This window comes from Paraburkholderia sp. BR10923 (assembly GCF_040948765.1).
GTDB classification, from domain to species: domain Bacteria; phylum Pseudomonadota; class Gammaproteobacteria; order Burkholderiales; family Burkholderiaceae; genus Paraburkholderia; species Paraburkholderia youngii.
Genome location: NZ_JBFPKO010000020.1, coordinates 57672 through 113859, shown reverse-complemented (window position 1 = coordinate 113859; position 56188 = coordinate 57672). Strand labels below are relative to the sequence as shown.

At 60.4% G+C, this 56188-nt stretch carries 52 protein-coding genes and 8 pseudogenes (2 of these 60 only partly in view); 36 read left to right on the top strand and 24 right to left on the bottom strand.

Features of this window, described 5'->3' with window-relative positions; translation table 11 throughout:
• Positions 1-84 carry the 3' portion of a helix-turn-helix domain-containing protein gene (locus AB3X94_RS29790; RefSeq protein WP_176106360.1) on the top strand. The gene continues 429 nt to the left of window position 1, outside the view, so only the last 84 of its 513 coding nucleotides appear in the window; its start codon lies off the left edge, out of view; its stop codon occupies positions 82-84.
• 11 nt (positions 85-95) lie between these two features.
• Here AB3X94_RS29790 and AB3X94_RS29785 read toward each other — a convergent pair.
• From AB3X94_RS29785 to AB3X94_RS29770, 4 genes and pseudogenes are all read right to left on the bottom strand, one after another.
• Positions 96-1333 (bottom strand): annotated as a pseudogene (locus tag AB3X94_RS29785) (YbfB/YjiJ family MFS transporter).
• A gap of 51 nt (positions 1334-1384) precedes the next feature.
• A pseudogene (locus AB3X94_RS29780) lies at positions 1385-2366 on the bottom strand (MDR family oxidoreductase).
• A gap of 86 nt (positions 2367-2452) precedes the next feature.
• Positions 2453-3631: an MFS transporter gene (locus tag AB3X94_RS29775; RefSeq protein ID WP_176110434.1), complete on the bottom strand. Its 1179-nt coding sequence runs from the start codon at positions 3629-3631 to the stop codon at positions 2453-2455.
• Between the two features lie 128 nt (positions 3632-3759).
• Positions 3760-4386 (bottom strand): isochorismatase family cysteine hydrolase, encoded by a 627-nt coding sequence (locus AB3X94_RS29770; RefSeq protein WP_176106359.1) that lies wholly within the window; start codon positions 4384-4386, stop codon positions 3760-3762.
• 444 nt (positions 4387-4830) lie between these two features.
• On the opposite strand from AB3X94_RS29770, the gene AB3X94_RS29765 reads away from it, so the two are divergent.
• From AB3X94_RS29765 to AB3X94_RS29750, 4 genes and pseudogenes are all read left to right on the top strand, one after another.
• Positions 4831-5121, top strand: coding sequence for a muconolactone Delta-isomerase family protein (locus tag AB3X94_RS29765; protein ID WP_176106358.1), 291 nt, complete (start codon positions 4831-4833; stop codon positions 5119-5121).
• Between the two features lie 124 nt (positions 5122-5245).
• Positions 5246-5818: a ferric reductase-like transmembrane domain-containing protein gene (locus AB3X94_RS29760; protein WP_368613468.1), complete on the top strand. Its 573-nt coding sequence runs from the start codon at positions 5246-5248 to the stop codon at positions 5816-5818.
• Between the two features lie 134 nt (positions 5819-5952).
• A pseudogene (locus AB3X94_RS29755) lies at positions 5953-7311 on the top strand (epoxide hydrolase family protein).
• Between the two features lie 177 nt (positions 7312-7488).
• Entirely contained in the window at positions 7489-7935 is a 447-nt protein-coding gene (locus AB3X94_RS29750) for a MaoC family dehydratase (RefSeq protein WP_176106355.1), read from the top strand.
• A 604-nt stretch (positions 7936-8539) separates the two neighbouring features.
• Here AB3X94_RS29750 and AB3X94_RS29745 read toward each other — a convergent pair.
• The 4 genes from AB3X94_RS29745 to AB3X94_RS29730 form a co-directional block, all read right to left on the bottom strand.
• On the bottom strand, positions 8540-8800 hold the full coding sequence (locus AB3X94_RS29745) for a DMT family transporter (protein ID WP_312883544.1): 261 nt from the start codon (positions 8798-8800) through the stop codon (positions 8540-8542).
• Between the two features lie 358 nt (positions 8801-9158).
• Positions 9159-9638: an Lrp/AsnC family transcriptional regulator gene (locus AB3X94_RS29740; RefSeq protein ID WP_008919388.1), complete on the bottom strand. Its 480-nt coding sequence runs from the start codon at positions 9636-9638 to the stop codon at positions 9159-9161.
• Between the two features lie 76 nt (positions 9639-9714).
• Positions 9715-10659: a 2-hydroxyacid dehydrogenase gene (locus tag AB3X94_RS29735; protein WP_368613467.1), complete on the bottom strand. Its 945-nt coding sequence runs from the start codon at positions 10657-10659 to the stop codon at positions 9715-9717.
• Positions 10660-10700: 41 nt separating this feature from the next.
• Positions 10701-11291 (bottom strand): amino acid synthesis family protein, encoded by a 591-nt coding sequence (locus AB3X94_RS29730; protein WP_368613466.1) that lies wholly within the window; start codon positions 11289-11291, stop codon positions 10701-10703.
• A 159-nt stretch (positions 11292-11450) separates the two neighbouring features.
• Between AB3X94_RS29730 and AB3X94_RS29725 the strand changes: the two genes are divergently transcribed.
• From AB3X94_RS29725 to AB3X94_RS29670, 12 genes and pseudogenes are all read left to right on the top strand, one after another.
• On the top strand, positions 11451-13232 hold the full coding sequence (locus AB3X94_RS29725) for a helix-turn-helix domain-containing protein (RefSeq protein WP_368613465.1): 1782 nt from the start codon (positions 11451-11453) through the stop codon (positions 13230-13232).
• A gap of 145 nt (positions 13233-13377) precedes the next feature.
• On the top strand, positions 13378-14358 hold the full coding sequence (locus tag AB3X94_RS29720; RefSeq protein WP_176106352.1) for a flavin reductase family protein: 981 nt from the start codon (positions 13378-13380) through the stop codon (positions 14356-14358).
• 16 nt (positions 14359-14374) lie between these two features.
• Positions 14375-15886, top strand: coding sequence for an aldehyde dehydrogenase (locus AB3X94_RS29715; RefSeq protein ID WP_008919383.1), 1512 nt, complete (start codon positions 14375-14377; stop codon positions 15884-15886).
• 37 nt (positions 15887-15923) lie between these two features.
• Positions 15924-16991, top strand: a complete 1068-nt coding sequence (locus AB3X94_RS29710; RefSeq protein ID WP_176106350.1) for an LLM class flavin-dependent oxidoreductase — start codon at positions 15924-15926, stop codon at positions 16989-16991.
• Between the two features lie 19 nt (positions 16992-17010).
• A complete protein-coding gene (locus tag AB3X94_RS29705; RefSeq protein WP_008919381.1) occupies positions 17011-17850 on the top strand; it encodes an alpha/beta fold hydrolase in 840 nt (279 codons plus the stop codon).
• Between the two features lie 2 nt (positions 17851-17852).
• Positions 17853-18209, top strand: a complete 357-nt coding sequence (locus AB3X94_RS29700; protein ID WP_176106349.1) for an NIPSNAP family protein — start codon at positions 17853-17855, stop codon at positions 18207-18209.
• On the top strand, positions 18206-19390 hold the full coding sequence (locus AB3X94_RS29695; RefSeq protein ID WP_368613464.1) for a glycine betaine/L-proline ABC transporter ATP-binding protein: 1185 nt from the start codon (positions 18206-18208) through the stop codon (positions 19388-19390). Before AB3X94_RS29700 ends, AB3X94_RS29695 begins: the two co-directional genes overlap by 4 nt.
• The gene (locus AB3X94_RS29690) at positions 19383-20318 is read left to right on the top strand and encodes an ABC transporter permease (protein WP_368613463.1); all 936 of its coding nucleotides are present in this window, start codon (positions 19383-19385) and stop codon (positions 20316-20318) included. The genes AB3X94_RS29695 and AB3X94_RS29690 overlap by 8 nt, the downstream gene beginning before the upstream one ends.
• A gap of 85 nt (positions 20319-20403) precedes the next feature.
• Complete coding sequence (gene proX / locus AB3X94_RS29685) at positions 20404-21426, top strand: glycine betaine/L-proline ABC transporter substrate-binding protein ProX (RefSeq protein WP_176106346.1); 1023 nt, start codon at positions 20404-20406, stop codon at positions 21424-21426.
• A 113-nt stretch (positions 21427-21539) separates the two neighbouring features.
• A complete protein-coding gene (pcaC, locus tag AB3X94_RS29680) occupies positions 21540-21932 on the top strand; it encodes a 4-carboxymuconolactone decarboxylase (protein ID WP_176106345.1) in 393 nt (130 codons plus the stop codon).
• Positions 21933-22258: 326 nt separating this feature from the next.
• Positions 22259-22426 (top strand): annotated as a pseudogene (locus tag AB3X94_RS29675) (IS256 family transposase); the annotation flags it as partial.
• Between the two features lie 159 nt (positions 22427-22585).
• Positions 22586-24035: pseudogene (locus AB3X94_RS29670) on the top strand (ISNCY family transposase).
• A gap of 303 nt (positions 24036-24338) precedes the next feature.
• On the opposite strand, the gene AB3X94_RS29665 reads toward AB3X94_RS29670, so the two are convergent.
• The 6 genes from AB3X94_RS29665 to AB3X94_RS29640 form a co-directional block, all read right to left on the bottom strand.
• Complete coding sequence (locus tag AB3X94_RS29665; RefSeq protein WP_368613462.1) at positions 24339-24794, bottom strand: hypothetical protein; 456 nt, start codon at positions 24792-24794, stop codon at positions 24339-24341.
• Between the two features lie 36 nt (positions 24795-24830).
• The gene (locus tag AB3X94_RS29660; protein WP_368613461.1) at positions 24831-25379 is read right to left on the bottom strand and encodes a hypothetical protein; all 549 of its coding nucleotides are present in this window, start codon (positions 25377-25379) and stop codon (positions 24831-24833) included.
• A 97-nt stretch (positions 25380-25476) separates the two neighbouring features.
• A complete protein-coding gene (locus AB3X94_RS29655; protein ID WP_176106341.1) occupies positions 25477-27000 on the bottom strand; it encodes a TniQ family protein in 1524 nt (507 codons plus the stop codon).
• A 7-nt stretch (positions 27001-27007) separates the two neighbouring features.
• Positions 27008-28465 (bottom strand): AAA family ATPase, encoded by a 1458-nt coding sequence (locus tag AB3X94_RS29650; protein WP_368613460.1) that lies wholly within the window; start codon positions 28463-28465, stop codon positions 27008-27010.
• Positions 28462-30630 (bottom strand): hypothetical protein, encoded by a 2169-nt coding sequence (locus AB3X94_RS29645; RefSeq protein ID WP_368613459.1) that lies wholly within the window; start codon positions 30628-30630, stop codon positions 28462-28464. The genes AB3X94_RS29650 and AB3X94_RS29645 overlap by 4 nt, the downstream gene beginning before the upstream one ends.
• Positions 30623-31423: a hypothetical protein gene (locus AB3X94_RS29640; RefSeq protein ID WP_368613458.1), complete on the bottom strand. Its 801-nt coding sequence runs from the start codon at positions 31421-31423 to the stop codon at positions 30623-30625. The genes AB3X94_RS29645 and AB3X94_RS29640 overlap by 8 nt, the downstream gene beginning before the upstream one ends.
• A 56-nt stretch (positions 31424-31479) precedes the next feature.
• Between AB3X94_RS29640 and AB3X94_RS29635 the strand changes: the two are divergent.
• Both AB3X94_RS29635 and tssJ read left to right on the top strand, forming a co-directional pair.
• Positions 31480-31608, top strand: a pseudogene (locus AB3X94_RS29635) (type VI secretion system baseplate subunit TssG); the annotation flags it as partial.
• Positions 31609-31634: 26 nt separating this feature from the next.
• Entirely contained in the window at positions 31635-32156 is a 522-nt protein-coding gene (gene tssJ / locus AB3X94_RS29630) for a type VI secretion system lipoprotein TssJ (protein WP_368613457.1), read from the top strand.
• Positions 32157-32169: 13 nt separating this feature from the next.
• On the opposite strand, the gene AB3X94_RS29625 is transcribed toward tssJ, so the two are convergent.
• Positions 32170-32763, bottom strand: coding sequence for a ParB-like protein (locus AB3X94_RS29625; RefSeq protein WP_176106336.1), 594 nt, complete (start codon positions 32761-32763; stop codon positions 32170-32172).
• 86 nt (positions 32764-32849) lie between these two features.
• The gene (locus AB3X94_RS29620) at positions 32850-32987 is read right to left on the bottom strand and encodes a hypothetical protein (RefSeq protein WP_246391870.1); all 138 of its coding nucleotides are present in this window, start codon (positions 32985-32987) and stop codon (positions 32850-32852) included.
• A 177-nt stretch (positions 32988-33164) separates the two neighbouring features.
• Between AB3X94_RS29620 and AB3X94_RS29615 the strand changes: the two genes are divergently transcribed.
• The 10 genes from AB3X94_RS29615 to AB3X94_RS29570 all read left to right on the top strand — a co-directional run bounded on the left by AB3X94_RS29615 (position 33165) and on the right by AB3X94_RS29570 (position 41226).
• Positions 33165-33935, top strand: a complete 771-nt coding sequence (locus AB3X94_RS29615; RefSeq protein WP_368613456.1) for a hypothetical protein — start codon at positions 33165-33167, stop codon at positions 33933-33935.
• A gap of 41 nt (positions 33936-33976) precedes the next feature.
• Entirely contained in the window at positions 33977-34756 is a 780-nt protein-coding gene (locus AB3X94_RS29610) for an SDR family oxidoreductase (protein ID WP_368613455.1), read from the top strand.
• A 260-nt stretch (positions 34757-35016) separates the two neighbouring features.
• Positions 35017-35772: a hypothetical protein gene (locus AB3X94_RS29605; protein ID WP_368613454.1), complete on the top strand. Its 756-nt coding sequence runs from the start codon at positions 35017-35019 to the stop codon at positions 35770-35772.
• Positions 35773-35903: 131 nt separating this feature from the next.
• The gene (locus AB3X94_RS29600; protein WP_176106331.1) at positions 35904-36224 is read left to right on the top strand and encodes a DUF4148 domain-containing protein; all 321 of its coding nucleotides are present in this window, start codon (positions 35904-35906) and stop codon (positions 36222-36224) included.
• Between the two features lie 135 nt (positions 36225-36359).
• Positions 36360-37310, top strand: coding sequence for a ketopantoate reductase family protein (locus AB3X94_RS29595; protein WP_368613453.1), 951 nt, complete (start codon positions 36360-36362; stop codon positions 37308-37310).
• Positions 37307-37699 (top strand): VOC family protein, encoded by a 393-nt coding sequence (locus AB3X94_RS29590; RefSeq protein WP_184225044.1) that lies wholly within the window; start codon positions 37307-37309, stop codon positions 37697-37699. Before AB3X94_RS29595 ends, AB3X94_RS29590 begins: the two co-directional genes overlap by 4 nt.
• Positions 37700-37702: 3 nt before the next feature.
• A complete protein-coding gene (locus AB3X94_RS29585) occupies positions 37703-38164 on the top strand; it encodes a MaoC family dehydratase (RefSeq protein WP_176120311.1) in 462 nt (153 codons plus the stop codon).
• Positions 38164-39384, top strand: coding sequence for a CaiB/BaiF CoA transferase family protein (locus AB3X94_RS29580; RefSeq protein WP_368613452.1), 1221 nt, complete (start codon positions 38164-38166; stop codon positions 39382-39384). The genes AB3X94_RS29585 and AB3X94_RS29580 overlap by 1 nt, the downstream gene beginning before the upstream one ends.
• Positions 39384-40217, top strand: a complete 834-nt coding sequence (gene aroE, locus AB3X94_RS29575) for a shikimate dehydrogenase (protein WP_368613451.1) — start codon at positions 39384-39386, stop codon at positions 40215-40217. The genes AB3X94_RS29580 and aroE overlap by 1 nt, the downstream gene beginning before the upstream one ends.
• A gap of 97 nt (positions 40218-40314) precedes the next feature.
• Entirely contained in the window at positions 40315-41226 is a 912-nt protein-coding gene (locus tag AB3X94_RS29570; RefSeq protein ID WP_176106325.1) for a LysR family transcriptional regulator, read from the top strand.
• On the opposite strand, the gene AB3X94_RS29565 is transcribed toward AB3X94_RS29570, so the two are convergent.
• The 5 genes from AB3X94_RS29565 to AB3X94_RS29545 form a co-directional block, all read right to left on the bottom strand.
• Complete coding sequence (locus AB3X94_RS29565) at positions 41207-41800, bottom strand: EAL domain-containing protein (RefSeq protein ID WP_368613450.1); 594 nt, start codon at positions 41798-41800, stop codon at positions 41207-41209. The two genes, AB3X94_RS29570 and AB3X94_RS29565, sit on opposite strands and share 20 nt — an antisense overlap.
• Before the next feature lie 148 nt (positions 41801-41948).
• The gene (locus AB3X94_RS29560; RefSeq protein WP_176106324.1) at positions 41949-43310 is read right to left on the bottom strand and encodes a metallophosphoesterase; all 1362 of its coding nucleotides are present in this window, start codon (positions 43308-43310) and stop codon (positions 41949-41951) included.
• Between the two features lie 214 nt (positions 43311-43524).
• The gene (locus AB3X94_RS29555; protein ID WP_176106323.1) at positions 43525-44817 is read right to left on the bottom strand and encodes an NRAMP family divalent metal transporter; all 1293 of its coding nucleotides are present in this window, start codon (positions 44815-44817) and stop codon (positions 43525-43527) included.
• 167 nt (positions 44818-44984) lie between these two features.
• Positions 44985-45596, bottom strand: a complete 612-nt coding sequence (locus AB3X94_RS29550; RefSeq protein WP_368613449.1) for a response regulator receiver protein — start codon at positions 45594-45596, stop codon at positions 44985-44987.
• A gap of 96 nt (positions 45597-45692) precedes the next feature.
• Entirely contained in the window at positions 45693-46526 is an 834-nt protein-coding gene (locus tag AB3X94_RS29545) for a class II glutamine amidotransferase (RefSeq protein ID WP_176106322.1), read from the bottom strand.
• A gap of 248 nt (positions 46527-46774) precedes the next feature.
• On the opposite strand from AB3X94_RS29545, the pseudogene AB3X94_RS29540 reads away from it, so the two are divergent.
• The 3 genes and pseudogenes from AB3X94_RS29540 to AB3X94_RS29530 all read left to right on the top strand — a co-directional run.
• Positions 46775-47003, top strand: a pseudogene (locus tag AB3X94_RS29540) (nitrate reductase); the annotation flags it as partial.
• Positions 47003-47167, top strand: a pseudogene (locus AB3X94_RS29535) (MFS transporter); the annotation flags it as partial. The pseudogenes AB3X94_RS29540 and AB3X94_RS29535, both read left to right, overlap by 1 nt.
• An 86-nt stretch (positions 47168-47253) precedes the next feature.
• Positions 47254-47925: a SagB/ThcOx family dehydrogenase gene (locus AB3X94_RS29530; RefSeq protein ID WP_176379455.1), complete on the top strand. Its 672-nt coding sequence runs from the start codon at positions 47254-47256 to the stop codon at positions 47923-47925.
• A gap of 45 nt (positions 47926-47970) precedes the next feature.
• Here the strand turns inward: AB3X94_RS29530 and AB3X94_RS29525 are convergent, their stop codons facing one another.
• Both AB3X94_RS29525 and AB3X94_RS29520 read right to left on the bottom strand, forming a co-directional pair.
• On the bottom strand, positions 47971-48282 hold the full coding sequence (locus AB3X94_RS29525) for a hypothetical protein (RefSeq protein WP_176106320.1): 312 nt from the start codon (positions 48280-48282) through the stop codon (positions 47971-47973).
• A gap of 131 nt (positions 48283-48413) precedes the next feature.
• Positions 48414-49355, bottom strand: a complete 942-nt coding sequence (locus AB3X94_RS29520; protein WP_368613448.1) for a cation diffusion facilitator family transporter — start codon at positions 49353-49355, stop codon at positions 48414-48416.
• 210 nt (positions 49356-49565) lie between these two features.
• Here AB3X94_RS29520 and AB3X94_RS29515 point away from each other — a divergent pair, with 210 nt between their 5' ends.
• Together AB3X94_RS29515 and benC are read left to right on the top strand one after the other, a co-directional pair.
• The gene (locus AB3X94_RS29515; RefSeq protein ID WP_176106318.1) at positions 49566-50051 is read left to right on the top strand and encodes an SgcJ/EcaC family oxidoreductase; all 486 of its coding nucleotides are present in this window, start codon (positions 49566-49568) and stop codon (positions 50049-50051) included.
• Between the two features lie 192 nt (positions 50052-50243).
• A complete protein-coding gene (gene benC, locus AB3X94_RS29510) occupies positions 50244-52817 on the top strand; it encodes a benzoate 1,2-dioxygenase electron transfer component BenC (RefSeq protein ID WP_368613447.1) in 2574 nt (857 codons plus the stop codon).
• Here the strand turns inward: benC and AB3X94_RS29505 are convergent.
• Positions 52814-53719 (bottom strand): helix-turn-helix domain-containing protein, encoded by a 906-nt coding sequence (locus AB3X94_RS29505; RefSeq protein WP_018437509.1) that lies wholly within the window; start codon positions 53717-53719, stop codon positions 52814-52816. The genes benC and AB3X94_RS29505 overlap by 4 nt on opposite strands.
• A 111-nt stretch (positions 53720-53830) precedes the next feature.
• Between AB3X94_RS29505 and AB3X94_RS29500 the strand changes: the two genes are divergently transcribed.
• Entirely contained in the window at positions 53831-54664 is an 834-nt protein-coding gene (locus AB3X94_RS29500) for an SDR family NAD(P)-dependent oxidoreductase (protein WP_176106316.1), read from the top strand.
• Positions 54665-54685: 21 nt separating this feature from the next.
• A protein-coding gene (locus AB3X94_RS29495; RefSeq protein WP_368613446.1) for an FAD-dependent oxidoreductase crosses the window boundary here: on the top strand, positions 54686-56188 show its 5' portion. 207 nt of this gene lie beyond the right edge of the window; 1503 of the gene's 1710 nt are visible here — the first part of the coding sequence; its start codon is at positions 54686-54688; its stop codon lies beyond the right edge, outside the window.

Sequence of the window (56188 nt, the reverse complement as noted above, 5' to 3'; positions counted from 1 at the left end):
GACGCGGCCTTGAGCCCGACGTTTGCAAAGGAGCGCGAGAAAAGACGCGAGGCGTATCGGGCCGCGAAGGCCAGGTCTGGGTGATCCCTCCCGCGCTAGCGCTCATGCTGCTCTGTGCGCCGAGCCTGCATGATGACGTCGGCGAGGAAGGCTAGGGTGAGCGCGCCCGCACCGCACAGGAAGACGAGCGCGTAGTCATCGTGAAAGCGGGAAAACAGATCCGAGTAGCCATAGCCGCCAAGCGCCTGAAAGAGTGCAAAGGCCGTGGTCGCGCGGCTCCAGGCTGCGCGCTGTTCGAGGTGATTGTCACGCACCAGCTCATGAATGCGCCCGAGCACGAGTGGCACGATTCCGGGCGTGAATACGCCAATGACCACCGTGGCGACCCCGAACACGAAAGGATTGCCCGTCTTCGCGAGCACCACGACCGCGATGGCCTGCAATGCGAGGGCGGCGCGCCAGGCTGGACCGAAACCGATGCGATCGCCAAGGTTTCCGCAGATCATCGGGCCGGCGATGGCGGCGAGACCGTATAACACCCAGTAGTTCGCACCAACGGCGGCGCCCCGGCCGAGGCCCCGGGCCACGTAGTCGACGAGCAGCACGATCACGGGCACGAGACCGAGCGCGTTAGCAGCGTATTGTGCGTAGAAGACGCGCAGCGCGAGCCTGCTGCGGTCTGCTCCGTGCAACGGGGCGACCTGTGGCGCGGGACGGTTCGTCGCCGGCCAGCCGAACCAGCTCAAGGCCGTGAGCGAGAGTGAGAGCGCGCCGAGGCCAAGCCACGTGTCGCGCAACCCCATGTGCAGAAGTTGCGGAATCAGCGTGCCTGATGCCGCAACTCCGAGACCCAGGCCAAGGAAGATCATTCCGCTCGCGAAGCCACGGCGCGGCGCAGGAATGTGCGGCAGGATCGACGTCGCGACGAGCACCATGATCGCGCCGCCCGAGATACCCGACAGCAGACGCCAGAAGAAGAACCACGACACCGACACCGGCCACGCGCACGTGAAGAATGCGATCGTGACGACCGCCATCAGGAGCCGCAATGCGGACCGGTGGACAGCCACGCAGCGAACGGGCGTCCCACCATTGCGCCGATCAGGTAGCCGGCGAAGTTCGCCGCTCCGAGCGTGACGGTCTGTGGGGATGTGAACCAGTGCGCCTCGATCAGCGAGGGGATGAGCGGTGTGTAGGCGAAGCGCGCCAGACCAATGGCGACCAGACTTCCACAGAGCCCGGCAAACGTGGCGAACAGGGCACGGGCATCGAGCGACGAAGCTTCGCACCGGTGGCATGAAGAAGGAACGGCGGACACGCTGAACTCCTGAATCAAGATTGCTGCTGTGCGCACAGTCTCTGGAGACGAATGACGACAGGGCATTTATGCATCGACGTCGACGATGGTACGTCCCCGAACCTTGCCTTCCAGGATCTGGTGCGCAATCGCAGGAACCTTGGCGAGTCCCACTAACGTCGTCGCGCGGCCGAGCTTGTCCAGGTCGAGGTCATGCGCGAGCCGCGACCAGGCCTCGACGCGCACTGCCTGCGGGGCGTTGACGGAATCGATGCCCGCGAGGGTCACGTTACGTCGGATGAAGGGCAGGACCGAACCGGGGAGGCCCGCGCCTTGCGCGAGGCCGCAGGCGGCAACCACGCCGCGGTACTGGGCCAGCACGTTGGCGAGCGTGTGATGGCCGACGGAGTCCACGGCACCGGCCCAACGTTCCTGGGCGATCGGTGCACCCGGTTCAGAGAGCGTGCGCCGGTCGATGATCTCCGCCGCGCCAAGGTTGCGCAGATATTCGGCCTCTTCGAGGCGTCCGGTTGATGCGACGACGCGATAGCCGAGGCCAGACAGGAGCGCAATCGCGATCGATCCGACGCCGCCGTTCGCGCCAGTAACGAGGACATCACCGCGCCGAGGCGAGAGGCCGCCATGTTCGAGAGCCAATACGGAGAGCATGGCTGTGTATCCGGCGGTGCCGATCGCCATTGAGTCCATGGTAGAAAGGACCGCTGGCAGCTTGACTACCCATTCGCCTTTGACGCGCGCCTTCTGCGCAAATCCGCCGTGATGACTCTGGCTTAATTCCCACCCGTTGACGACGACACGATCGCCAACCGAAATGCCGGGGTACGCCGATGCCTCGACGGTGCCGGCCAGGTCGATACCCCGCGACTAACGGAAACTCGCGAATGATCTCCGCGCGTCCCGTGATGGCGAGCGCGTCCTTGAAATTCACCGTTGAATACTCCACGGCGATCGTGACGTCACGGGGCATGAGATCCCGGTCGTGGAAATTGACGATGCGCGTCGAAACCGCGTCGCGCGGCTTTGTTGCGAGCAGTGCCTTGAATGACATCAGACTCTCCTGAGTAAATTGTCTTTCGGCGGCTTGTGCTACGTCGAAGCCACCAAGCCTGCGTGCGAATCGTCCGGTTGTTCGGGTCAAACCTGCCCGTCGACAATGGCCGAACTGGGCCGCCCGAACGCGAGCGAATTGACGGCAACGGCCGCGAGCGAGAGCAACACGCCGACCGCGGCGAGGCCAACCCAGGCGGCGCGCAAGGCGCCGGCCCCGCCAAGCGCCGCACCGACCGCGCCACCCAGAAAGTACGAAACCATGAAAACCGTATTAAGGCGGCTGCGGGCCTCGGGACGCAGCGCATAGATGCGGGCCTGGTTGGCGATAAAGCTCGTGCGGTTGCCGAGATCCAGCAACACCATGCCGACGATCAGCCATACGAGGCTGCGACCGCCAGCTGCGACAAACGCGAATGCAATCAGAACCGTTAGTGCGCCGGCGGTCGCGATGTGGCGGGAGCCCATCCGGTCGACGACGGCACCGAGTTGTGGTGATACCGAAAGGCCGACCAGCCCGATCAGTCCGAATGCGCCGATGGTGGCAGGACCGTAGTGATAGGGCGGTCGGGCGAGCAGCACCGCGAGTGTTGCCCACAGCGCGCTGAAGGCGGCGAACACGAGAAAGCCCATCGCCGCCGAGACGCGTAGCAGCCGCTCCTCTCGCACGAGACCAGCGAGCGACTGCATCAACTCGCGGTAGCGGATAGCCACGAGTGTGTTCGACATGGGCAACTTCATGATGACGAACAGGAGTGCTATATCGATGACAGAGGCGATCACGAATATCGAGCGCCAGCCCCACAGTGCGCCAACGATGCCGCTTAGCGTGCGTGCCAGCAGGACGCCCGAAGATAGCCCGCCCAGCAGCGAACCGACCACTCGCCCGCGCGCGGCAAGCGTGGCCTTACCGGAGACCGCCGGAATGATGATTTGCGCCGAGATTGAAGTCGTTCCGACGAGGAAGCTGCAAACGCTCAAGGTGGCGAAGGACGGTGCGGCTGCACAGGCGATCAGCGCCATCGCATTCGCCACGATGGCCCGCGACGCCAGCGTGCGCGGCTGGACGCCGTCTGCGAGCGGCACCAAGAGCAGCAGTCCCATTGCGTAGCCAAGCTGGGTCAGCGTGGCGATCAGGCTCCCGCGAGCGGACGGCACGCCGAACGTCGACGCGATCTGTGGCAGGAGCGGCTGGTGGTAGTAGATGGGTGAGACGGCGAGCGCGCAGCACAAAGCCATCAGAAAGACCTGGCGCGGGGAGATCATGGGTGTCGTCCAGAGGGTAAGGGGATCCGGCATCGCGCGGCGGTGACCAAATCATCGCAAGCCTGATGGCCTCGTCCAGCAAGTCAGGCGGCAACACGCCATGCGGACGAATGCGTCACGGAGTCAGCTCAGGCCGTTGGCAACGCATCGATGAGCTCGCGCGTGTTGACGATACTGTGCGCAAAGGTCGGCCCATTCAGATCGTGTGCCGCGTGCATCATTTCCTGACGGAACGCGGCCGTTGCATCCTTCACGAGGGTCACGTGGTAACCGAGTTCTATTGCGTAACGGCCAGTCGCCTCGATGCAGGTGTTGGCCAGCAGGCCGACGAGAACCACGTGCGTAATGCGATGCTGCTTGAGCTGGAAATCAAGGTCCGTATTGGCAAAGCCACTCGAGCCCCAATGTTCGAGGGCCACGACGTCGCCCGGTTGCGGCGCGAAGTCGGGATGCCACTCGCCGCCCCACTCGCCCCTGGCGAAATGATGACCGTCCATGATCTTGCGCTGGCTGGGGCTCGGGTGACACCAGCACTGGTAATCCCCCGGCTGCCACCGGCGGTGCGGGACATACACGACCCGTATCCCGGCACGGCGGACGGCGCTGTTGATGGCCCGAAGATTGTCGAGCAGTCCGACTTGTGCCGCGACGTCCTTGACGAAGGGCCAGACTTTGCCGCCCTCCGAGAGGAAGTCGTTATAGGGATCGACGAACAGCAGTGCAGTCGAATTGGTGTGGTAGGCGACGGGCGTCATTTGCGTTCCTTCGGAAGGGGGGGCATCGAACCTGCGTCCCGACACGGCCTGCGTTTTACACGGACACCTGTGCCGCTCGCGAACCCGGTTCAGCTGGCGATGAAGTTTGCCTGTGACTGCATTGTATATATGAAAAGCATAGTGTAAAGCTAGAACTTGAATTCCTGAATTGTTACGTGCGTAGCCTCGAGAAATTAGCCGCGCATCAGGTGAGGTTTGCACGATAGAAAAAATCTGTTGCTATGAAAAACATAGGTGATGTATGGTTCGGTCAGACGCCGGATTAGCTGCCCAGTGACCACATCCACCGATGCCTCGGAGGATGCAAGAGGAGCGGGTGTGCCGTTCTTCAGGCTGAGATGACCCATTCCTCCCAGCACTGAGTTCCGGATTTGTTCACACGGAATTCATAGCCGGAGCGCAACGCCTTCCCAGGAGAGCAAAATGCAATACCTCGTGATCATTCCCCGTTCGGAAAACGCGTCCTCGATGTCCCCTGCCAAGGAGGACGTCGAGGCGGAAGCCGAGTATGTTCGCCGGCTCTACGCCTCGGGAGTCGTGCGCCAGATATGGCTGAGAGCAGAAGGTGGCGCCTGCATGATTTCGGAGGCCGATGACGAAATCCGCCTCGCGGAACTCCTGTCAGAGCTTCCATTGGTCAAATCCGGTTTTCTCGCACGGCCTCAGATCAGCCAGTTGCGCTCCTACTCAGGATTTGGGCCGCGTAGTCACTGAACCAGACGCTGCGCGCGCGTCTGGCCGGCCGCGCTACCGTACCGATACAGGCCCGAAAGCCGGCGTCTCTCGCAATCGCCGGCTCGTTGCCCAGCAATCGACAAATATCGATCGGATTATCCATATGACCCGCTGGAAGCTTTTCGGTGTACTTACCATATGTGCTTCTTGCTTTGCAGTGGCGGCCTTCGCACTGGCGCCGGACTGGGTGAGATCGTTGCAGTATGTTGTGCGTGCGACGGCTCGCACGTCCTTTGTTCTGTTTCTCGCCGTTTTCATGGCCGCGCCGCTTGTAAAACTGGCGCCGTCGGTGCCAACCAGAGCGCTGGCAAGAGAGCGTCGCTACATCGGGTTGTCGTTTGCTGTGTCGCAGTTTCTGCATGCGTTAGCACTCGTCGCCTACGTCGGTACGGCACCCGAAGCATTCTGGACAGGCCGTACGACAGTGACCAACATACCGGGCTTCATCGGCTATCTGATGATTCTGCTGCTCACGGCTACGTCGTTCGCGACGCCGGCGCGCCTTATCGGCCCGGAAAACTGGAAAAAGCTGCATCTGCTGGGCGTGTGGATACTCGCCATCATTTTTGCGGGCTCTTTCTTTACCCGTGTCCATCTCCATGCCAGCTATCTCGCCCCGGGCATGGCCATGGTTGCGGCCATGCTGTTACGTGTGGCTGCGCGGTTCGGCACGTGAGACTGGCTGTTCGTCGCGCCTTGGAGATGCGCCGCATGGACCAGGCGTGTCGAAACTCCCACAGGGGTCAACGCCGGTTCTCCCTTTTGTGCCTTGCGCGCCAGCCGCCAGGCTCATCGTCAACTGGAGTTCGCATGACAGACAAGCTTATCCCTCAATCGACATCCCGCCGGCAATTCGTGAGCCTCGCCGCGGCAGCCGTAGCGGCGCAATCACTGAGCCCACTTGTATCTGCGCACACGAACCGCGGTATTACCGATGTCCAACCGCAGACGGGCAGCGGCACGGACGCAATTCGCCGCCTTCGCGTGCAGGTTCACGTGTCGCTGCTCGTAGATCTGAGAAGACGCATCAGGGCCACCCGATGGCCGGAGCGCGAAACCGTCGATGACGACTCGCAAGGCGTGCAACTCGCGACGCTTCAGGGCCTCGCGCACCATTGGGCGACCGACTACGACTGGCGCAAGTGCGAAGCGACCCTGAACGCTCTGCCGCAGTTCGTCACTGAGATCGACGGGCTCGACATTCATTTCATGCACGTGCGCTCGAAGCATGAGAATGCATTGCCGCTGATCGTATCGCACGGGTGGCCCGGTTCGATCATTGAGCAGATCAAGCTCATCGATGCGCTCGTCAATCCCACCGCCTATGGCGCGAGCGCATCCGACGCCTTCCATCTGGTCGTTCCGTCGTTGCCGGGCTATGGCTTCTCAGGCAAGCCTACGACGACCGGCTGAGGTCCGGAGCGTACCGCGCGCGCATGGGTCACGCTCATGCAGCGTCTTGGCTATATGAAATTTGCGTCACAGGGCGGTGATCTGGGAGGTATCGTGTCGAATGTGATGGCCAAACAGGCGCCGCCTGGATTGGTGGGCATCCATGTCAATTTCCCGGCGGCAGTTCCGCCGGATATCCTCACGGCGATCCAGGGCGGGAACCCGTCACCGGCAGGGCTATCGTCCGACGAAAGGCTCGCGTATGATCAATTGAGCGTCAATTTCAAGAAGCGCCGCGCCTACGCGTTCGAGATGGCGACTCGTCCGCAAAGCCTCTATGGACTGGCCGATTCTCCGATTGCGCTGGCAGGCTGGCTGCTCGATCACGGCGATGCTTATGGCCAGCCGGCGGCACCGATCACCTCGGCGGTGCTAGGGCGCACGGTCAATGGGCATTCAGCCGGTGCCATCACACGCGACGACGTCCTCGACAACATCACGCTTTACTGGCTGACCAACACGGGCGTGTCGGCGGCCCGATTCTATTGGGAAACGGCCCACTTCAACTACCTCGTTGCAGCGAATGTTTCCGTGCCGGCTGCCGTCAGCGCGTTTCCCGGTGAGAACTATCAGGCGCCGCTCAGTTGGACAGAGCAGGCTTACCACGACCTCATCTATTACAACCGGCCTGAACGGGGCGGCCATTTCGCCGCCTGGGAGGAGCCCCTGCTACTCGCGCAGGAAGTTCGGGCGGGTCTGCGGCCGCTGCGCAGCTAATGGGCAGGCAGTGCGACCGGCTTCGAAGTCGCTAGCGGCGAGGCCCCCGGGCCACTCTCGGATTCTCCGCGCAAGACTATCCTTCGGATAGGGATAGCACCATCAAGGTCGAACGTCACCACAGAAGGGGCGTTCGAAGAGCCAATATCAGCGAATAAAACGTTTCAGGAGTAACGCATGAAATCAGAGACTCTGTATCTGGAAGATCTCGCCGTGGGTGCGGTGTACAAAAGCGCGGAGCATAAACTCGATGTCGACCAGATACACGCCTTCGCGCGACAGTTCGATCCCCAACCTTTCCATCTGGACGAGGAAGCGGCTCAACGCTCCTTCTTTGCGGGGCTTGCAGCGAGCGGCTGGCACACGGCAGCGATCACCATGAAACTTCTCGTTCAGAGCCTGCCGATTGCGGGTGGCATTATTGGTGCGAGCGGCGAAATCGCGTGGCCAAGACCCACTCGCCCGAACGATGTCCTGCACGTCGTCAGCACCGTCCTGGAGATCGCGCCGTCGCGTTCCAAACCCGACCGCGGCATCGCGACAGTCCGCAGCGACACGATGAACCAGCAAGGTGAGCTTTGTCAGCGAGTGGAAATGCGCCTTCTGGTTTTTAAACGGCCCTGAAGCTTGATCTCGGATGGCCACTTGTTTCGCCGCGCCACCTTGCAGTTTGGGTTCAATCAGGGCTGGCCCATTCAAGACAATCCAGACAGACGCCGGCGTGGGCACACCCCTGACGGCACCGAGTTTATCGAGCAGCCGGTAATACGCGTTCGACAGACCAAGCGTATAAGTCCGGCGGAATGTCTGGGCGAGGGTAGTGTGCGTTGTCGAACGATGACAGGGTTTCGCCGACTCGTTGCCGCCTGACGGATGCGATACCTGAAGGTTAGGTATGGTCGAGCACTTGCCGGTCAGCTTGCTCGGCATATGGCTGCTGTACTCAGAGACCTGACGGAGGAGCTACGCACAGAATTCGGCCAAAGCCGACATTGGTGCGCACTCGGTTTCACGTCAGCAATGTGGCGGATTGCCGACGGTGGAGGCATCGAGCGGCCACGCGGCAGCTTGCCGGATCAGCAAACGCACACTCCCGATCGACAACGGCCGACCTGCAGCGAACCCGACGACAGCTGGCGAGTAGTGCAGCCAATCCAGCGGGGATTGCCGGCGGCCTGGAAGTCATATCCCGTTCAAAATCCCGCAAAACAACAAGCAAGAAAGGTGATTACTGGCCTCGAGGTGACGCATGCACGACCATCGTGCCGATTCCGCTGATCGCGATTACAGCCATCCCTACGATGGTCCACAAGTCTGGAATCTTACCGAACAGCAGCCAGCCAAAGAATGTGGCGAAGGCAAGCTGCGCATAGCCGAACGGAGTCAGCACAGCAAGCGGCGTTCTTCGCAACGCCTGAAGCATAAGGAGATGACCCGAAGTGGCAAGCGACGCCATCAAAATGACCAATAGCCAGCTTCCCGCCCTCACGTCATGAATTGCGGGAAGAAGAGCAGCCTGATCGACCCATAAAAGCTACGCTAGTGCGATGCTCGCTATCAGGGCTACGTTGGCGCGCAAGTCCGAGGTAGGCGGGCACAGTTGATGTGTGCACTGGACATGTCCCGATAATCAACGATGCTCTGAAAATGAGTTAAGCCGCGTTTTCTTACCAATGTGGTGTTGGCAAGCAGTTCCAAGATTCTGTGTCTCAGCGTCTGTCCAACGCGTCCGCGATCTTGCCCCTGTTTTCGTGAGCGGCCTACTTGCTGCCGCGAATGCAACCGTGAAAGCGATGTTGACGTGCACGAACGGCATGCCGAGTCCGATACCCCTCGCCCACACGAGATCAATCCAACGCGATCCACTCAGGCACGTTGCAGGTGACCTGTTTGACCATCTTCGTCACGACGTAAGTAAAGTAGCGCTCAATGCCGAGATCATCCAAAAGCATTGCGTCGATGAAGCGCTGATAATCATCTATGTTTCGTGTGACCGTGTGCACGATGTAGTCGATGCCACCCCCCGTCGCATAGCACTGCACAACTTCTGGCGCGGAACACATGCGTGTCTCGAAGCGATGCAGGTCGTAAGCGGTATGCCGCGAGAGTGTCACCTCGACGATGATATGGCTGATATCAACTGCGCCAACCCAATCGAACTCTGCCCGGTAGCCGCGGATAATTCCACCTTCTTCGAGCCGACGGACGCGTTCCCAGGCAGGCGAAATAGAGAGATGGATCGCTTCGGCCAATCGCGATTTGGTTATGCGCCCTTCGCGGGCGAGGATCTGCAAGATTGCGATATCGTAGCGATCAAGCTTCAGCATGTGCGGCCTTCGGTCGACAAAACGGAAATACGCGATGTCATGGCAAGGAGCGGAGGTGGAGACGCTGCATGCCAGGTCAGTAACCGCGAGTCAAGTCGACATTGGCGGGGATGCGCCCGCCACTCCGATACGCGCGAACATTGTCGGCGAACACGGTGGCGGCTGTTTCGTTGTCCGTCGGCGCTGAAATGTGCGGCAGCACAGTGACCGATGAATGGCGCCACAATCCGGATTCTTGCGGCAACGGTTCGACACTGAAGACGTCCAGCACTGCGTGCGAGATATGTTCACGCTCGAGCATCGTGAGCAGATCGTTCTCGACAAGAATTGGCCCGCGCGAGAAGTTGATAAGCGCAGCGCCTCGCTTCATTTGAGTCAGTCGCTCGATATTTAGCAAGCCCTGCGTCTGCGGTGTGAGAGGTAACAGGCACACGACGATGTCGCTCTCGCGCAGTATGAGATCGAGCCCGCTCTCGCCGGAACAGGTCTCGATGCCAGGCAGGCGCTTTGTCGAGCGACTCCAGCCGCGCACCTTAAACCCTGCGTCCGCCAGCCGGACTGCCGCAGCGGTTCCAAGTTCACCCATACCCAGTAGACCGACGCTGACTTGAGATGGTTTGCGGTATGGCAACTGCCTCCAGAGCAATCTCGCTTGCTGGCGGGCGTACGCAGACATGTCCCGTTGAAGGAAGTACGTCCATGCGAGTACGGCTTCGGACATCGTTCGCGACATTTCCGGGTCGATCAATCTCACGACTGGCGGCGCTTTGCTCCCAAGCGCGGGCAGGAGTTGGTCGACGCCTGCCCACATGCTCTGGATCCATGCGAGCTTGGGCAGGGCGGCGACTTTGACAGGATCGGGTCTCGCGACCACCGCGATGTCGACCCGTTGACGCTGCGCGTCCGTGAGCAGATCAAACGGAACGATGTTCTCACTCGGCATGGCCGCGCGGAGCGATGCGAGGTAGCTGTCCTGTACCTCGGACGGCATGCTGCTAATAAACGCAATCGGGCCTGTCATGGTTGATCTCTTTCGCGTGGGCGTTGCGATGCGACGTAAGCTCAGGTGGACGCCTGTTCGTTGGCCATCTCTTCCATATCCTGGAAGCGGTCTGCGATTCGGGGATGGACCCGTCCGCCGTCGGAGGCACCGATCGCGATCACGATTTCGTCTGGGCCGGGCGCATCTGCGATCTGGAAGGTGCTCGTAATGAAGTGGGAGCGCTTACCGGTTTCCGATTTGTGGATCATCGGCACTGAAATCAGGGCGCCTGGTCCGACACGCGTATTGGTGAAGCTCAGAAAGGCGGTGCCTTCGACGGCGTGGCGAAACACGTTGCCGAAGCGCAGTGTATGGATCAACGCCGAGGCGTGCTCGATTTCGCCGTTCACGCCGACCACGGCCGCTTTCCCATACGCCTGTACTCCTTCGGCGGGCATGAGGTCTGTCAGTTGTCGCGTCAGGGTTTCCCCGAGAGAGGGTGCCGACGCGAGAATTTCGGCCCGCAGGTCTTCAACGAAACCCTGTCCTGCCCACGGGTTGCGAATCACTGCCGCCACGATGACCATCGTGACGGGCTTTCCCGCTGCCTTACCCCCTTCGACGTAGGTTGTCTCGATGAAGGTCGCGATTTTTCGAAGTTCGGCGCTCACTGGAAGTCTCCTGGTGCATTGGGCTTGAGATCGGCTCGGGAACGAGCACGCTTCAATGCTATGCATCGTGGCGCGACGTGTCTTCCTCGCTTCGCAGGAAGATTCTTTTTTTCTTTCCTACGGTTTCGTGTAATTTCCTCGGAAACACAGGAGGGGACGATGTCCGATCAGCAGAAACAGGTCATGGCGCTGAGCCGGGTTGCCAGCCAGATCAGTGCGGACGAGAACATCGACGAGCTATTGGCCGGTTTGATCCGCTCGGCCTGCGAGCAGGGCGCATGGCATCTTGGCTCGATCATGTCTGTCGACCTCGTTCACGGCTATGCGCTTGTTCTGACCCGGTATGAGTCGAGCATGCTGCCGCAGCAGACCGAGGATCGCTGGGAGTTGGCGACGAGTCCTTGTCTGATCGCATTGCAGACGCGCGAGCCCGTCTATATTCGCGACGCACTCGAAACGACACAATTCCCGGGTTATCGACGCGAAGCCAAGGTACGCGGTTACCGCACCGTTCTGGTCCTGCCGATGACCAGCAGCGATACGGCAGGCCGGCCAATGGTACTGACGGTTGCGTCGCGCGCCGTACGCGAAGTAGGCGAGGAGGACCTCGCGTTCATGTCGGCGGTTGTGCAACTCGGCGCGATCGCGGTCGAGCGGGCGCATCGTCATCGGGCGCAAACGCAGGCCAATGAGCAGCTTCAGCGCATCATCGAATCGCAACGCACGTTGCTCAGAGAGGTTCTGGCGGGTGAGTCATTGGCGACCTTGACCGTGTCGCTCGGCGACCTGCTTGACGGGCCTGTGCTGGTCGTGGATTTCTTCTCGAACTACCTCCTCGGATCGGGATCGCCTCTTCCCTCCATCTACGACGACGCAGCATGGGCCAAATGGCTGACGGGTGCCGGAGGCCGGGAATTCGTTCCGATCGTGCGTGATGCGATCGAGTTTCAGCGCAAGTCATCCGTGGTGCTGCCGATCGGACAGGGAAGCTCTGTCGAAGCCACGATCCAGCCGCTCACCATCGACGATGAACTGGTGGGAGCCCTGCTGACGTTCGGCGAGGGCAAACCCTCGGACCTGCAGAAGCTGATGCTCGAGAGCGTCAGCTTCGCCCTGAGCGTTCAACTGATGCGCAGCGTGATCCGCTTCCGCATAGAGACGCGCACGCTCACCGAACTGTTCTTCGAAATCGTGGAGCGTCGCTGGCGCAGTGAGGACGACGTATTGGGGCGAGCACGGCATCTTGGTCTCGCCCTCACCGCGCCGCTTCGGATGATCGTGATCGACTTTCCGGGCCCGGCTGGTCAAGGCACCAATCTCACCGTCGAGGGCCATAGAACGGTCACCATGCTCGCAAGGCAGCAGAACATCACGATGCACGTCGTGATGGTTGGCAGTGGACTTGTCTGCCTGCTCCCCGACGAAGAAGATTCCGAGGCTACCGCATTGACGAGGCTCGGGCAGCAAATCTCGGATGCGGTCTCCGGGACCTTTGGATGTGCGCCAATCGTCGTACTTGGCGAACGCTTCGAGGGAATGGAACCTCTGGCGCAGGAATGGGAGCGATGCTGGCGGATGATCCGGGTTGCCCGGAACTATGGAAAAACCGGCTTCCTGCGGATGCCCGATCTCGGCCCTGTTCCCATCCTGATGGGTGCAGCGGATTCTGCAGACGTTCGGATTTTCGTCGACGGTGCGATCGGCAAGCTGATCGAATACGACAAACGCACCCGCTCGGATTATCTGCAAACACTCTCGGCTTATCTGCGCTCGGGATGTCGCAGTCAACTCTGCGCCAACGAGATGGGCTTGCACGTCACGACACTGCGCTACCGCCTGTCACGTATCAACGAGCTTTTTCACATCGACGTCGAGTCGCCTGAACGGCGGTTCGCCGTCGAGCTGGCGATTCACCTTCATCAACTGACGGGAACCCACTGAGTCGATCGTGCCCTATGCGTCCGTGAAAACCCTGCCTACAAAACGATACTAATTAATTGCGGTTTTCCTCCGGGACAGAGGAAGAAGCCCGGATTTTCATCACATATCGTTCACCTCAAGACAAACACGTTTTGAGGTGACGGGAATGCAAAAGGACGCCGGAGAACAGGTCAAACCAATCGATCCCGTGGCGTTGCGCCGTGCTTTCGGCACCTTCGTCACGGGGGTGACGGTCATCACGACGCGTGATGCGGAAGGCCGTCCGCGCGGCATGACGGCTAATTCCTTCACGTCTGTCTCTCTCGACCCGCCGTTGCTGCTGGTGTGTATCGGCAAGGGTGCATCGAGCTACCCCGTGTTCCAGCAGAGCGGGCATTTTGCAGTCAACCTTCTGCACGACGGGCAGGTCGATGTCTCGAATCTTTTCGCGTCCAAATCTGCCGACAAGTTCGCATCGGTTGTCCACGACGCCGTGCACACAGGCGCGCCCGTACTCACCGATTGCCTGACGTGGTTCGACTGCACGGTTCATAGCCTCGTCGATGCCGGTGATCACGCCATCCTGGTGGGTCGCATTCAGGCATTCGGCACGAGCCCCGCGGACCCGCTCGGTTTCTGCCGCGGCCGATACGCACAGGTCAAAGATCCGCTGCCGCCGGGTTGGCTGTCTTCGCACGACATGATCGTCGGTTACCTGATCGAGGCCGACGGCAGTCTGTTGCTTGCACGGGATGGCAAGGGAGGCTGGGTACTGCCAAGCGCGACGAGCCGCATCAGGGAGGGGCGGCTTCCCCTTGCCGGTGGTGGTGAACTCGCGCTCGAGCCCTATGACACGTTCCTGTACTCGGTGTTCGACGTTGCCGACAACGATCCCGGATACCTGATCTATCGCGCCAGGATTGCCCGTCCCTATGGTAGTTGCGGACTGCCGGAGCAGTTCTGCTTCTTCACGATGAACCAGCTTCCCTTCGAGAACATCGCGTCGCAAGAGATCCGCGCGATGTTGCGACGCTACGTCCATGAGACCGAACGCGGGAGATTCGGCATCTACATGGATTCACTCGACGGCGGTCGCGTCGCCATGGTCGGCGACACGCAGCCGTGGCTTCAATCTGCACATTCTTGATACGTGGAGTCAACCGATGCAAACGACCATCGAACGTCTGCAAGGGTCCCGCCTGGGACTGTTCATTGACGGGGAATTCACCGCGGCGCACAGCGGGGAATTCATCGCCAGCTACGACCCATCGACAGGCAAGCCGTGGTACGAGTTCTCGCAGGCGGATTCGGCCGATGTCGATAAGGCGGTTCGCTCGGCGCAGGCTGCATTCGTCAATCCGGCCTGGCGGCGCATGACGCAAACGGAGCGCGGCAAACTGGTGCGGCGCCTCGGAGAACTGGTGCTCGCCCACGCGGACGAGCTTGCGATGATCGAGTGCCGCGACAACGGCAAGCTCCTCAAGGAGATGCGGGCGCAAATGCGCGCGATGCCCGACTCGTATTTCTATTTCGCCGGCATGGCCGACAAGCTGCAGGGCGAGACTATCCCTGTCAACAAGCTCGATACGCTCAACTACAACGTCCGCGAGCCGATCGGCGTCGTCGGCATGATCACGCCCTGGAACTCGCCGCTGATGTTGCTCACGGGCACGCTCGCGCCCTGCCTTGCCATCGGCAACACGGTCGTCGTCAAGCCGTCCGAGCACACGACGGCGTCGACCGTCGCACTGGCCGAACTGGCGATCGAGGCCGGTATTCCACCGGGCGTATTCAACGTCGTCACGGGCGACGGGCAGACCACGGGTGATGCGTTGACCCGTCATCCGGGCATTGCAAAATATGTCTTTACGGGCAGCACCGCCACGGGGCGGAGGATCGCCGGCAATGCCGCGCAAAACCTGGTGCCGTGTCAGATGGAGCTGGGAGGCAAATCTCCACACGTAGTATTCGGTGACGTCGACATCGAGCGTGCTGTGAACGGTGTCGTCTCCGGTGTATTCGCTGCAGCGGGACAGACGTGTGTAGCGGGTTCGCGTTGCTTCGTCGAAGCACAGGCGTACGACGATTTCGTCGAAGCGCTGGTGGAACGCACGCGTCGGATCACGATCGGCCACCCGGTCAGCGAAGGAACCGATATCGGACCGCTCGCGCTGTCGTCGCAACTCGACAAGGTTCAAAAGTACGTGGGCTCGGGTGTACACGAAGGCGCAAAAGTCGCCGTGGGCGGACAACGCCCCAATGATGACGCGCTAGCCGGCGGCTGGTACTTCGAGCCCACGGTCATGACGCATGCACGAAACGACATGCGCTTCATGCAGGAGGAGATCTTCGGCCCCGTAGTCGGCGTGATGCCGTTCTCGAGCGAAGAAGAACTGATTGCACTCGCCAACGGGACCGAATATGGATTGGCTGCTGGCATCTGGACCCAGGATATCAGCCGCGCCATGAGATTTGCGCGTGACGTCGATGCAGGCACCGTCTGGATCAACACGTATCGGTCGGCCGCCTACATGTCCGCAAACGGCGGCATGAAGCATAGCGGCTATGGAAGGCGCGGGGGATTCGAAGTGATGCGCGAATTCTCGCGTCTCAAGAACATCGTCATCGATTACTCCGGCGCGATGCAGGACCCCTTCGTCATTCGCCTGCGCTAAGCGTGACGCGTTCAACACATGTTCTCAGGAGCTTGATATGAAATTCGCGGTTTCGCTCAGCATGGAACGCTTTTCGCCGAACGATACGATGAATGACGCAGTGACCCATATGCTGGCACTCGCGCGAATCGCCGATGAAGGCGGCTTCGAAACACTCTGGACGGCAGAGCACCACACGATCGAGTGCACGATTTCGCCCAATCCGTTCGTGACCCTGACCTGGCTTGCGCAGCACACGGAAAATATCCGGCTGGGTACCGCTACATTGGTGGCGCCCTATTGGTCACCGATTCGGCTCGCTGGCGAAGCCGCATTGTGCGACCACCTGACCGGCGGCCGACTTGAATTCGGCATCGCACGTGGCGCATACCAGTACGAGTTCGACCGCATGGCGGACGGCATCCCGCAACAGGAAGGCGTGGGTTATATGAAGGAGCTGGTTCCTGCCGTCATGAAGCTCTGGCAGGGCGACTACGCACACGATGGCCAGTACTGGAAATTTCCGCTCGCGACCTCGGTGCCGAAGCCGTTGCAAAGACCGCATCCGCGCATCTGGGTGGCAACCCGTGATCCTGGAAGTTTCGACTGGGCGGTGGGGGTGGGCGCAAATATCCTGTCGACGCCGCTCTCGGCACCGGCTTCAGAGGTCGCCGTTCTCGGTGAGAAATTTCGCAAGGCGGTCGCGGATCATCCGGAGCGCGCGCGTCCGCGGTTCATGATGCAGCGCCGAACCTGCCTCTACGACCGGCCGCAAGACTGGGAGGTAGCCGTGCGGCACAGCGTCGATTACGGACGAACGTTTGAGAATCTCATGCAGAACATCGGCACCGTCACCAACGGCTTTCCGGAAGCCGTTCCATACGAGAGCGTGGTCAATCGCGCCAATTACGATCCCGCGGCCATCCGCGAAAACCTGATGTTCGGCACCCCGGATGAGGTCATCCGCAAACTCGAGATCTACGAAGCGCAGGGCGTCGACCAGTTTTGCCTCGGACTCACGTTCAACCTTCCGTTTGAACTCCAGGTCAAGACGTTGCGACTGTTCATCGATGAAGTGATGCCCCATTTCGCCGCGCGCACACGCGAGGCGCAGTACGCAACCTGACACTCGCAGGCGGACCAACATGCTGACTCGCAAACCTGTCAATGACGACGTCGTCACGCAAGGTCGCCTGAAAGCCGGCAGTGTCGAACTCAACTACCGGCTGCAGGGACGTGGCGCACGGCAACTGATCTGTATTCATGGTGTCGGCTCCTATCTGGAGGCATGGGAGGGCGTTGCCACGCATCTGTGCGATGACTTCCGCATCCTGACCTTCGACCTGCGTGGCCATGGTGAGTCGTCGCACATCCTGGGCCGCTACGAGATCGATGAGTTTGTCGACGACACGCTGGCACTCGCCGATCACGTGGGGTTCGAGACGTTCAACCTCGCGGGATTCTCTCTCGGAGGACTGATCGCGCAACGCATGGCGCTCTCGCATCCGCAACGTCTGCGTGGGCTCGCTTTGCTCGCGACGGTGTCGGGCCGTACGCGAGAAGAGCGCAGCCGGGTGCTGGAGCGGCTTGCCGCTTTGCAGAATGGTGAGCGTGGCGCGCACTACGACGCATCGCTATCACGCTGGCTGACGGAAGATTTTCAGGCGAGAAATCCGGAGATGGTCGCCTATCTGCGCAAGCGCAATGCAGAGAACGATCCGCATTGCTATGCGGCCGCATACCGTGTTCTGGCTGAGACGGACTTCGGTGGCCTCATCGACCAGATTCGCGTTCCGACCTTGATTGCCACGGGTGAGGACGACCAGGGCTCGAACCCAAGGATGGCGCGGTACATGCACGAATGCATCGAAGACTCACAACTGGAGATCTTGCCGGGCTTACGTCATTCGATCCTGATTGAAGCGCCAGAGCTCGTTGGAACCTTGCTGCGTCGTTTCTTTGCAGAAGCTATGTCGAGGAGTTGACCATGGTAGTGGAAGAGCGCATTTACAGCATCCGAAGCGGCGCAATGCTGCGCTACCTCGATCTCGTGCGCAACGAGGGGATTGCAATCCAGCAGCGGATACTGGGCCGACTGATCGGATACTTCACGACAGAAATCGGCACGCTGAGCCAGGTTACACACATGTGGGCCTATGCGAGCCTCGAAGACAGAACCCGCCGGCGCAGCGAGTTGGCGCAAGACCCTCAGTGGCAGGCATTTGTGCCGCGACTCGCGCAATACATCGAGCGTGCGGAGAACCGCATTCTGGTGCCGACCGATTTTTCCCCGCGGCCCGGATTCGCACATCATGCGACGACACTCGAGGAGACGCAGTCATGACCGAGCGCCTGGTAATCGAACATCTCTACAAGATTTTCAGCGACAGGCCCGAACCTGCACTCGCCATGTTGCGCGCCGGAAAATGTCGCGCCGATGTGCTGGAGAAGCTGCGGCACGTCGTCGGTCTCGATGACGTCTCGCTAAGCGTTCCTTCCGGAGCGATCTACATGATCATGGGTCTGTCGGGTTCAGGAAAGTCGACGCTTGCCCGTTGCATCAATCGGCTTCACGAACCGAGCGCGGGCAGGATCCTGCTCGATGGCGAGGATCTCTGCGCGCTGGGAGACAAGGAGTTGCGTGAAGTACGGCGAAACCGGATTTCGATGGTTTTTCAGCATTTCGCGTTGCTTCCGAACAGGCGCGTGATTGAGAACGTCGAGTTTGGTCTCAAGCTTCGGCGGATGCCAGCGGCACAACGTCGAAGACGTGCTGAGGAGGTACTCGCTGTGGTGGGGCTGTCGAAGTGGGCGTACCACATGCCGCATGAGCTAAGTGGCGGTATGCGCCAGCGTGTGGGTCTTGCCCGCGCGCTCGCGACGGAAGCCGACATCCTGATCATGGATGAAGCGTTCAGCGCGCTCGATCCACTGATTCGCACCGAAATGCAGGAGGAACTGCTTCGCCTGCAGCGCACCCTCAACAAAACGATTCTCTTCATTACGCACGACTTCCAGGAGGCGCTCAAGCTCGGTACACGCATCGCCATCATGTCAGAGGGACGCGTGGTGCGTGAAGGTTCACCGCAGTCGATCGTACTGGATCCGGGAAGTGATTACGTCGCCGCATTTACGCGTGAGGTGGACCGTGCGCGACTGTTCGACGCGCGCTCCGTCATGACGGTGCTATCACCCGTGTGGCGAGATGCGGGCCGGATCCTCATGGCAGCGAGCCCGCTTGGGCAAGGGCCAGGGTTCGTGCTCGACGCCGAAGAGCGCGTGCTTGGGGTCCTGACAGGCTCCGAAATGGCGCAGGCGCGTGACGGTCGAGCCATCCCTGAACCAGACAGGCGGTTTGCATGTGTTTCCGCATCGACGCGTTTGGTGGACGTGGCACACCAGTGCGGTCAGGGGAGTCCGATCGGGGTGACCGACACAGACGGCAAACTCATCGGACTTCTGGACGCGAGCCAAGTTCTCGCAAGAATTGGCGCCGGCAGTGGCGCAGAGGTACATCATGCTTAGTGCTGACCAGCTTGCAATTTTCCCGGTGGATCAGTGGATTCAGGAATGCGTCCACTGGATGGCCACTCACTTGCGGCCTTTGTTTCTGACGATTCGATGGCCAGTCGAGCAATTGCTGAACTTCAATGACAGCATTCTCCATGCCGTGCCTTTTCCTGTGCTCGTAGCGCTCACCTTTGCCGTGTTCTGGCGTTTGGCGGGTTTGCGCGTGGCGTTATTTGGTTGTGTGGTCCTTGTTGTCATCGCCATGCTCGGAGTGTGGACCGAGGCGATGACAACACTGTCCCTTATCGCGACGGCCATTCTTCTCTGCGCGTTACTTGGCATTCCGATCGGAGTTTTATGTGCGCGCAGTCCACGCGTGTGGATGGTGGTGCAGCCTGTACTGGACATCATGCAAACCACGCCAACCTTTGTTTATCTCGTGCCAGTCGTGATGCTCTTTGGTGTCGGTACTGTGCCGGGAGAAGTTGCCGTCGTGACAGCGGCCATGCCACCACTGATCCGTTTCACGCATCTTGGAATCAAGATGGTTGAAACCGAAATCGTCGAGGCGGGTAAGGCCTTTGGTGCGGACAAGTGGCAGCTCCTATGGGAAGTGCAATTGCCGCTCGCGATGCCGACGATTCTGGGGGGACTCAACCAGACCGTACTGACAGCCATGGTGATGTCGGTCGTTGTATCGATGATCGGCGCGGACGGATTGGGACTGGTGGTGTTGCAAGGTCTGGGGCGGCTGGACGTAGGACGTGCGGCGGTAGGAGGGATCGCGATCGTCCTGCTCGCGATGATGCTCGATCGCTTTTCGCAGAAGATCGCCAAAAAACAACCTGACAAGCAGCGTCATTTTCGCACTGTCCTCAAGCGCTTTTTCCGGGGAGGTCACGAGGAGGCACATACGCCCGGCGATGCGCGTGAAGCGCTGTAAGGGCGTGCATCAGTGCAGCAACGGGTTTCCCGGGAGCATGTTGTGTCATTCGACGAATGAACATTTGAACGATGGAGGAGTATCAATGAACGCATTGGCAAAAGTGATCGCTGCGGTTGCGACCGGTTTTTTGTTCGCCGGTACGGTGGGCGCGCAGACACTTCCGGGTAGTGGAAAGACCATACGCTACGCGCAAGATGACAGTCTTGGCGGGAACTACGTAGTCGCTCAGATAACGTCGCAGGCCCTCAAGAAACTCGGCTACGACGTCCGGCTGAGCACCATGGATACGACGTTGTTTTTTCAAGCGGTCGCGCAAGGTGACATGGACCTGGCAACAGACGTGACGTTGCCTCAGCGCGAGCCGGGGTTTCGCGCGATCGCGCAGCAGGCGGCGGTGGTCGGTGACGGCATGATCATCGGTGGAGGAATCAACGGCTATCTCGTCGACAGGAAAACTGCGCTTGCTCACAACATTACGAATCTGGAGCAGATGAAGGATCCGAAAATCGCTGGGCTGTTCGGCCGCGATGGCAAGGCGGAAATGATCAGTTGCGATCCCGCCTGGAGTTGCGGCGTCGTCGTGGACTATCAGCTCGACAAGTTCGGCTTGAAGCAGACAGTCAGTCCCGTGCGAGGCAAGTACGAAGCCCTCATGGCAGACGTCATTACGAAGGTGCAAAACGGGAAACCTGCGTTTTACTACGCATGGAGTCCATCGTGGATGACCAATGCTTTGAAACCCGGCACCGATGTCGTATGGTTGCCCACTCCACAGGACGCGCTTCCGCCCAATATCCCGAACCGCGGTACGGCATTGGTCAATGGAGTGGTCGGCTGCGCTGGCGGAGCCAATCCGTGCCGAATGGCGATGGGCTCGTGGAACTATGACACGGTGGCAAACAAGGCATTTCTGGCGGCGAATCCCGCGGTCAAAGCCCTGATCGAGCAAATCCGGTTTCCACTCGCAACGTGGTCTGAATGGGAAGGCGCGATCAGTAAGGATGGCGGGTCCGTGAGCGTTGTGAAGAAGCTTTCGGATGCGTGGATCGCGAGCAACCAGTCTCAATTCGATCAATGGGTCGCCACAGCAAGCAAGGCTCATTGATTTTACGGATCTCCTCATCAACGATTCGAGAGGTTTGGCGCAGATTTCGATAACGGGGCAGGGCATTAGAAGTCGTGAGACTGCCACGCCCCATATCCGAACAGGAGATTCGCATGAGTCAGGAATTATTTGAAACCGGTATGAAGATCCGCCGAGAGGTGCTGGGTGACGCGTATGTCGACTCCGCCATGGCGAATGCGGATGACTTCAACATGTCGATGCAGACACTCGTCACCCAGTATTGCTGGGGGGCGGTGTGGAGTAGGCCAGGGCTGGATAGGCGGACACGCAGCCTGCTCAATCTGGCAATGTTGACAGCCCTTAACCGTCCGCATGAGCTGAGGCTTCATATTCGGGGGGCTCTCAACAACGGGGTAACAAAGGAAGAGATCCGTGAAGTCTTTCTACAAACCGGAATCTACGCGGGGATCCCCGCGGCGATCGACAGCTTTCGGGTTGCGCGAGAAGTATTCAAAGACGACTTTGAGAATTCTCAGGTTTCTTGATACGTTTTCCGACGACTCGAAGATCAGTTGCAGATTGGAGCTGTCGAAGCTATCGAGGCTAGTGATATACCCGATCGCTTCACATATGTATGACTTGCGGGCGGCCACATAATCCTCGAAGCGACGCATATTGTCGCGCGGTATGTCGCGTGGACGTCACCTCCGCAATGACGCGGATGCCCTTGAATGTCAGTGCACAATGGCGGATTCAACCGGTGGATGCAACACAATGAACGCTGCATGAGCGACGGGAGCGTTGCATCCACCGATGCCTGTCAGATTTTTAGTGTGCCGAGGTCATGAGACGATAACGGAAATAACGTCCTATGACCGAAGCAACAGCGACCAAGAAGAGCAAGAACCCGAAGGCGCCGAAGCTGTTCCCCGACGAACTGATCGATCAACTGCTGGCGCAGGTGCAAAGCAAGGATGCCGAGTCGATTCTGGGCGAATCAGGCCTGGCCGGCCAACTCAAGAAGCAACTGTTCGAGCGCGTTCAACAATTTGACATAATGCAAATGTCCGTCGCGCAGCATGTGGGTCCCAAATAGAAATGTCGGGTTTCCGCTAAATAGAAATGTCGTGTTCTGGGTAGGTTAAGCGCCGGACATCTGCTCAGGGAGCCGGCGATGAACGCGACTGGGACGATCACGATGACGATGCGTGAGATCGATCGGCTGAAGGTCATTCAGGCCGTGACGGAGGCCCGGCTCAAGCCGGGCCAGGCCGCCGAACGCCTTGGGGTTGAGCGTGCGCCAGATCGAACGGCTGGTGCTGCGTTACGACGCGGCCGGCGTGGCCGGGCCGGTGTCAGGCAAGCGTGGGCGTGCGGGCAATCACCAGCTGCCTGCTGGCAAGGCGCAGCGGGCGCTGGCGCTGATCCGCGAACGCCATGCGGATTTCGGGCCGACGCTGGCGCGCGAGAAGCTGCGGGAATGTCATGGCATCGAACTGGCGGTCGAAACGGTGCGCACGCTGATGATTGCCGCGGGACTGTGGGTGCCGCGCAGGGATCGCCCGCCGAAGGTGTACCAGCCGCGTAATCGCCGTGCCTGTCTGGGCGAACTGATCCAGATCGACGGCAGCGATCACCACTGGTTCGAGGACCGGGCGCCCGCCTGCACGCTGCTGGTATTCATTGACGATGCGACCGGACGGCTGATGACGCTGCACTTCACGGCGACGGAGTCGACCTTCAGCTATTTCGAGGCACTGTCGAAGTATCTGGGCGCGCACGGCAAGCCGGTGGCGTTCTACAGCGACAAGGCCAGCGTCTTCTACGTGAAGCAACGCTCGGAGACGGCGGGCAAAGGCGTCACGCAGTTCGGCCGGGCCCTGTACGAACTGAACATCGACGCGTTCTGCGCGAACTCGAGCCAGGCCAAGGGACGCGTGGAACGCGCCAACCAGACACTGCAGGACCGGCTGGTCAAGGAGCTGAGGCTGCGCGGGATCAGCACGCGGGAAGCCGCGAATGCGTATGCGCCCTCCTTCATCGCTGACTTCAACCGGCGGTTCGGCAAGCCACCCAGGAGCGACTACGATGCGCACCGGCCGCTGCACGCCGACGAGGATCTGCGGCAGATCCTGGCCTATCGTGTGCCGCGCAGGATCTCGAATGCGCTGACGGTGCAGTATGACCGTGTGCTGTACCTGCTCGATGACACGCCCGTAAGCCGGGGGCTTATGCATGAATATGTCGAGGTCGTCGAGTATCCCGATGGCGTGATCGAGGTGCAGGCCAGTGGTGCGGCACTGCCCTACCGTCAATACGACCGCATCACGCGGATCGATCAGGGCGCGGAGATCGAGAACAAGCGCCTCGCGCACGCACTGGAAGTCGCACGCCGCGTACAGGCCATCCGCGATGATCGGCGTGCGGCGGGCTCACCATCGCGCACGCACTGCGGCGAGCAGGTTCAGGCAAAGAAGGCGCTGGTAGGTCTGAAGAAGCAGCGCGCAATCGGGGTTGCCGACATCAATCAGGCGATTCTCGAAGTCAGCACGAACAGGACGGAGGGACGGGGGGCGGCTTCGCCGCCCCACCCCAAAACCTCAAATAAAAACAAAAAACGGCAAGTCAAATGCGACATTTCTATTTAGCTGGCACCACGACGTTTGAACTTAGCGGGGACACAGCAAGCAACCTGTCGTCCGTTTCCGGGCCGCGAAGCGTGGCGGTGATAACACCCGTTATCACGCCGTGGACGGATGCGCGCAACCGCCGGCAAATATCTGGCCTAACATGGTTGATCAATCCCGGATTTGACGAGGTAGCCATGGACACGATCGTGGACGACGAGTACGAGTGTTTTACATGTTTCAGGCGAATCTGGCAGAGTATGTTCAATATTTCACGGGGATGGGAGCGCGTGGACTTCAGCAAAGCCTTGCCCGAGGTTGACATCATCGATACTTACGGTCTCGAGTGTTACTGCTCCAAGCGCTGTCTGGGGAGTACGCCGCGACGAAGTTATGACGGAAGAGAACGTGCCAATCTGTCACCCGGGGGTGGGTCCTGTCGAAAGCTGCGCCAAGTGCCGCGGCCCCGTCGATATGAGCGAGTTTCATCTTGCGTATTTGGAGAACGAATCCGTCGACGAAGGGACCTTCGTTTCCAGAACGATCGACGTCAACTATCTGGCGGTTGTCTGCAATCGATGCCGCCCGCGTAGCATCCTGCGATCGACCTATGAGTGCCTCGTAGATCCGACAGCTCAACCCGCCGATTAAGACCGCACTCTCGAGATGATCGAGAAAACCATAGCCAGCGTCGTGTGCGACTACTGCCATGGGTGTTAGCGGCACTGACCAGATTTCCGGAACGCTGCCGCCGGCAGTGATGCGGCTGCGCAGGATCAAATGCAAATCCTAGCGGTTCCCGGCCGGGGGGGCGGCTCAGGGTTGCCTCGGTGCGGGGAGCGCACGGATGGCCTCCATGCCGGATAAAAATTCACGTGCAAGTTTCCGGTTTTGCGAGTTATGTCCCATCCGGGCTTCCCGTAGTAGCGAGTCCCCAGACAGCGGCACCCCGACAGCATGAAGCTCCTGCGCTGCACGCTCAAAACGGATCTCCTGTGAATGGTCGCATTTGGAAGACAACAGGCGCAGTTTCTCCCGGAGGGCTGGCACTGTCCGTAACAGGTAGCGCGTCGACCAGTACGACAGACCGGCGCGCTCCGCGAGTTCGGTGAGCATGCATCGAGTACCTGTGTCATGAAGCTCAAGCGCTGCTTCGACGGCACCCAGCCTGGACGTCCATGTTGCGCGGCGCATTTCTTCCTTTTCGGACACCAGGCGGGTAGTACCCGGGGTTGGCTTCACCGCCCGCGGTTTGTAATGCAGAATGGTGCGCGACCATTGCTGCTCAAGCCACTTCGGGTCGCGGATTCGCGCACGATGTCCTGCGGCCGACTGCCACGCCAGAACCCACGCGCTGTGAGTCATTCCAGCGTCGCAATCTCCAGACAGCCGTCGCCTGAGATATACGCGATCATCCCGCAGTGAAGGGACGGTTAGGGCTCTGGTCTGAGGAAAGTGCTTTTTAAGCCAATGCGGATCTTTCAGCCGAACGACCCAATATGATATTCCTGAGCCATAGGACGGTGCTCTCAACGGCGCCTCGGACTTCCGGCGCAAAAGGGCCGCTTTCGCCTGGGCGAGGTCGGGTACACGCTTCCTGTAGAAATTTGTCGGCGGCAACGTCGAACGATGCCTGATGCCGATCAGAGCGACGCTTGCTTTTGTCGGTGGGTCCGGCGCGCAGCGTATGGTCGCTTAGTTGATCTAGCCATTCCCGGTCCCGGACTCGCGCCCGCTGTGCGGCACTACAGTGCCGCACTAGGCTCACCGCGTAGCTGGAAGGGCTCGTTGCCGCGACTCGAGCGAGATGGTGTCGGATGGCCGCGCGGTCCGCAGTCACGGATGGAAGCGGGCGACATTTGCTCTGCGGGAACCGTTGCGCAAACCACTCGGGGGCACAAATTCGCACTATCCAGTAATGGATGCCGAAATGCGACGGAGAGGTGTGCGGTGAACGGTTCGTCAGTTCGGACAGGATGTCGCACGCTCGCCCGACGCTTGTCGCCATGCGTAGCGATGTTGGTTCGGGCGCGGTCGTCTGTTCTGGTGCCTTGGTACGCGCCGCGCCCCGGGCCGCTGTCTTAAAGTCGATCCCTAACGCTGCGAGAAGGGCGCAGCATGCAGGCGCTCGCATTCCGTCGACTGATTTATTCTCCTCCAGCAACAGCCATGGATCTCTAATCAGCGTATTTGAGCCGGCTTCCGTTTCGTCGCCCCACGCGTCAAAGAGACATGTTATTGCGCTTGTTCCGTGCAGCTTGGATTGAAGGAATGCGCGCATCTGTTTGCGATCCCATGTTGTGCAGTGGTTGGCAAGTGCGTCGAGGCTGACCGCTGCGTGTCGCACCTGCAGCGCAGTGGGCGTAATCGTTTCCCTGTCTTGCGAGAGGGCGAACCCGCAGGGGCAGGTAAGGCGCGGCAATGGACTGCGACCATTCATGTCCGGGAAAAAAGCACGTCCACACCGGGGGCAGGCGGAACGCAGCGCAACAAGGTGCATGGGACAGTACCTTACCAGGGGTAGCTGATGGAATCGATGCCAGTAGGGTTCGCCGAAATTCGAGAGGTCGGTGACGAGACAAGCAGGACAGTACCGGAGGCCATTGACAGGCATGCTTCGTACTAGTCCAAGTCGCTGCACTGTGCGTCGTGGCTTTCCATAGGCACCGCAGAGCAGAGGAAGTGCAGACGTGCCCTGCAGAACGCCGGAACCGGGTGACGAACCATCAAATGAGAGCCAGTATGGGAAGGTCGTGAGATGTAGCAGGGACGCTTCGAAAGTCGTCCCGAGGGACGTCAATAAAGATCCAAGCTCCGGTGAATAATCGGGCCCATCTGTGATCTGTCCGCCTGGTGCGGATGTGTAGCCCGCGGATCGGCGCAGGTCTTGCCAGGCCCACTCCCCATTTAAAAGGCGGAGGCGTTCCAGCCAAGACCCGAGAATCCCGTCAGGCAGGGGCGGTGGACGGAAGGGAAGGCTAAACATGACGGAGTCAATTCGTTGGGGATGCGAGCGGATTCTCTACTGGGAATAAGTCCGACGGGTTTCTCCGGGTGGCCGTTCGCGGTCCTCCCGGTCGGCGCTTAGCAGGAGTTGGCGAGGCTTCCGATGCGAGGTCGTCGAACTCCTCCACCCCGGTGTCGGTATCCGCGCCGAGTGGAAACTCGCCAATTGAATCAAGCAGCGCCTGCACCTTGGGATCACGGAAAGTGAGGTCTTCGAATTTATTAAGGCGATCTGGGTCACCGGAAAGAAGTGCGCTCACGGCCGGTTGAAGTATCGCCATGTCAGTACCCATCACGCGGCGAAAACCATCGGCGTCGACGTGCTCAACGCCGCCGATCGCATTGCGCTGTGCGATCTGGAAAGCGGCGACGGCAAACCCTGTATCTCCGGCAGAGACCTCAAACCAGGCCTTCAATGTATCCTTGGTCAATCGCGCGTGCTTTTTCGTGTACGTGTACTGCCAATGAACATGGCAAAAGTCACACCATTCCGCGCTATTCCTGATCATCGGTGTCAGGGATACACTTCCCGTCGTTACTGTCTTTCTGGCATTGCGGACATCCTGCAGCAGGACCATGCCGATGGCGGGCGTCGCGAGCACGAGAAGGCTGATTCCGAGCCTTTCGATGATGGTGCCAAAAAGGTTCAAGGTGTACTCTGCATTCGCCCCCCTTGCGGCACCAAGGTTCTGCAACTCATCTATCGCCATTAGTGATAGCGACACGGCTGTTGCCACAGTTCGCATCAATTCGACCATGGGTGCGATGTTGCGGATCGTGCGTGCTTTCTCAGCGTTCTTGCTGCCTGTAATCCGGTCAATCTCGACAACGAATCCTATGCACAGACTCTTCAGCGTTGCGTCATGTGGAATGCGAAGAACAATATAGACAACCTGAAGGGCAACGAGCGATTTTCCGTGGTAGTGTTTATGGTGTATCGCCTCGGGGTAGTGCAACAATATGGCATCAAGAAATGTCGTCTTGCCCATCCCGGTGATACCGAAGATACCGTAGCCCTTTGCCGACGACTTCCAGTTTGCCGGAAAGGGCACTCCGTCGTCACCCGCCGCAATTGCGTGTCGACGCTGCATGTCGACAGTAGTAACCGGATTCCGCGCGACATAGGATTCCCGAATCATGGTCGTTATTGCGAGAGCCGCCTTCGCGTAGTCGGTAAATGGATAGACCACATCACCTATCGTGCTGAGTTCCATCAGACGGACGATTTCAGGTGAGTTGCGGGTGGCACGTGTCGGTTTCGGTGGGTTGTTTTCCAACTTGGCGAGAAGGGCGTTGCGATCCGGGTCAAGGGGCGGGAGCGCCTCGATAAACGGATTGCCATCAAAGCGAACGACTCCCGTTTTGTGATACTTTGCGTCTACAATAACGGGCGGCCTGTCTCGGTCAGAGAGGAACTGGAATTTGTCTTCTGCGCGAACGGTCATTTGCGCCTCCTGCGCTCTTGAACCTTGGACAATAAAGCTTCCTTTTCCTGCTGCTCAATCTTTTTCCAGGCAGAATCCTTGCTTGTACTTGCGTGAATCGAAGCACCGGCATTTTGGGAGTATCGGCGCGTGAGCCGCCTCTTGACATCAGCGGAATCACTGGAGGCCGCCTGGCCGCCTTTCGCAGGTCTCCCGCCACGCTTCCTGCTCGTCTGTTCGGCGACCGCGGCACCCACGCGTGATCGAGTTGCTTCATGCTCGGAAGATGCCCAAAGTTCTGACTCAATGCGCGACAGCGCCTCCTCCTCATCCAGTGCCAAACCACGTATTTCGTTTGCCGCACTAATTTTTATTCTGAATTTGGCCCATGGCTCCCGGCTCGAAGGAACAAACACCTCTCGCGGAAAGGTTTTGTCAACGCGAACAGAGACGGACTTGCCGCGTTTGGTTGAATTAAGAGCTATGACCTTTGCAGCAGTGTTGACAGGCTGATAGGACCTGTTTCGGTAGCGGAGTTTTCGCTCCGTGATCGTGGCGGTATCGGTGCCGAGAAGGAGCCGCTGATAGTCCGCGTCGGGCAGGGGCGGAACCCGCATGCCCGTGATGTTTTCAAGCCCCCATAGATAGGCGGCCTGCGGCGTGGGCACGACGCCTGCTTGCGTGAGGTCCTTGTTGCGTCTCAGCGAGCGATGTGGTCTGTTATTGTGCTCGACTACAAGCTCAATCAGGATCCGGTAAGCATCCGACAGAGTGTAGATTGCAGCAGTTTCTGCCTTAAGCGCCGCAGCTTTGGTCTCTCGATCTATTGGTCGATTGGCGTAGGCCCCCTGGTTGCTGGCCATCCTTTTTTTGAGTGTCCTGATAAGGCGCTCAACGATGGCTTTTCCGTCTGGGCACCGCGGTGGAAGAATCTGCAGTTCGATCCGGAGGTCATCTGCAATCGCCTGCTTGGCGGAGGCGCAGACTTGGTCGGGTCCTCGATCTTCGCAGATACACGCGCTCATTCGTCCGCGAGGCCAGCGTCGCTCGTCGACGTCGACATCAAGATCCGAAAAGCGCGATTCCCTGTCAGTGAACATAATAAGCAACAGGTAGCGCAACTCTTCATAGGAAGGGGGGCGTAGCGAAAGATAAACTGCGGGTATGTATCGGCTCCATCTGTCGATTGCCAGATAGATTGTCGGTTTACCGACGCAAACAGTTGGGGACTTTCTTGAGACAAGATGAATCCGTCCGCGCGTTGAGTCGATTTCGGTTATCTCGCCAGGACCGATCGCGACCAGTCCGCTCTCATAATTCCGCCCGTCCTCAACTGAGCCAGCCGCGAGATCACGTATAAACTGAAACGCCTCGTCTGTGTAATAGCGGAGTTGCCTGAGGGTCACTGGTACCTGTCTCAATTTTTCAACATATTCCGCCATGATATGCGGGTTTCGGGCACGGAACTCATTTGCAAGGTAATCGACGTGAATCTTGGAGAGGCTATGCCCATCCCGATTCTTTTCCAGCGCGAACCTGTGGAGCATGTCGGCAATATCGTCACTGGATACTACGAAGTCGTTTACGCCAAGGGTCGACGTGTTCGCCGATTTTCTGCCTCTCCTGGCCGGTTTTTTTGCGAGGGACGAGGTGGTAGCGGCGTTGTCGGACTGCCTTTCATAGAGCGGCGATGGTCCATACGGTAAGGGGAGCAGTGCAGATTTGATGCTGCCAAAATAATAGTAGCGAAGCAGGAGTTTTCTGAGCGTTACTTCGCTCATTTGTATCAGCTCTGCACGACGGCTGATGTGTCGAGTGAAAAAGTACCTGTTAAGGTTCTTTTCCTGTTTGAAGGCGCAAACCAAGGGCTCGATAATGGCCCAAGAGTGCTCCAGTTCACGGTCCTTTTCGGAGTCTTTCGCGGGAGTGTCGCTGAGTGCGGCAGGTAGAGCGACACGTCCCCAGCAGGAGTTGGCTTCGCCGGCAAGTTTCTCGATATCGGCACGGTCGACTCGCCGCGGTCGACGCGCGGTCCGGACCTCTACAGGCTCGCCGATGCGCATCACGTAAACGCAAGTCCGGAATACATGAGTGACTCGGAGGTACTGAAATTCAGGTGCAGTCCCGCGACGCAACACAAGTCCAGCGGCAAGCGCCGGATTCCGTTCGACTTTGAAGTCAATCATGAGCTCTCTGTCGCAGTACGAGTGGGAGATTGCGAGCCATGCGGTGCGTTAGGGAAACCGGAATTTGGTCTGCCCACGCGCAGTACCGGAAAGTGTCAAGCCTTGCTTCCGGGCGCAGTCCCAGCGCTCGACCTGTTTTTTCGACCAGGTCTTCAAGCAGGACGTTCGTGGCGTACTCCTTTAGAAAGCGTTCAGAAAAACGCTTCGCGATCGCAGCATTCGGTGTGTAGCGGTGGACGTACCATGTTCGTACGAATCGAAGTGTATCGACGACGGTTTGTGAGATTGCGGAGCTGTCGACCAATGCCCACACAACTCCTCTTTCGTTGCACCACGCCTGTCTGATCATCAGCAGGCTCTGCTCTCGTACGTCGAGGCTCTTCTCAGCGTGCAATAGGTTGACCGCTTTGTATGCCTTCTCAGAACGCTGTTCCGTTATCAGGAAGTCGAAAGTGAGCGGTTCAGGTACACCGCGTCGGCATGGGTGAGCGACGCCGAACTGATACGCGAGCTGCAGCGTCCGGCTGAGATCGAGAATCGGCCACCGCTCCCTGATGTCTTTGATGGTTCGCTGGCGCTCTAGCAGATAGAAAAGTGTGACTGATGCAGCGTCAGTCAATTCATAGTTGCGGCTGACACGAATCCCATGCACTACCCTTCCCGTGCCACTTGTCGGCAAGTCTTGAAGCTCACGCCACGCCCTGTAGTTCGCGCCTTCCCCAATGCCCATCCCCTTGCGAATGCAGGAACGGATATAAGGCGGGTATAGGGCCGGGTCATTCGGCCAGTCCATAATGCATACAGCATAGTTGTTTTGACGAAAATATCCACGACTTTAGGAAACCAGCGCCCGCGCCGCGCCTCGGCTGGACGACCGTGCTGCCCGCCGCGAGAGAGCGCCTGATCAACGTCGCGCTCGGGGTTTATCAAGCGTTTCCGAAGCCCGCGGCCAATCCATACCTGACTCGATCCGCGTGATGAACAACGCGCCCAAAGGACTATCGATGAATCTTCGTTCTACCGTTTCCACGGTTGCGGCCGTTGCGCTGCTGTCCGCCTGCGGCGCATGGCAATCCATGTCGGACGCGTCGTCGAGCGCGTATCACGCGGTGTTTTTCAAGCGGATCAAGGTGCTCGACGTCGATCTGTCCGCGCGCGAAGCGCTGAACCCCGACGACGCCGGTCGCGCGACATCGGTCGCGGTGCGCGTGTATCAGTTGAAGGACCGTAAGGTGTTCGATGGCGCGTCGTACGGGGTTCTGCTGAAGAACGACCGCACGCTGCTCGCGCAGGATTTGCAGGCGAGCATGGCATCGGTGCTGAATCCGGGGGCGTCGGCGAGCCTGTCGCAACCGATGCAGGCCGATACGAACTATGTGGCGATCGTCGCGTTTTATCGCAATCCCGGCAACGGGGATGGCTGGAAGTATGTGATCGAGAAGAAAAAGCTCGACGCGGACAAGCCGTTGAAGATCTCGTTGATGGATCAGTTTCTGGTGACGGCGGGCAATCTGGCCCACGATTGAGTGAGCCACCGGCTCAATCCTTTCGACCGAGATAGCCCGGCAGTCCCAATGCCCGGTCGCTCTTTGCCAGCTTCAAGGCTTCCTTGAGCAAAGCCGAGAACTTTTCGTCGTTATCGGGCCGCGGCAACATCGCGCGAAAGAAGTCGGACCAGCGAAATTCTTCCAACGGGACATTGGTTTTTTCATAGCCGCCGGCATCGCGGACCGCCGCCGCGAGGCTTCGGTATTCATCGTCCTTCATTTCCCACACGTGCCTGGCCAATTCGGCAAACGGCCGGCGCACCCCTTGCGCGTCATACGGAAAGGTCCATCGTTCGTTTTCCATGCTGAGCCAGAACGACGCCCACGTGTACGAGGAAAGATCCCGCACCAGCACGACCGGAACCGAGCGCACGCCAACCTGCCACAGCGCCGCCGCCACATGGTGATGATCGATGGCGAACGGTATGCCGTTCGGTCCGCAGACGACCGGTATCGGCTTTTCGGCAATGGCCATTTGCAGGTCATGGGCGCTCAGCGATCGGTATTGGCGGGCTTTTTCCCGGACCTCGCGCGCGCCGTGGGTGATCTGCGTCGGACGCAGATCTTCGATTTGCCGCGTGTCCATGTCGGTCTCCGTGTCGGGATGCGATCACGCGGATTCCGCAAAATTCATGCCGCAGCACGAAGCGTCGCTCGCGTTCCGCCAGACGTCTACGGCGCGTCGTCCACGCACAGCACCGGATCGCTGACCAGACAATCCGCATCGGATGCGCCAGGTGCTCCGCCGCGCGTTTTCAACGACGTCTGCTGCGCGGCGATGCGCAAGCCTTTGGGCAGCAGCACCCACATGCGCAGCCGCTCTTTGGTGCGGCTCGCCTGGGTCTGCGCGGTTTGACCGAAGCCGTAGAAATAGTCCGCTCTGACCGCGCCCTGAATCGCGCATGAAAACGAGTCTCGCCGAAGCGCTGCGGATGCTGGGGGCGTAAGCTGGCGTGATCGGCCAGGCGCCTCTCGATCGGAACCCGCATGAGCGATCCGGTATTTGCCAATCCGAGTAGGCGTTGCTTCGCGATGCTCGTCAAGGCACTTGCGAGGCGGCCAGAAGACCGCTTCGGTTCGGCCGCGGAATGGCTCGCGAGCTTGAGGTCGTTGGCCGTCTCACCCGCCGCGGCCGACGATGACCGGACTATCGTGACGCCCTCCGCGTATTGGTCCGCGTCCGCAGCCTTGCCAGCGCATGCGACGGGCGGCAGCAACCCGCCGATGCCTGTGCCTTCGGCGCCGCGCAACTGGCCCCCTGAGATGCTCGCGCGCATCGAACGCCAACTCGCGATCCACATGGGCCCGCTCGCGAGCCTGCTGGTGCGACGCGCGGCCACCCAGGCGAACGACCTGCCAGCGCTCGGCGCGCAACTGGCGGCGGTGTTGCCCGACACGGCGCGGCTCGAATTCGAGCAGGCCTTCGCGCGGCTGACGGCGGGCTCGCCCGATATGTCGATGGTCGCGTCGTCATCGCCGGGCTCAGGCGTCGCGGTGGCTCCGGCTGCGGCGAAGGTATCGGCTGTATCGCCCGCGAGCGCCGCAGGTAGGGCGCCGGGCAGTGTGATCGAGCAGGCCAGCATCGATGCCGTCGCCGTTAAACTGGCCGTCTATGTGGGGCCGATCGCGAAGATGATTGCCAGTCGCGAGGCGCGGCATGCCGCAAGTTTCGACGAGTTCGTTCAACGGGTCGAAGCTTGCATCAGCGACGCCGCGCAGCGCCGCCGGTTCCGGCACGATCTCGATTCATCGGGTTAGCTTCACGAATCGAAAGCTGCTACATCGAATCCAAAAGGGGGATGAAGTTGAACCACAGTCTGCAGATCTTCGACCTGAGCGGGCGTCGCGCGCTCGTCACCGGATCGAGTACCGGTATCGGTTATGCGTTGGCACAAGGGCTGGCAGGCGCTGGTGCGGAAGTCGTGCTGAACGGCCGCAATGAAGCGAGGCTGGCGGAAGCGGTCAGCCGCCTGCGCGACGCAGGCGCGATCGTGCATGGGCGATGTTTCGACGTGACGGCTCCGGAGGCGGTGGAAGCGGCGGTGGCGCAGATCGAAAGCGAGATCGGCGCGATCGATATTCTCGTGAACAACGCCGGCATGCAGCGGCGCGCGCCGCTCGAGCAGTTCTCCCACGCGCAATGGGAACAGCTGATGAAGACCAATGTGGATAGCGTGTTTCTGGTCGGGCAGGCGGTCGCGCGCTACATGATCGCGCGCAAGCGTGGCAAGATCATCAACATCTGCTCGGTGCAAAGCGAACTCGGCCGGCCCAATATCGCCGCCTATACCGCGAGCAAAGGCGCCGTGAAAATGTTGACGAAAGGCATGGCGATCGATTGGGGCCAGTATGGCATTCAGGTCAATGGCCTCGGCCCCGGCTACATCAGGACGGAACTGACCGACGCGCTCGTCAACGATGAAGCGTTCAGCAACTGGCTGGTCAATCGCACGCCTTCGCGACGTTGGGGCGATGTGCAGGATCTGGTCGGCGCGGCGATCTTTCTCGCGAGCGGCGCGTCGGACTTCGTCAACGGTCATGTTCTTTATGTCGATGGTGGGGTGACGGCGACGCTTTGACTGGCTTTCAGGCCGCCGCCGCAGAGGCCTGCAAGCCTCCCCGGCACCACCTTCACGGCATGCAGGTCGGGTATGCGGTGTCGGGCGATGTCGCGCGCAACGCGTGATGGGGCGATGATGCGGCGAATCGAATCGGGAATAAGCACCGCATCTCGATGGTCTTGCAGGTAAGACTGACATCGGATGGGTGATCAAATGAACCTGATCGACGAGGCGGCGTTTGCCCCGCACGTGACATACGGCATCAACGGGACGTTCGCATGACGTTGCGGATGCAAGCCGCTCTGCGGCGATTGCAACTCGGCTCCGGCGTGGTGTTGCTGGTCTATCTCTTTCTCCATCTGCTCAATCACGCACTTGGAATCTGGTCGCTCGAACTCGCCGGACGCGGTCTGGTTCTGGCGCTGCGGCTCTGGCGCAGCGCGCCCGGAACGATCGCGTTATACGGAGCGGCTGCGCTGCATTTCGTGCTGGCGATGCGAACGATTTATGCGCGCCGTCACTGGGCGTTGCCTCTGGCGGAGTGGGTGCGTCTATGGGCAGGCCTTAGCCTGCCGCTGCTGCTGATCCGTCATGCGGTGACGACCCGGCTCGCGTCCACGCTCTATGGCTTCGAACCGGACTACGAGCGTGTCGTGATCCAGTTGCTGACGACCGGTACGCAGGGTTTGCAGCTTGCGCTGCTCGCGCCCGGATGGATACACGGATGCCTCGGACTATGGTTTCGCTTGCGTCACATGCGATGGGCGCTTCGCATGAAGCCTGTGCTGTTGACATGGGTCATCGTGCTGCCATTGTTGTCCGCGGCAGGCTTTGTCAGGATGATGCGAGCCGTCGAAGCGAAGCGGGCAGTCCTTCCAACTCCCGATCCAAAACTAATTGCGCATCAGCTTGCACTGAACACATGGCGTCACGATCTCGTGGCCTTGTATCTGGCTCTGATCGTCGGCGCGTTCGTCGCAGGTCAATTGCGCAATGGGATCGAGCGTCGAAGATTGCGTGGTAGTTCTATTTAGAAAGGACCGGGAATATCCAACGAGAAAACTCCGTCTACCTGATGTGCATCGCGTAACACTCACGATCTGACGAGACGGTCCGAAGTGAATACGGATGCACGAATACATCCTCAGGTCAAAAGGAGCACATCATGAAATCGGAATCGTTGAGTCAATACGCGGTTTACTCGCTACTGAGCTGCGTGTTCGCCGGTGCGATGATGATGGCGGGCTGCACAAGCGCGGAGGCGCAAACTGTATCGGAGCCCGAGCCGCATCAACTCACGCGCGCGGAGGTCATGCACGAACTCGAGGAGCTGGAAGCGGCGGGATACAACCCGTCGATGGGCGATGATGGTTCGTATCCCGCCGATATTCAGGCCGCGGAAGCGAAGGTGGCCGCGATGCATCGAGCGGACAGAGCCGCGGCGATGAACGCGGGACAGAGCGGTCAGACGGTCCGCACGCATTGAGGGGAAAGACTGGAACGTTGATCCACCTCCGCTGGCGTACCGTAACATTAAAATTTGCAATGACCCTATTGCGTTCATTGCATTGCCAGCATGAGATAGGAATCGTATCTTCGTCTCTAAATCACGGAGACATCTATGAAGATCGCATTCCTGGGAGCCGGCGCGTTGGGTTGCGCGATCGGCTCCGCGCTGACTGAAGGCGGCCATCAGACGTGTCTGGTCGACCGCTTCGCGGCGCACGTCGAGGCCATGCGCCGCGACGGCCTGCTAGTCGACGACGCCAACGGCTCACGCCGCGTAAAAGTCCGCGCGACGATGAACCCCGCCGAAGTCGGGCCGGTGGACCTCGTCATCGTGCTGGTCAAGTCCTTCCACACCGATTCGGCAATGCGCGGCGCGCTCGATCTCGTCGGACCCGACACGCTCGTGTTGTCGCTGCAAAACGGCCTCGGCCATGAAGACGTGCTCGGCGAAATCGTCGGCCGGGAGCGCGTGCTGGCGGGCAAGACCTATGTGGGCGGCGTGCTGAAGGCGCCCGGGCACATCCAGTCGGGCGTGAACGGAAAGCTGACCATCGTCGGCGAGCTCGATGGCCGGGTCACCGACCGGGTCCGCGCCATCGCCGACGCGTTCAACAGTGCGGGTCTGACGACCACGATCAGCGACAACATCCTCGGCACCATGTGGGACAAGTTGCTGATCAACGTCGCGACGGGCGCGATCACCGGCATCACCGGTCTGACGTATGGGCAACTGTACGAGGAGCCCGTTCTGAAAGCCTCCGCGTTGGCGGCGATCGAAGAAGCGATGGCAGCCGCGAAGGCCGCCGGCATCCGTCTTTCGATCACGAAAGCGGAACAAGCCTGGACGCTCGCGGCCGAAGGACTCTCGCCCGCGTTCAAGACCTCGATGCTGCAGAGCCTCGAAAAAGGCTCGGTCACGGAAATCGACTTCATCAACGGAGCGGTCGTGCGCTGGGGCGAGCGCCTCGGCGTGCCGACGCCGGTCAATTCGACGCTGGTCGCGTGCATCAAGGGCATCGAGCGCGCGATGACCGACCGTCAGCGAGAAGGAGCGACGGCATGAGCGGCGCGAAAGCCTATCTGGAGCACGTCGCCATCTGGGTGACGGACATCCACTGGCATATCCGCTTCTTCGAACAGGTCTTCGGCATGACCATGCGCGAGGTGGATGGCACGCGCGACGAGCCGCGTCAGTACTGGACGCTCGGCGGACTGCAGTTCATCAGTGATCCGCGCTACGAAGGTCCCGAGGGCCGGCTCGCGCATCTCGGCGTGATGTGCGAGGACCTCGAGGCTTCGCTCGCCGCGGCGCAAGCGTTCGGCGTCAGTGAAATGCCGCAAGGGCGCAACTGGCTGCGCCTGCCGGATGGACTCGCGGTCGAACTGATTCAGGCCAAACCCGCCACGTGCGTTGCGCAGGCGCTGGCGATCAATCCACGCGCGGAGGCGTAAAGCATGAGCACGATCATCGAAAAGTACTGGGACGACGCGAACGAAGGCGACGAGTGCGTGAGCCCGACCTATACCGTCACCAAAGAACGCATTCTCGCTTACGCCGATCTGACCGGCGATCACACTCCCGTGCATGTCGACGAGGAATATGCGAACGCGAGCCACTTCGGTTCGATCGTCGCGCACGGGCTGTTCGGCCTGTCGATCGCGGATGGCCTGAAGACGCAGAGCGACTATCGCTTCCTGCCAGGCATGTCGCTCGGCTGGACGTGGGATTTCCTGCTGCCGATCAAGGTCAACGACGTGCTTCACGTCAAGTTCCGCGTCGGCAACATGCGCGCGAGCAACAGCCGTCCGGACTGGGGCATCGTCGTGCTGCCGTCCGAGCTGATCAATCAGGACGGCCAGGTCGTCCAGCGCGGCGAACATCGGCTGATGGTGCCGCGTCGTCCGGGAGCGAACTGATGCAAGCCCGCCCCCTCGAAGGTATTCGCGTCGTCGACTACAGCCACTTTCTTGCCGGTCCGTACGTGGGCCGCTGCCTCGCGGCGCTCGGCGCCGAAGTGATCAAGGTGGAGCGTCCCGGCAGCGGCGATGCCGGCCGGCAGCACGCGACCATCCTCGACGACCAGCAAAGCGCCTACTTCCTGCAATTGAACATGGGCAAGCGCGGCGTCAGCGTCGACATGAAAGACCCGCGCGGCAAGGAGTTCATGCGGCGTCTGTGCGATTCGGCCGATGTGTTCATCGAGAACTATCGGCCGGGTGCGCTCGACAAGCTGGGCCTCGGCTATGCCGCATTGTCCGAACGCAATCCGGGTCTCGTGTACTGCTCGATTTCGGCGTACGGTCACACCGGGCCCGACGCGCATCGCGCGGGCTTCGGTCTGATCGCCGAGGCGAAGAGCGGCATCATGCAGATGGTCGGCAATCCCGGCGAACCGCCGCCGCTGATGCGAATTTCGCTCGGCGATATGTACACGGGCATTCACGCGGTCGCCGCGATCAACGCCGCCTTGCTCGGCCGCGTGAAGAGCGGTCGCGGCCAGCATATCGACATGGCGTTGTACGACACGCTGGTGTCGATGCACGAATACGCGGTGCAGTGCTACACGATGCAAGGCGTGCTGCCCGAGCAGACGGGGCACGACATGCCGACGTCGACGCTGTACGGCGTGTTCCGCGCGGCCGACGGCGATCTCGTGATCGCCGCGCAGGTCGACGATGCGTGGAAGCGGTTTGCTTCGCTCGTCGAACAGCACGGCGGTCCGGCCGGCTTCGGCACCGATGCGAGGTTCCACAGCCTGAACGGACGCAACGCCCATCGCGACGAAATCCTCGCGGTCGTGAAGCCGTGGGTTGCGGCGCGGCCGGTCGCCGGCGTGCTGGCGCTGCTCGATGGCGTCGACGTGCCTTGCGCAAAAGTGCAGCGCATCGATGAAGTGGTCAACGATCCGCAGATCGTCGCGCGTGGCATGGTGATCGAGCAGGACCATCCGCGCTTCGGAAAGCTGCGCCTGCCTAACCTGCCGTTCCGCTTCTCTGACTGCGACACGTCGATCCGCGAAGTCGGCCCGGATCTCGGTCAGCACAACGCGGAAGTCGCGCAGTCGTTGGGCTTCAGCGCCGCGGAAATCGACGCGATGCAGACCCAGGGCGTGCTGTTTTCGAAGGGGAGTGCGTGATGAGCGACCAATACGCGGTGATCGGCAATCCGATCGGCCACACGAAATCTCCGCTGATTCACGGTCTGTTTGCGCAGGCGACCGGACAGGACATCAGCTACTCGGCGATCGAAGGTCCGATCGAGCCCGCCGACGCTTTCGCCGAGACCGTCAAGACGTTCATCGCCGCGGGCGGCAGAGGCATGAACGTCACCGCGCCGTTCAAGCTGCAGGCGTTCGCGATTGCCGACGAGCGCAGCGAACGGGCCACGCTCGCCGGCGCCGCGAACGCGCTGAAGTTCGAAAACGGCCGGATCGTTGCCGAGAACTTCGACGGCGTCGGTCTCGTGCGCGATATCGAAGTGAACCTCGCTCAGCCGATGGCGGGCAAGCGCGTGCTCGTGCTGGGTGCGGGCGGAGCGGTGCGTGGCGCGTTGCTGCCGTTCATCGCGGCGCGTCCGGCGCAACTGGTCGTCGTGAATCGGGATGTGCGCAAGGCCGAGGCGTTGGTCGCGCAAGTCGCGAGCAGCCGCCCATTGATCGCATGCGGCTACCGGGAACTCGACGGGATGGGGCAGTTCGACCTCGTCGTGAACGCAACATCGGCGAGCCTGACCGGTCAGTTGCCTGCGGTTCCCCCGGACGTGTTCAGCCGAGCAGGAACCGCGTACGAACTCGCGTATGGAAAGGGGCTCACGCCGTTCCTGCGGCTCGCGCGAAATGCGGGCGTGCAGGGCATCGCCGACGGCGTCGGCATGCTCGTCGAGCAGGCTGCCGAAGCGTTCGAGTGGTGGCGCGGCGTTCGACCGCAGACGCAAGCGATCATCGACCGGCTGACCGTTTCGCTCATTTAATGCATGCGGTGGGGCGAGGAGGCCCAGCTCACGGACGCCCGTTCATGGGGCATAGCGCAATGGATACAATGGCGATATTGCAAATGACAATACCGCCATGAGTACCACTGAGCTTCCGGACCTCAAGCTGCTTCAGCTTTTCGACCTGCTTTACGACGTGCGAAGTGTCACGCGCGCCGCTGAGCAACTCGGGCAAAGTCAGCCGACGGTCAGCATCTGGTTGGGTCGCTTGCGCGAGCATTTGCAGGACCCGTTATTCGTTCGCACGCCGGGCGGTATGACGCCCACTCCGCAGGCTGACGCGTTGATCGGACCGTGCAGGGAAATTCTCGAGTCGCTGCGCCGGTTCGCTGCGTGGGAGATATCTTTCGATCCCGCCACGGCCAAACGACGGTTTCGAATCTGCATGACTGACGCGAGCCACATTACGCTGCTGCCGCGAATGTTGGCGCATTTGCGGGCGCAGGCGCCAGGCGTTCGGCTCGAAGCGGCAAGGATCGACGGCAATACGGAGCGGGCGCTCGAATCCGGCGAGGCGGATCTTGCGATCGGGCATGTGCCCTGGCTGGGGGGCGGTATGTACCAGCAACAGCTTTATATGCAGGACTGGGTATGCCTTGCCAACCGCAATCATCCTCGCGTGCGTGCGCGGCTGAGTCTGAAGCAATACCGCAGCGAGGGGCATGTCGTCATTGCGGCTGGCACGGGCGGGCAACTGCTCGAACAGGCGTTATTGCGCGAGAACATCGAACGCGACGTCGTGCTCGAATTGCCCGGCTTCCTCGGACTAGGATCGATCATCAAGTCGACCGATCTGATTGCTACCTTGCCCCGCCACATTGGCGAGACGCTGGCGCGGGCGAATGACGTCGTGGTCCATTCGTGTCCTTTCCCGGTGGACAGGTTCGCGGTGCGCCAGCACTGGCACGCGAAATACCATCACGAAGCCGGCAATCGCTGGCTGCGCTCGGTCGTCGCGGATCTGTTTCTCAATGGGAGCAGAAGCTAGTTGCCCCGGCTGCTGCTGACGAGGGCACAGAGTATTCGCACTGAACCGGATTCTCCGCCTTCATCGGCTTCGTCAAAAAGAACCCTTGCACGAAGTCGCAGCCTGCCTCGCGCAGCGCATGCCACTGTTGATTCGTTTCGACGCCTTCGGCCGTCACTTTGATGCCGAGTTCGTGCGACATCTGGATGATGCCCCGGACGATCGACGCGGCCGCCGAGTCGCGGCCCAGCCTGGCCGTGAACGAGCGGTCGATCTTCACGATGTCCGGCGAAAAATCGGCCAGATAGCGCAGGCTCGAGTATCCGGTTCCGGAGTCGTCGATGGCGATGCGCACGCCCAGGCGCTTGAGCGCCATCAACGTTGCCTGCGCGAGTGAGGGGTATTCCATCAACGCGCTTTCGGTCAGTTCGATCTGCAGGCAGCGCGGCGGTACCCGGTGTTTTCGCAGCGCCTGGTCGACTATCGCGACCAGCGAGTCATCCCGCAGCTGACGCGCGGACACGTTCACCGACATCGACAGCTCTTTTTTGCCGGCGGCCCGTTTTGTAGGGCACGAGGCCGCTTTGAATCTCACGCTGTTCTCCGACTACCGGGTTGAGCGACGGCTCGAACGCTGCGAGCCGCCTCACTTTTACGATTACGGTAGATCTTCGCGAATCTGTAATGCGGGAAAACCAGCGGGAGCCGCGGATCGCATCGGATCGAGGCGAGTTGCGCACCTGTCAGTCTTCGCGAGGCTGGACCCGCGCGAATTGACGAATGCGCTCGGCAAGAGCGGGTATGCCCGAGTCGCGAGCGACATAGTGCGCGACCTGCCGGGTGGCCAGATCGATGGTCACCTGATCGTCGGGGGTTTTCGTGTTGGGTCCGTCGACCGCGGGATGGTATTCGATGCGCAACTGCCTCGCGTTGGCGACGAGCCGTAAATAGCCGAAGTTGCGGTCGTCGTAGCTTTCAAGGACGACCGCATCGGTGTCTTTCGACGCGGCCTGGATCAGCTGCGGCGCGCGAAGCGGCGGCTGTCCGTTGGTGGTGAGCTGCTGCACCGCGTGACCCCCGTTGCCACAAACGATGTAAGGGATGTGGGTGCCATCGGAACGGGTTCGCGTAAAGCGCTGATAGTTGTGCGCGTGTCCCGCGAGGTCCGCATGTGGCCAGATACCGACCTCATCGCAAACCGTGTCGATCTGCTGTTGCATTTCCACGCTCCAGCCGTGACGCCCGCGCGCCACATACGGCGGATGGTGATGCGCGAACAGCAGCGCGCCTCGATAGTTCTCTTTCTTCACCCGCAATAACGCCGCTTTCAGGAACTTCAGCTGACTGTTGCCGATGTCACGGTCCGCGATCACACCGGGGTCCTCGAGCGTATTGCTGTACAACGCGATGATGCGCACGAACGGCGCCTCGAACGTGAAGAAAACGCCTGGCTGAATTTGCGCGGTCCGTGAAAGGTGGCCCGCGTCGGGAGAGACCTGGAAGCAGTCGGAGCAAAAGTTCCTCAGAAACGCCTGCAGGCTTTTCTCATGCTTCAACGGCGAAACCATTCCGTCGTGGTTGCCGGCAGCGGCGAGAATCGGCGCATGGTAGTTGCGGTACGGTTCATAGAACTGATCGTAGTAGTACTGCGCCTCGCCAAAGCTGTAGACGATGTCGCCCAGCAGAAAGTTGAATTGCGGCACCTCGGCGGGATCGGCTTCGTCGAAGTCGCTGACCATCTTGTCCGCGACTTCGTTCTGGGTGGCCGGACCCTTCGTACTGCCGCAATCGCCGGTGGCGTGAAAGACGATCTGTCCACTCTGGCTAATCGTATCGATGAGCTGCTGGTTGTTGTTCACCACCTCCGCAAACGTCAGCCGGGGCTCGGTGCCGCCGCGCGGCGGCGGAAACGGCAGCGCCTTCAGCTTGTGCTCGCGGTTCAGTTCGTCGATGACCTTGTAGGCCGCGGTATCGGATGCGTGCCTGACCACGAAGGTTTGCGGGTCCGGCGTGGGCTGCGGCTGCGAGAAAACCGGCGCGGCGAGAATCCTGCCGCTGCGGTTGCCGCGTGAGGGTGACGATTCGTCTGAACGCTTCTTCGGCATGTGCAATCCTCCTTGGTCGTCGATCGGGAGCGGCCACGCGGTTGTCGGCAAACCGTCAGCATGTGACGGCACTGTCGATGGCCAGATGCACCGTTCAGACGAACGTATAACCAGGAAGTTCAGATGCGGTTGCCGTTGCGCAACCCGTACGGCGCGAATTGCTAAGCATGGTTTTCCCGTACGAAAGCCGGGTTCGTGGTGAACACGCGTCTGGTTACGACGGCACGAACACGCCAACCGCCGCCAGCGCCATCGCGAGCGTTGCGAGCCATCCTCCCCAGGCCAGCACACCCTTGACGGCGAACTGTCCCATGACCCGCCGACTTCGCGCGATCAGCATCATGACGACCATGATCGGCACCGCGGTAACGCCATTGATCACCGCGCTCCAGTACAGCGCGCGGATCGGGTCGAAATGCATAAAGGTGATAGCCACACCGCCGACGATGGCCAGTGCGATCACCGCATAAAATTCGCGCGCGAGCGTCAGATGCAACGCCAGACTGCTGCGCCAGCGAAAGCTGCCCGCGGCGGCGTAGGCCGCCGAGCCGGCTAGAACCGGCAGTGCGAGCAGGCCGGTGCCGATGATGCCGAGCGCAAACAGGACGTAAGCAAAACGCCCGGCAAACGGCTCGAGCGCTCGCGCGGCATCGGCCGAGGTTTTTACTTCGATGTGGTGCAGATGCAGCGTAGCCGCCGCAGTCAACATGATGAAAAATGCAACGAAGTTCGACACCCCCATGCCGACCCACGTGTCGAAGCGGATTCTTCGCAACTGCGCCGGCGCCTGGTGCGGCACGCGGCGCAGCGGCGCCTGTTCAGGTGCCGAGCGCATTTCTTCGACTTCCTGCGACGCCTGCCAGAAGAATAGATACGGACTGATCGTCGTACCCAGCACCGCGACGATCATGGTCAGATAGTCCGACGTCAGCGAGATGCGCGGCAACACAATCGCGCGCGCGACTTCGCCCCAAGGGATCGGCACGATGAGAGCGACCGCGACGTACGCAAGAAGCGATACGGCGGTCCACTTCAGAATCCGCGCATAGCTATCGTATGGGACAAAAATCTGCAGGATGACCGAGAACGTCCCGAGGCCGACGACATAAAGGTGCTGCGGACCTGGCAGCAGCAGTCCGGCCGCGGCGCCCATCGCCGATAGGTCTGCGGCGATGTTGATCACGTTTGCCACGACGAGCAGGGCAACCGCGCCGTACAGCAGCCACGCCGGATAATGCGCGCGGATGTTCGACGCGAGGCCCTTGCCGGTCACCCGGCCAATCTGCGCGCTCACCAGCTGGATTGCGGTCATCAACGGATACGTGATCAGGATCACCCACAGAAGGTTGAACCCGAACTGCGCGCCGGCCTGCGAATAAGTGCCGATGCCGGATGGATCGTCGTCGGCCGCGCCCGTGATCAGGCCGGGGCCCAGGCGTCTGATCCAGGATCGCTCGACGGGGTCGCGTACGGCGGATTCCGGCTCGATCAGTTTATCGTCGTTCATATATATGTCACCTCGCCGCCACATTTAGCAAATTGCGGGCCCGGGGTGTTCGGGGCGGCGTTGCGCGGCTTCGGCAAGCAGATGCGAAGCGCGGCTTCGGTGAAAGTGCGCGGAATGCGAGCTTCTATAGGGGAGGAACGAACCTTGGGCCGTGCCGACGGACACCGTCACCCATGATGCGCTGGAGCCTTCGTCTGCAACTGGATCAAGTCGATTGCGTAAAGCAATTCTTCGAGCACGATGGGCTTGGCAACGACGGCATCGACCTTGCCAGCGAAACTGACCGCGTCTTCCGGCCGCGCCACCGCAATGATGTGCGGCTTATCGATGCTTGTATCGAAGCTCTCCACGAACCACAACGCTGTCGTAATCGAATTGACGGGAACGTCGAGGATGATCAATTGGCGCGACGGCTCGAGCCATATTTCATGCCAATGGTCGAAACCGAGCGCTTTGGAGCGCCCATATCCCTTTACATTGAGCAGAACCCGCAGAGAATCCCGGACCGCCTTGTCGTGCCCAACGATGACGACCGCGCCGATGCATTGTGATGGTCTCTTCACTGCGTGGGCCGTCGCGGCCCGCAGTTGCCACTGACAGCGCTGCCATTGCACCCGGGACAATTCGTAGTCGCGCTGCGCTTTCGACAGCGCATTCAGCGATGTTGCCGGGTTACTTCTCAACTGTTGCAGATCGCGAGTCGCCTGGTCCAGTGCGGTGCAGGCAACGCAGAAGGCGAGCTTGTCTTCTGCCGTCGGTCCCGGATTCGAAGATGACACGCCGCGTTTCTCCCGAGCCGGTATGCACGTTTTGTGCCGTAAACCTTGCTCATTCCCGCAGCATAGGGCGGCAGGGCGCAAAATTCCAGGCGCGGCTCAGTCCATTCGCGGCTTGAACGCATACTGCTCGATCTCGCCGCCGCGTGCGACCACCGCCGTGCTCTCGGGAATTTCCTGCCAGATGCCCGGCAAGTCCGAGAGCGGCTCGGACAGCACGAGGAACGCATTCTCGCCGGCCGTCCTGATGCGCTCGTCGTCGGGATACAACTCGCGCAGATGGCGGAACGAGGTGCTGTGAAACAGCGAGCGCGACTGGCCTTCGCTCGAATAACGGACCGCGATGATCTGCTCGCCGTCGGTCGCGCACACGGTCATGTTCAGCGGTTCATCGACGCCATGCCGGCGGCCGGTGGCTTCGACGAAGCCGACCATCCGCTCGAGCGCGGTGACGGGCGTGAGCTCCAGCCCGAAAGTCAGCGCCAGAAAAAACAGCACCTCGGAATCGGTCGAGCCCTCGATGGACGGGAACAGATCGGGGTCGATCTGCACCATCAGATCGCGGCGCACCTTCGGGTAGTTGCGCACCAGCCCGTTGTGCGCGAACAGCCAGCGGCCGTGGCGGAACGGATGACAGTTGGTTTCCTGCGACGGCGTGTCGGTCGCCGCGCGTATATGAGCAACGAATAGCGGCGAATGGATCGCCCGGGCGGCCTCGCGTAGATTGCGGTCGCTCCATGCGGGCTGAATGCAGCGGTAGCGAAACGGAATGTCGGTGGGATGGCCATACCAGCCGATCCCGAAGCCGTCGCCATTGGTGGTGGTGGCGCCGAGCCGCGAATGCATGCTCTGATCGATCAGCGAATGCCGGGCGTTGAACAGCACGGTTTCGAGCTGAAGCGGATTGCCGGTATAAGCGAGCCAGCGGCACATGATTGGCCTCCTGTCGGTTGCGCATGACAAACCTACACCACCGCACGGGCGGCGTTTGTAGGACCAAAGTCCGATTGAGGGAGACTTGATGCATGTCACCATAGACAAAGACGTTGCGCGCTAAGGTGCGTCCGTGCCGGGCATCAAGGCAGCCCTCCATGCACGAAGCGGACGTCATCCGCAGTTTGTCCGTTTCAAATCCCTTTCGCGACCTCGCGCCGACCTAATCCGATAGAGGCAGGACGCACATGAGCCATTTCCTGGACAGGTTACGTTACTTTACGGCCCCCCGTCCGCAGTTTTCGGATGGTCACGGTGCTGTCGCAGATGAAGACCCGGCAATGGGAGGACGCTTACCGCAAATGCTGGCAGCACGACAAGATAGTTCGTTCCACTCATGGAGTGAACTGCATGGGGTCCTGCTCATGGAAGATCTATGTGAAGGGCGGCATCGTCACGTGGGAAACGCAGCAGACGGCCTTGGCGGATTCCTGCTGCCGATTATCTTCGGCATCCTGCTGGATTTTTTCAGGGTGCGTTCCACCTGCTTCGTGTTCCTGTACGGGATCGTCTGGGTTTCGCTGAACTTGATCTATCTGTCGGAAGTGCGGCGTACACCGGTCGCGGGTTCCGTGGCCTAGCCGTGTTCGCCAACGCGCAGCACTGAGATTCGCGCAGGCTGCAGGCTCTGCCAGCCAGCCTGCTTTTTTGCTGATGGAGGTGACCGATGAAACGCCGTGAACTGTTGGTTGCGCTGGCCGCAGGCGCGCTCGCCGAGGGTTCTACCAGCCTGGCGCAGGGCGCCCAGGCGAAATTCACCGATCAGATCGAGTTGCCCAAGCCCAACCTCACAGGCACGGTGTCCCTCGAGGAAGCCATCGCGAAGCGCAGGTCCGTGCGCCGATTCGCGTCGAAGCCGCTGCCCGTCGAAGTCATCGGCCAATTGATGTGGGCGGGGCAGGGCATCACCAGCTCGGACGGTAAGCGCGCGGCTCCGGCGGCCGGCGCTTTGTATGCGCTCGAACTTTACGTGGTGACCGCCACGGAGGTGATGCACTATCTGCCGGAAGGCCATCGGGCCGAGAAGCGCGCCAGCCACGACCTGCGCCCCGCACTGCGAGCGCTTGCGGTCAACCAGGCGTCGGTCGAGGCGGCCCCGGCCTTGCTCGTGGTGGCCGCCGACCCCAGCAGGCTCACCGCGAGATATGGCGGGAGAGCCAATCTGTATGCCGATCTCGAGGTCGGGCATTCGACCCAGAACATGCTGCTGCAGATCGTCACGCTGGGGCTAGTCGCCGTGCCCGTGGGCGCCGTCGACGGGGCTCCGGCGGCGCGCAAGCTCGGGCTGCCTCACGGCCAGACCGTCCTCTATCTGATCCCGGTAGGCTATCCGGCCTGAGTCGTTCGGAGAGGCACGATCAGTTCGATCAAACCTTCGCGAGTTTTACGGTCTCCAGCGTCGGGCGATGATCGGCCAACGCCTGGGGCTGCACTCGCTTTGTTGCACGACCGGCAGTAGCGTATCGACACAGTCCAGCGCGTCCGTCAAGCGCCCGAGCACGATCAGCGAGCGCGCCGCATCGAGACGACCGTGAAACATCGCGTCGCGCGGTCCGGCCCGTTCCACCATATCGATGAGCTGCCCCATCTCGGCCTTCACGCGCGCGCGGTCGATAGGCCAGTGGCGGTCAATCCAGTTCCGAAGTGCCCGAACCAGCACCACACAATCGTCGTACTCACACTGCAAGCTATCCATTGCCACCCTCAGCCGTATCCCGGGTCGGCCTGACCGAGCCGTTCATTGGGGGAACAAACCATCCCCATCTCGCCCGCATCTATATGTCAAGCAAGCGGCGCGCCACGTGTCGCCGGTGCTGTGCATCATTGCTAGAGCGGGGCTCGGCCATGTTCTCGCAATTCGGGCTCGAAGAATATCCATCGAGCGGTTGGAAAGCGCTCCTTCAATTCGTGCTCGATGCGGTCGATCGTGCGCACCATCTCGTTTGCATTGTCGTGCGGTTCGAGTTCGGCCTGAATCGCAACCACCAGATCCTCCGACCACTTCAAGGCGATCAGACTGACGATGCGACGGACTTCGCGGCGCTCGCCGAGCCACGCGCGCATCTCCTGGCGTATGCGCTGGTGCGCCGATTCACCCACGAGAAGCGATTGGATCTCGCGCATCGAGAACAGCGCCGTGGCCATCAGCACGATGCCGACGCCGACACTGCCGAGCGCATCGTAAAGCGGATTGCCGGTAAGAACCGTAATGCCGATCGCGATGAGGGAGACGAGCACGCCCGTTACCGCGGCGGCATCCTCGCTGACCGAGAGCATCACGGACGGCCTGCCGCTTTCCCTGAACCAGTTCAGTAGCCCGCCGGCGCGATGCCGCGGCTCGATCGTGCGAATGGAGGCTCTGAGAGCGACTGCCTCGATCACGCCGGACACGCACAACACGCCGATCGCGAGCAAGGGCTGTTCGAGCCGTGAGTGATGGATTGCTCGAAAGCCGCCGATCACCATCGACACAACGCCGCCGAAGATGAAAAGCTGCATCGCCACCAGCATTGCGTAGACATAGGTCGCGCGTCCGAAGCCGAGTGGATGTTGCTCGTCGGGCTCGGCTCGCGCGGCGCGGTGACCGACGAGCAGCGCAACCTGGTTCAGACAGTCGGCGCTGGAGTGTACGGCTTCGGCAAGTGCGGACCCCGAGTTGGTGTAGAACGCGACGGCGAACTTGCACACGGCGACGGCGATATTCGATGCGAGGGCGTAGTAGACCGCCCGTGGCGCAGATGATATGGGCCGCCCGGACCCGGCCCTCATGACCCTATCTCCTTGTTCAAATCGAAAACGGGCGATTCCCGACCTTGGAGATTGAACAGCAAAAAGCAGACCTCGAGACGCGAGACGCGAGACGCCTGTCGACTACAAGAGAGTCCAACCGATCACGCGTCCGTTGCAGTGTGCGAGCTGGAACGTTCCCATTGACCCTCTGTCACATCTATTGAGGAAGCTGACGAACGGAGACGCAACATGATTTCCCACGCGACGACTGCCGGCGATCAACCGAACCGGCCGACACTGAGTGCCGACGCATCCGCAACGCGGCAGGCAAGCGACGCGGTCGCGCGCTTCGTCGAGGAACTCCAGGCCGGCTGGGACCAGCATGACGCGGACCTGTCGAACCGCCACTTTGCCGCGGACATCATCTGGGGCAGCCCGTTCGGTGCATCTGTTCGTGGCTACGCGGAACTGCATCCGATCCATGCGCGATTGAAGCGATCCGGAAAGGGTGGCAATGCTTCCCGCTTCGAGATCGTCGGTGTTCTTGCGCCGGCTCCGGACGTGGCGGTCGCGCAAGTTCGGCGCGTAGCGCTCGGCCCGGACGGACAGGTGGCGGAACCGTCCGATGACCTCGCGGCGTCGTTCTCCGAGATGGCCCTTTACGTACTGGTGCGCCGGGACGGAGTGTGGTGGGTCGCGGCAGGGCAGAACACGCCCATTCGGCCCGCTCCATAGCGTGACGACGGGGCCGCTTGCGGGCTTCATATCGGCCTTCCGGTGGCTTTTTCGTCTTATATTCCCCCTTTCCTGGATGCAGGTTTTGTCCTGCTAAATAGAAGGTCTGTCCGTTGAGCATGTGACAATTTGGCCCTACAGTGCGTCTACTAAAAACAGTCTGACCGTTCGGTTCAGCACACGGAGCGCACTATGGTCTATCAGATCACCCTCAATTTTGAAGACGGCGTAACTCGGCTTATCGACTGCGAACAGGGCGAGCGCATTACCGACGCCGCGATTCGCGCCAAACTCAATATTCCCCTCGATTGCCGTGACGGCGTGTGCGGTACCTGCAAGGCCGTATGCGAATCCGGCGAATACACGACGGGTGAATGCACGGATGAAGCCATCAGCGCGGAAGAGCTGGCCCAGCGCAAAGTCCTGACCTGCCAGATGAGCCCGAAGTCGGACTGCGTGATCCAGATCGCGTCGAGCTCGACAGGCAAGAGCGCTCGCATGCACCAAGGCCGTCTGACGTCGATCGAGCGCGTTTCGGAAAGCACCATTGCATTCGCCGCCAAACTCGAAGACCGAGTTGGTCTCGAATTCAAGGCCGGTCAATACGTGAACGTGACGGTTCCGGGCACGGATCAGACCCGCAGCTACTCATTCTCCTCGGGGACCCAAGACCGTGACGTCTCGTTCCTGGTGCGCAATGTGCCGCAAGGCCTGATGTCCACGTGGCTCGCCGAGAAGGCGAAGGTCGGTGCTGCGATCGAGTTCAAGGGTCCATACGGCGGTTTCTATCTGCGTGAAATCGGGCGTCCGGTTCTGATGCTGGCCGGTGGCACGGGGCTCGCACCGTTCCTGTCGATGCTTGACGAGGTCCTGAAGAGCGGCGGCAGCAAGTATCCGATTCACCTGATTCTGGGCGTGAATACGGACAACGATCTGGTGTGCGTTGATCAACTCGAAAGATACGCAAAGCAGATCCCCGGTTTCACGTACGCAACGGTCATCGCGGACAAGACGAGTGCTCACCCGCGTAAGGGTTGGGTCACCGATCACATCGAGGCCGCTCACCTCAATGACGGCGAAGTCGACATCTACCTGTGCGGGCCGCCCGCGATGGTCGATGCAGTAAGCAAGTATCTCAAGGACCAGAACGTGAATCCCACGAGTTTCCATTATGAAAAATTCGCTACGGCAGCGCCTGCACAAGCTGCTGCTCCGGCTGCGGCTTCTGTAGTCGTATCGCAAGCGGTGGATGTGCCCGTTTCGACCTCGGACGCGGCCAGGGCTCTCGAACTGGGCTTGCTGCTCGGTCGCCTGAACGCAGATCAGATCCAGAAGTTCGGGGCCTTCGCTGCGGCACAGAAGGCGCTGGTTCAGGCAACGGGCGATGATCAACTGGTCAAGCTGTACGCAGAATTCGCACAAGACGATTTCGTGATGAAGGCGCTGGCCAAGCACGTGAAGCATGATTCCGGGGCTATGTCGGCTCTGGCTGAAGAAGCCAAGGCCGGTGGTTGCCCGTTCCACGCGATGATCGACCAGGCGCCGGCGACCGCGCTCCCCCCATACTCGCATGAATTGAAGTGGCCCGAGGGTATGGAGCCGTTCAAGGTCGTTGACGACGGTTCGCAGGGCGACCCCTACGCACACTACGAGTGGATGCGTGAAAACGCACCGGTTCTGCGCTGCCAGTCCACGACGTCCGACGTCTGGTTCCTCTCGCGTTACGAAGACGTGTTCAAGGCCGTCCGTAACACGAAGCTGTTCTCGTCGGAAGTGGTGAAGCCGGTGCCGCTCACGTTCCTCACGCTGTTCGACGGTGAAGCACACTCGCGTCTGCGCACGATTCTGCAACCGTCGTTTACGCCGCTGGCAATCGATCCGTTTGTTGAAGCGGTGACCGCACGTGCCAACGAACTGCTGGATGCGATGATCGCCACGGGCGGTGGCGACGTGGTTCAGGACTTCTCGATTCCGCTGTCGATTCGCACGATTTCGGCCATGCTGGATGTTCCGGCAGAAGACGAAGAGAAGATGAAGTTCTGGTCGGACGAAACCTTCTCGTACTTCGGACGTATTGCACGTAACGCGCTGGGCACCGGTACCGATGAGCAGAGTGCTAACGATTTTTGGGAATACCTCCGCGTCCAAATGCTGAAGCTCATGGACACGGACAGCCAGTCGATTGGCGCGCACATTGCGCGCATGTGGAAGGACGGGCTGCTCAGCGAGAAAGAGGCAAAGGAGCTGTGCTCGTTCGTGTTCATCGCCGGTCACGACACGACGACGATCCTGGTGGCCAACGCGTTCCGTATGATGGCCGAGCAGCCGCACCACCTCGAACGACTGCGCGCCAACATGGACGACTGCGAGAAGTTCGTGGAAGAGACGGCACGCTATCGTGGCACCGTTCAACGCGTGTCCCGCGTGACGACCGCTGATACGACGGTCGCCGGCGTTCACATCCCGAAAGGTTCGATCATCCGACTGCTGCTGTCCTCGGCCAACCGTGACTCGCGCAAGTTCCCGGACGGTGAGACGTTCAACATCGACCGCGATAACGAAGCACACATGGGCTTCGGAAACGGGATGCACAAATGCCTGGGTATGCCGCTGGCGAAGCTGGAGACGCTGCTGTCGGTGCGTGCGCTGGCACAGAAAGTGGGTTCGATCTCGCTCGATGCCACGAAGGAAATCAAGTACGTGCGTGGCAACAACTTGACGAACTCGGGTCCGGAGCACCTGTTTGTCAAGCTCACGGGGCGCTAACCCAGCAGGAATCGCTCCTGGGCAGTAGAACGATACTCGGTTGGCCGTTCTCCCACTTGTTTGCGGAAGAAACGGCCGAAGTAGGCTTCATCCTGGAATCCTAGTTCGTTGGCGATTTGCTTCACGCTCATCGTTGAATAGCCGAGTAGTCGTTTGGCTTCATGGATAGAACGTGCGTCGATAGCCTCGATCGCTGAAGTACCAAATGCAGCATGGCAGATTCGGGAAAGTTGGCCCGTGGTTACGCCCATGTCTTTGGCGTACTCACCGACTGCCCGACGTTCCCGACAGTGCTTGTCGAGTAGGGCGCGGAATTTTTCAATTCTGTCGGCCAGTGTTCGTTGCTCGGGATTCGCAGCCAGTTTCGCACTTTCGCTAAGACGTCCGACCTTAACGAATAAAGCGATCATCCGTGCAGCACCCGCAGCGAGCTGCCAACGCGCGTCTACCAGCGTCTCTTGTCGGATCGATTGAAAAACGGTCTCTAGCGGGGTGCCCTTGTCAAGGTTGAGTATTCCCGACAGAACTGCCGGAGTTCGAACGAATTCCAGTAGATCTGGGGCCAAGGCCATGATCACGGATTCGAGTGCTGGCTGAGCCGCCGTAACAACGTGTCCCTCAATGTCGTTCGCGAAGTGGAAGTTATGCACCGATTGGGCAGGGACCGCGATGAGGCAGGGGGCCTGAAATGTCCAGGTCCTGCCGTCAATCGAGGTCTCTCCACCACCGTGGGTGATGTATAGAACCTGGATGAGGGCACGGTGGACGTGAGGCTTGATTTCGAAGTCAAAAAGACTGGCACGTAGTGAGATCGGCTCGTAATGAACCATATCGTCATGAGGGGCATTGCTCTCCGCTCCGTAGAGCACGAAGTTCGAAATCGCATTTTGCTCCTGTTGCACAGTTTGTCCTGTTATTTGAGTGGTTTCTCCATTGTCACATAGTTGGCCTGCGTGTCAAATGGCGGAGCGATTCTCTATAGAAGTAACCTTTCCAAAAAGTTGGGTATCCATATGAGTCAAGAAATCCAGAATCCGGTGCAGCCTGGGCTGCACCTGAATGGCAAGATCGTTGTCGTGACGGGCGCAGGCTCGGGTATCGGTGCCGGCATCGCACAGGCGTTCGCGCGCGTGGGGGCCCACGTTGCTCTCGTGGATAAAAACTTCGAAGGTGCGAAGGCCGTAGCCTTGTCGCTGCGTGATGAGGGTCTGGTTGCATTGCCGTTCGCTTGCGACGTATCGGATGAGAAGTCGGTAGCCGCTGCCGCTGACGATGTGCGTGCCACGATGGGTCCGGTCAACGCCCTGATCAACAATGCGGGCTTGCTCCGCGCAGGTTCGCTGGAAACGGTTTCGATCGAGGACTGGAATCTCTCACTGTCCGTGAACCTGACGGGCTATCTGCTGTGCGCTCGTTCGTTCGGCAAGGATATGCTGGCCGCAGGCAAGGGCAGCATCGTTCACGTGGCTTCGATCGCAGCGCTCAACCCGCAAACGAATAGCGGCTCGTATTCGCCGGGTAAGGCAGGTGTGCTCCTGCTCTCGCGTCAACTGGCGGCAGAGTGGGGCCCCCGTGGTGTGCGCTCGAACTGCGTGCTCCCGGGCATGATCCGTACTGCACTGTCGGCCAAGTTCTATGAAGAGCCGGGTTTCGAAGAGCGTCGTGCGCAAGTCGTGGCCTCGCGTCGTATCGGTGAACCGGAAGATCTGGCAGGACCCGCACTGTTCCTAGCCTCGGACCTCGCGGCCTACGTCAACGGCGCAGAGATTCTCACCGATGGCGGTCTGAACTGCATGCTCATGGACCAGGTTCCACGTCCTGGTTTCAACGCAGTGCCTGCAAAGTAATCAACAACAAGGAAGTCAGACATGACGAAGATAACTTGCGATTTGGTGGTCGTTGGTTCCGGTGCAGCCGGACTTGCTACGGCAATCACTGCAAAGAAGCGCGGCCTCAATGTTGTGGTCGTGGAAAAGGAAGCAGTGTTCGGTGGCACAACCGCACTGTCAGGCGGCGTTCTCTGGATTCCGCTCTCACACTATGGCCGTAAGCAGAATCAGGCAGACTCGGTAGCGAAGGTCAAGCAGTACCTGCAGGAAGAAGCGGGCAAGAATTACGACGACGCTGCTGTCTCGTGCTTTATCGAGAACGGCGCGAAGATGGTGGACTTCTTCGAGAAGGAAACCGAGACGAAGTTCGTACCCACGATGTATCCCGATTACAACCCGCATAAGCCAGGTGGACAGGATATCGGCCGCTCGATTTTGGCCGCACCGTACGACATTCGTGGCCTCGGCAAGGACATGAATCGTCTGAAGCCGCCGCTCGAAACGATCACGTTCATCGGCATGATGTTCAATTCGAGCAATGCCGACCTCAAGCATTTCTTTCAGGCAACGAAGAGCTTCAAGTCATTCTGCTACGTGGCAAAGCGTCTGGCCACACACGTCAAGGAACTGACGCTCTATCGTCGCGGCATCAACGTCACGAGTGGTAATGCGCTGGCCGCACGGCTCGCGGCCTCGGCGCTGAAGCTCGGTATTCCGATCATGACCTCGACGCCGGTTCGTGGTTTGCTGACCGAAAATGGCAAGGTCACGGGCGTGCACGCTGTGGGCTCGGACGGTGAAGTCCAGATCGTGGCAAAGCACGGTGTCGTGCTCGCAGCAGGCGGCTTCCCTCACGACCCCAAGCGACTGGCCCAAGTCTACCCGCACGTCAAGAATGGGGGCACCCACTTGAGCCCGACGCCGGAAAGCAATACCGGTGACGGCGTCAACATGGCCGAGAAGGCTGGTGCGGCACTGGGTATGGGCTATGCCGACGCCAGCGCATGGATGCCGGTGTCGAAGGTGCCGCTCAGTGGTGGTCGTACCGGCGTGTTCCCGCACCTGCTGGACCGCTACAAGCCTGGCATTATCGGTGTGCTGTCCAATGGCAAGCGCTTCACCAACGAATCAAATTCGTACCACGACGTTGGTGCAGCACTGATGCGTGCATGCGAAGGCAAGCGTGAAACCGCGATGTGGCTCATCTGCGACAAGGATGCGCTGGCGAAATACGGTCTGGGCTACGTCAAGCCTGCACCGATGCCGACCGGTGGTCTGATCAAGAAGGGCTACCTGATCAAGGGCAAGACCCTGCGGGATCTGGCGAAACAGTGTGGTATCACCGCGGACACGCTGGAAAAGACGGTCGCTGAATACAACAAGGGCGCGGTCGTCGGCCAGGATATGCAATACGGCCGCGGCACGACGGCGTTCAACCGCTATCTGGCTGACCCGGAAAACAAGCCGAATCCGTGTGTCGCACCGGTCCAAAACGGTCCGTTCTACGCGGTCAAGGTGCTGATGGGCGACCTCGGTACGTTC

Excerpts from the sequence above, each read along its gene's own strand:
- AB3X94_RS29690 (WP_368613463.1), top strand. The coding sequence starts at position 19,383 with ATGCTTAGTGCTGACCAGCTTGCAATTTTCCCGGTGGATCAGTGGATT.
- AB3X94_RS29760 (WP_368613468.1), top strand. The coding sequence starts at position 5,246 with ATGACCCGCTGGAAGCTTTTCGGTGTACTTACCATATGTGCTTCTTGC.
- AB3X94_RS29710 (WP_176106350.1), top strand. The coding sequence starts at position 15,924 with ATGAAATTCGCGGTTTCGCTCAGCATGGAACGCTTTTCGCCGAACGAT.
- AB3X94_RS29705 (WP_008919381.1), top strand. The coding sequence starts at position 17,011 with ATGCTGACTCGCAAACCTGTCAATGACGACGTCGTCACGCAAGGTCGC.
- proX (WP_176106346.1), top strand. The coding sequence starts at position 20,404 with ATGAACGCATTGGCAAAAGTGATCGCTGCGGTTGCGACCGGTTTTTTG.
- AB3X94_RS29595 (WP_368613453.1), top strand. The coding sequence starts at position 36,360 with ATGAAGATCGCATTCCTGGGAGCCGGCGCGTTGGGTTGCGCGATCGGC.
- AB3X94_RS29655 (WP_176106341.1), bottom strand. The coding sequence starts at position 27,000 with ATGTTTAGCCTTCCCTTCCGTCCACCGCCCCTGCCTGACGGGATTCTC.
- AB3X94_RS29590 (WP_184225044.1), top strand. The coding sequence starts at position 37,307 with ATGAGCGGCGCGAAAGCCTATCTGGAGCACGTCGCCATCTGGGTGACG.
- AB3X94_RS29620 (WP_246391870.1), bottom strand. The coding sequence starts at position 32,987 with ATGTGGGTGCTGCTGCCCAAAGGCTTGCGCATCGCCGCGCAGCAGACG.
- AB3X94_RS29765 (WP_176106358.1), top strand. The coding sequence starts at position 4,831 with ATGCAATACCTCGTGATCATTCCCCGTTCGGAAAACGCGTCCTCGATG.
- AB3X94_RS29695 (WP_368613464.1), top strand. The coding sequence starts at position 18,206 with ATGACCGAGCGCCTGGTAATCGAACATCTCTACAAGATTTTCAGCGAC.
- AB3X94_RS29750 (WP_176106355.1), top strand. The coding sequence starts at position 7,489 with ATGAAATCAGAGACTCTGTATCTGGAAGATCTCGCCGTGGGTGCGGTG.
- aroE (WP_368613451.1), top strand. The coding sequence starts at position 39,384 with ATGAGCGACCAATACGCGGTGATCGGCAATCCGATCGGCCACACGAAA.
- AB3X94_RS29650 (WP_368613460.1), bottom strand. The coding sequence starts at position 28,465 with ATGACCGTTCGCGCAGAAGACAAATTCCAGTTCCTCTCTGACCGAGAC.
- AB3X94_RS29580 (WP_368613452.1), top strand. The coding sequence starts at position 38,164 with ATGCAAGCCCGCCCCCTCGAAGGTATTCGCGTCGTCGACTACAGCCAC.
- AB3X94_RS29625 (WP_176106336.1), bottom strand. The coding sequence starts at position 32,763 with ATGGACACGCGGCAAATCGAAGATCTGCGTCCGACGCAGATCACCCAC.
- AB3X94_RS29720 (WP_176106352.1), top strand. The coding sequence starts at position 13,378 with ATGCAAAAGGACGCCGGAGAACAGGTCAAACCAATCGATCCCGTGGCG.
- AB3X94_RS29570 (WP_176106325.1), top strand. The coding sequence starts at position 40,315 with ATGAGTACCACTGAGCTTCCGGACCTCAAGCTGCTTCAGCTTTTCGAC.
- benC (WP_368613447.1), top strand. The coding sequence starts at position 50,244 with ATGGTCTATCAGATCACCCTCAATTTTGAAGACGGCGTAACTCGGCTT.
- AB3X94_RS29515 (WP_176106318.1), top strand. The coding sequence starts at position 49,566 with ATGATTTCCCACGCGACGACTGCCGGCGATCAACCGAACCGGCCGACA.
- AB3X94_RS29775 (WP_176110434.1), bottom strand. The coding sequence starts at position 3,631 with ATGATCTCCCCGCGCCAGGTCTTTCTGATGGCTTTGTGCTGCGCGCTC.
- AB3X94_RS29660 (WP_368613461.1), bottom strand. The coding sequence starts at position 25,379 with ATGACTCACAGCGCGTGGGTTCTGGCGTGGCAGTCGGCCGCAGGACAT.
- AB3X94_RS29610 (WP_368613455.1), top strand. The coding sequence starts at position 33,977 with ATGAAGTTGAACCACAGTCTGCAGATCTTCGACCTGAGCGGGCGTCGC.
- AB3X94_RS29560 (WP_176106324.1), bottom strand. The coding sequence starts at position 43,310 with ATGCCGAAGAAGCGTTCAGACGAATCGTCACCCTCACGCGGCAACCGC.
- AB3X94_RS29735 (WP_368613467.1), bottom strand. The coding sequence starts at position 10,659 with ATGACAGGCCCGATTGCGTTTATTAGCAGCATGCCGTCCGAGGTACAG.
- pcaC (WP_176106345.1), top strand. The coding sequence starts at position 21,540 with ATGAGTCAGGAATTATTTGAAACCGGTATGAAGATCCGCCGAGAGGTG.
- AB3X94_RS29500 (WP_176106316.1), top strand. The coding sequence starts at position 53,831 with ATGAGTCAAGAAATCCAGAATCCGGTGCAGCCTGGGCTGCACCTGAAT.
- AB3X94_RS29530 (WP_176379455.1), top strand. The coding sequence starts at position 47,254 with ATGAAACGCCGTGAACTGTTGGTTGCGCTGGCCGCAGGCGCGCTCGCC.
- AB3X94_RS29700 (WP_176106349.1), top strand. The coding sequence starts at position 17,853 with ATGGTAGTGGAAGAGCGCATTTACAGCATCCGAAGCGGCGCAATGCTG.
- AB3X94_RS29600 (WP_176106331.1), top strand. The coding sequence starts at position 35,904 with ATGAAATCGGAATCGTTGAGTCAATACGCGGTTTACTCGCTACTGAGC.
- AB3X94_RS29525 (WP_176106320.1), bottom strand. The coding sequence starts at position 48,282 with ATGGATAGCTTGCAGTGTGAGTACGACGATTGTGTGGTGCTGGTTCGG.
- AB3X94_RS29645 (WP_368613459.1), bottom strand. The coding sequence starts at position 30,630 with ATGATTGACTTCAAAGTCGAACGGAATCCGGCGCTTGCCGCTGGACTT.
- AB3X94_RS29640 (WP_368613458.1), bottom strand. The coding sequence starts at position 31,423 with ATGGACTGGCCGAATGACCCGGCCCTATACCCGCCTTATATCCGTTCC.
- AB3X94_RS29605 (WP_368613454.1), top strand. The coding sequence starts at position 35,017 with ATGACGTTGCGGATGCAAGCCGCTCTGCGGCGATTGCAACTCGGCTCC.
- AB3X94_RS29545 (WP_176106322.1), bottom strand. The coding sequence starts at position 46,526 with ATGTGCCGCTGGCTCGCTTATACCGGCAATCCGCTTCAGCTCGAAACC.
- AB3X94_RS29725 (WP_368613465.1), top strand. The coding sequence starts at position 11,451 with ATGTCCGATCAGCAGAAACAGGTCATGGCGCTGAGCCGGGTTGCCAGC.
- AB3X94_RS29615 (WP_368613456.1), top strand. The coding sequence starts at position 33,165 with ATGAGCGATCCGGTATTTGCCAATCCGAGTAGGCGTTGCTTCGCGATG.
- AB3X94_RS29585 (WP_176120311.1), top strand. The coding sequence starts at position 37,703 with ATGAGCACGATCATCGAAAAGTACTGGGACGACGCGAACGAAGGCGAC.
- AB3X94_RS29740 (WP_008919388.1), bottom strand. The coding sequence starts at position 9,638 with ATGCTGAAGCTTGATCGCTACGATATCGCAATCTTGCAGATCCTCGCC.
- AB3X94_RS29715 (WP_008919383.1), top strand. The coding sequence starts at position 14,375 with ATGCAAACGACCATCGAACGTCTGCAAGGGTCCCGCCTGGGACTGTTC.
- tssJ (WP_368613457.1), top strand. The coding sequence starts at position 31,635 with ATGAATCTTCGTTCTACCGTTTCCACGGTTGCGGCCGTTGCGCTGCTG.
- AB3X94_RS29520 (WP_368613448.1), bottom strand. The coding sequence starts at position 49,355 with ATGAGGGCCGGGTCCGGGCGGCCCATATCATCTGCGCCACGGGCGGTC.
- AB3X94_RS29770 (WP_176106359.1), bottom strand. The coding sequence starts at position 4,386 with ATGACGCCCGTCGCCTACCACACCAATTCGACTGCACTGCTGTTCGTC.
- AB3X94_RS29555 (WP_176106323.1), bottom strand. The coding sequence starts at position 44,817 with ATGAACGACGATAAACTGATCGAGCCGGAATCCGCCGTACGCGACCCC.